Origin of the sequence: Azospirillum halopraeferens DSM 3675, assembly GCF_000429625.1 — a bacterium.
Lineage (GTDB): Bacteria > Pseudomonadota > Alphaproteobacteria > Azospirillales > Azospirillaceae > Azospirillum > Azospirillum halopraeferens.
Map to the genome: position 1 here is coordinate 113725 of NZ_AUCF01000011.1, position 57671 is coordinate 171395.

41 protein-coding genes, 1 tRNA gene and 1 pseudogene are annotated in these 57671 nt (G+C 69.5%); 18 read left to right on the forward strand and 25 right to left on the reverse strand.

Annotated elements, in window-relative coordinates; translation table 11 throughout:
• Window positions 1-815: 815 nt before the first annotated feature.
• Window positions 816-1778 carry a tyrosine-type recombinase/integrase gene (locus tag G472_RS32790; protein ID WP_051340726.1) on the forward strand — a complete coding sequence of 321 codons (963 nt, stop codon included), beginning with the start codon at window positions 816-818 and terminating at the stop codon, window positions 1776-1778.
• Between the two features lie 98 nt (window positions 1779-1876).
• Window positions 1877-2317, forward strand: coding sequence for a hypothetical protein (locus tag G472_RS0112230; protein WP_029008627.1), 441 nt, complete (start codon window positions 1877-1879; stop codon window positions 2315-2317).
• 304 nt (window positions 2318-2621) lie between these two features.
• On the opposite strand, the gene G472_RS32795 is transcribed toward G472_RS0112230, so the two are convergent.
• The 5 genes from G472_RS32795 to G472_RS32800 all read right to left on the reverse strand — a co-directional run bounded on the left by G472_RS32795 (window position 2622) and on the right by G472_RS32800 (window position 10395).
• Complete coding sequence (locus G472_RS32795) at window positions 2622-3434, reverse strand: tellurite resistance TerB family protein (protein ID WP_051340727.1); 813 nt, start codon at window positions 3432-3434, stop codon at window positions 2622-2624.
• Between the two features lie 141 nt (window positions 3435-3575).
• Window positions 3576-6071 (reverse strand): DNA topoisomerase (ATP-hydrolyzing) subunit B, encoded by a 2496-nt coding sequence (gyrB, locus tag G472_RS0112240; RefSeq protein ID WP_029008628.1) that lies wholly within the window; start codon window positions 6069-6071, stop codon window positions 3576-3578.
• A gap of 90 nt (window positions 6072-6161) precedes the next feature.
• Window positions 6162-7349 (reverse strand): DNA replication/repair protein RecF, encoded by a 1188-nt coding sequence (recF, locus tag G472_RS0112245; RefSeq protein WP_051340728.1) that lies wholly within the window; start codon window positions 7347-7349, stop codon window positions 6162-6164.
• Window positions 7350-7429: 80 nt separating this feature from the next.
• Complete coding sequence (gene dnaN / locus G472_RS0112250) at window positions 7430-8560, reverse strand: DNA polymerase III subunit beta (protein WP_029008630.1); 1131 nt, start codon at window positions 8558-8560, stop codon at window positions 7430-7432.
• 200 nt (window positions 8561-8760) lie between these two features.
• On the reverse strand, window positions 8761-10395 hold the full coding sequence (locus G472_RS32800; RefSeq protein ID WP_211100181.1) for a hypothetical protein: 1635 nt from the start codon (window positions 10393-10395) through the stop codon (window positions 8761-8763).
• A gap of 282 nt (window positions 10396-10677) precedes the next feature.
• Between G472_RS32800 and G472_RS0112260 the strand changes: the two genes are divergently transcribed.
• The gene (locus tag G472_RS0112260; protein WP_029008631.1) at window positions 10678-11154 is read left to right on the forward strand and encodes a bacteriohemerythrin; all 477 of its coding nucleotides are present in this window, start codon (window positions 10678-10680) and stop codon (window positions 11152-11154) included.
• 9 nt (window positions 11155-11163) lie between these two features.
• Here G472_RS0112260 and G472_RS32805 read toward each other — a convergent pair whose 3' ends face one another.
• A complete protein-coding gene (locus G472_RS32805) occupies window positions 11164-12822 on the reverse strand; it encodes a sensor histidine kinase (protein ID WP_156927091.1) in 1659 nt (552 codons plus the stop codon).
• A 139-nt stretch (window positions 12823-12961) separates the two neighbouring features.
• Between G472_RS32805 and mtnA the strand changes: the two genes are divergently transcribed.
• The 3 genes from mtnA to G472_RS0112285 all read left to right on the forward strand — a co-directional run bounded on the left by mtnA (window position 12962) and on the right by G472_RS0112285 (window position 16293).
• Window positions 12962-14065: an S-methyl-5-thioribose-1-phosphate isomerase gene (gene mtnA / locus G472_RS0112270; protein WP_029008632.1), complete on the forward strand. Its 1104-nt coding sequence runs from the start codon at window positions 12962-12964 to the stop codon at window positions 14063-14065.
• A gap of 13 nt (window positions 14066-14078) precedes the next feature.
• Complete coding sequence (locus tag G472_RS0112275) at window positions 14079-14846, forward strand: class II glutamine amidotransferase (protein ID WP_029008633.1); 768 nt, start codon at window positions 14079-14081, stop codon at window positions 14844-14846.
• A 376-nt stretch (window positions 14847-15222) separates the two neighbouring features.
• Window positions 15223-16293: a S1C family serine protease gene (locus G472_RS0112285; RefSeq protein ID WP_029008634.1), complete on the forward strand. Its 1071-nt coding sequence runs from the start codon at window positions 15223-15225 to the stop codon at window positions 16291-16293.
• A gap of 32 nt (window positions 16294-16325) precedes the next feature.
• Here G472_RS0112285 and G472_RS32810 read toward each other — a convergent pair whose 3' ends face one another.
• From G472_RS32810 to G472_RS0112320, 7 genes are all read right to left on the reverse strand, one after another.
• Window positions 16326-16715, reverse strand: coding sequence for a hypothetical protein (locus G472_RS32810; RefSeq protein WP_051340730.1), 390 nt, complete (start codon window positions 16713-16715; stop codon window positions 16326-16328).
• A gap of 270 nt (window positions 16716-16985) precedes the next feature.
• The gene (locus G472_RS0112295; RefSeq protein WP_029008635.1) at window positions 16986-17249 is read right to left on the reverse strand and encodes a hypothetical protein; all 264 of its coding nucleotides are present in this window, start codon (window positions 17247-17249) and stop codon (window positions 16986-16988) included.
• A gap of 72 nt (window positions 17250-17321) precedes the next feature.
• Window positions 17322-18536, reverse strand: a complete 1215-nt coding sequence (locus tag G472_RS0112300; protein ID WP_029008636.1) for a winged helix-turn-helix domain-containing protein — start codon at window positions 18534-18536, stop codon at window positions 17322-17324.
• Window positions 18537-18543: 7 nt separating this feature from the next.
• Window positions 18544-19263: a Crp/Fnr family transcriptional regulator gene (locus G472_RS0112305; RefSeq protein ID WP_035692142.1), complete on the reverse strand. Its 720-nt coding sequence runs from the start codon at window positions 19261-19263 to the stop codon at window positions 18544-18546.
• Window positions 19264-19392: 129 nt separating this feature from the next.
• Complete coding sequence (locus tag G472_RS32815) at window positions 19393-19929, reverse strand: YgjV family protein (protein ID WP_051340732.1); 537 nt, start codon at window positions 19927-19929, stop codon at window positions 19393-19395.
• A 78-nt stretch (window positions 19930-20007) separates the two neighbouring features.
• On the reverse strand, window positions 20008-20850 hold the full coding sequence (locus G472_RS0112315; RefSeq protein ID WP_169732808.1) for an alpha/beta fold hydrolase: 843 nt from the start codon (window positions 20848-20850) through the stop codon (window positions 20008-20010).
• A 184-nt stretch (window positions 20851-21034) separates the two neighbouring features.
• Window positions 21035-21460 carry a 4a-hydroxytetrahydrobiopterin dehydratase gene (locus tag G472_RS0112320; RefSeq protein ID WP_029008639.1) on the reverse strand — a complete coding sequence of 142 codons (426 nt, stop codon included), beginning with the start codon at window positions 21458-21460 and terminating at the stop codon, window positions 21035-21037.
• A gap of 213 nt (window positions 21461-21673) precedes the next feature.
• Between G472_RS0112320 and G472_RS0112325 the strand changes: the two genes are divergently transcribed.
• Window positions 21674-22270: a uracil-DNA glycosylase gene (locus G472_RS0112325; protein WP_035692143.1), complete on the forward strand. Its 597-nt coding sequence runs from the start codon at window positions 21674-21676 to the stop codon at window positions 22268-22270.
• 9 nt (window positions 22271-22279) lie between these two features.
• Here the strand turns inward: G472_RS0112325 and G472_RS0112330 are convergent, their stop codons facing one another.
• The 3 genes from G472_RS0112330 to G472_RS32820 form a co-directional block, all read right to left on the reverse strand.
• A complete protein-coding gene (locus tag G472_RS0112330; RefSeq protein WP_029008641.1) occupies window positions 22280-23257 on the reverse strand; it encodes a glucokinase in 978 nt (325 codons plus the stop codon).
• Complete coding sequence (otsA, locus tag G472_RS0112335; protein ID WP_029008642.1) at window positions 23254-24651, reverse strand: alpha,alpha-trehalose-phosphate synthase (UDP-forming); 1398 nt, start codon at window positions 24649-24651, stop codon at window positions 23254-23256. The genes G472_RS0112330 and otsA overlap by 4 nt, the downstream gene beginning before the upstream one ends.
• Before the next feature lie 524 nt (window positions 24652-25175).
• Window positions 25176-26087, reverse strand: coding sequence for an N-formylglutamate amidohydrolase (locus tag G472_RS32820; protein ID WP_035692144.1), 912 nt, complete (start codon window positions 26085-26087; stop codon window positions 25176-25178).
• A gap of 218 nt (window positions 26088-26305) precedes the next feature.
• Between G472_RS32820 and G472_RS0112345 the strand changes: the two genes are divergently transcribed.
• A tRNA-Val gene (locus tag G472_RS0112345) sits at window positions 26306-26380 on the forward strand.
• A 95-nt stretch (window positions 26381-26475) separates the two neighbouring features.
• Here G472_RS0112345 and G472_RS38035 read toward each other — a convergent pair.
• The 5 genes and pseudogenes from G472_RS38035 to G472_RS40800 all read right to left on the reverse strand — a co-directional run bounded on the left by G472_RS38035 (window position 26476) and on the right by G472_RS40800 (window position 32026).
• Complete coding sequence (locus G472_RS38035; RefSeq protein WP_084536600.1) at window positions 26476-27729, reverse strand: tyrosine-type recombinase/integrase; 1254 nt, start codon at window positions 27727-27729, stop codon at window positions 26476-26478.
• Between the two features lie 20 nt (window positions 27730-27749).
• Window positions 27750-27914: pseudogene (locus G472_RS40795) on the reverse strand (helix-turn-helix transcriptional regulator); the annotation flags it as partial.
• Window positions 27915-28003: 89 nt separating this feature from the next.
• Complete coding sequence (locus G472_RS38045; protein WP_084536602.1) at window positions 28004-29488, reverse strand: tyrosine-type recombinase/integrase; 1485 nt, start codon at window positions 29486-29488, stop codon at window positions 28004-28006.
• The gene (locus tag G472_RS38050) at window positions 29488-31644 is read right to left on the reverse strand and encodes a tyrosine-type recombinase/integrase (protein WP_084536603.1); all 2157 of its coding nucleotides are present in this window, start codon (window positions 31642-31644) and stop codon (window positions 29488-29490) included. The genes G472_RS38045 and G472_RS38050 overlap by 1 nt, the downstream gene beginning before the upstream one ends.
• A gap of 184 nt (window positions 31645-31828) precedes the next feature.
• On the reverse strand, window positions 31829-32026 hold the full coding sequence (locus tag G472_RS40800; protein WP_035692145.1) for a helix-turn-helix domain-containing protein: 198 nt from the start codon (window positions 32024-32026) through the stop codon (window positions 31829-31831).
• A 1034-nt stretch (window positions 32027-33060) separates the two neighbouring features.
• On the opposite strand from G472_RS40800, the gene pglW reads away from it, so the two are divergent.
• Genes pglW through G472_RS0112370 form a run of 3 tightly spaced genes read left to right on the forward strand, consistent with a single transcriptional unit; the run spans window position 33061 to window position 38612 of the window.
• Window positions 33061-37233: a BREX system serine/threonine kinase PglW gene (pglW, locus tag G472_RS0112360; protein WP_029008644.1), complete on the forward strand. Its 4173-nt coding sequence runs from the start codon at window positions 33061-33063 to the stop codon at window positions 37231-37233.
• 9 nt (window positions 37234-37242) lie between these two features.
• Window positions 37243-38025, forward strand: coding sequence for a hypothetical protein (locus tag G472_RS0112365; RefSeq protein ID WP_029008645.1), 783 nt, complete (start codon window positions 37243-37245; stop codon window positions 38023-38025).
• 8 nt (window positions 38026-38033) lie between these two features.
• Window positions 38034-38612 (forward strand): hypothetical protein, encoded by a 579-nt coding sequence (locus G472_RS0112370; protein WP_029008646.1) that lies wholly within the window; start codon window positions 38034-38036, stop codon window positions 38610-38612.
• 153 nt (window positions 38613-38765) lie between these two features.
• Here G472_RS0112370 and G472_RS0112375 read toward each other — a convergent pair whose 3' ends face one another.
• The gene (locus G472_RS0112375) at window positions 38766-40349 is read right to left on the reverse strand and encodes a Fic family protein (protein WP_029008647.1); all 1584 of its coding nucleotides are present in this window, start codon (window positions 40347-40349) and stop codon (window positions 38766-38768) included.
• Between the two features lie 222 nt (window positions 40350-40571).
• On the opposite strand from G472_RS0112375, the gene pglX reads away from it, so the two are divergent.
• The 7 genes from pglX to G472_RS0112410 all read left to right on the forward strand — a co-directional run bounded on the left by pglX (window position 40572) and on the right by G472_RS0112410 (window position 55796).
• A complete protein-coding gene (pglX, locus tag G472_RS0112380; protein ID WP_029008648.1) occupies window positions 40572-44213 on the forward strand; it encodes a BREX-2 system adenine-specific DNA-methyltransferase PglX in 3642 nt (1213 codons plus the stop codon).
• Window positions 44214-44231: 18 nt separating this feature from the next.
• Window positions 44232-44909 (forward strand): hypothetical protein, encoded by a 678-nt coding sequence (locus G472_RS0112385; protein WP_156927092.1) that lies wholly within the window; start codon window positions 44232-44234, stop codon window positions 44907-44909.
• A 3-nt stretch (window positions 44910-44912) separates the two neighbouring features.
• Window positions 44913-45860 (forward strand): hypothetical protein, encoded by a 948-nt coding sequence (locus G472_RS0112390; RefSeq protein ID WP_156927093.1) that lies wholly within the window; start codon window positions 44913-44915, stop codon window positions 45858-45860.
• Window positions 45861-45944: 84 nt separating this feature from the next.
• Window positions 45945-49691, forward strand: a complete 3747-nt coding sequence (locus tag G472_RS0112395) for a BREX-2 system ATPase PglY family protein (protein ID WP_029008651.1) — start codon at window positions 45945-45947, stop codon at window positions 49689-49691.
• Complete coding sequence (pglZ, locus tag G472_RS0112400; RefSeq protein WP_051340733.1) at window positions 49688-52351, forward strand: BREX-2 system phosphatase PglZ; 2664 nt, start codon at window positions 49688-49690, stop codon at window positions 52349-52351. The genes G472_RS0112395 and pglZ overlap by 4 nt, the downstream gene beginning before the upstream one ends.
• A 16-nt stretch (window positions 52352-52367) precedes the next feature.
• Window positions 52368-53684, forward strand: coding sequence for a BREX system ATP-binding protein BrxD (brxD, locus tag G472_RS0112405; RefSeq protein ID WP_029008653.1), 1317 nt, complete (start codon window positions 52368-52370; stop codon window positions 53682-53684).
• A 9-nt stretch (window positions 53685-53693) separates the two neighbouring features.
• Complete coding sequence (locus G472_RS0112410; RefSeq protein ID WP_029008654.1) at window positions 53694-55796, forward strand: DEAD/DEAH box helicase; 2103 nt, start codon at window positions 53694-53696, stop codon at window positions 55794-55796.
• 653 nt (window positions 55797-56449) lie between these two features.
• Here G472_RS0112410 and G472_RS38815 read toward each other — a convergent pair.
• From G472_RS38815 to G472_RS0112415, 3 genes are all read right to left on the reverse strand, one after another.
• Complete coding sequence (locus G472_RS38815) at window positions 56450-56701, reverse strand: hypothetical protein (protein WP_156927095.1); 252 nt, start codon at window positions 56699-56701, stop codon at window positions 56450-56452.
• A 411-nt stretch (window positions 56702-57112) separates the two neighbouring features.
• Entirely contained in the window at window positions 57113-57307 is a 195-nt protein-coding gene (locus G472_RS38820) for a hypothetical protein (RefSeq protein WP_156927096.1), read from the reverse strand.
• The gene (locus G472_RS0112415) at window positions 57304-57585 is read right to left on the reverse strand and encodes a plasmid mobilization protein (protein ID WP_029008655.1); all 282 of its coding nucleotides are present in this window, start codon (window positions 57583-57585) and stop codon (window positions 57304-57306) included. Before G472_RS0112415 ends, G472_RS38820 begins: the two co-directional genes overlap by 4 nt.
• Between the last annotated feature and the right edge of the window lie 86 nt (window positions 57586-57671).

The window sequence follows — 57671 nt, forward strand, 5'->3', positions numbered from 1 at the left end:
GCGCCGACAATTTAGTCGAGAGGCGGGCGAGCATTGCACAACTCCGTTCCTGTCGCTGGCGGAGGCGAACAAAAAAACGCATAACAAGCGTAATAAAAAGTACACACCATCCTTGTCGATGGCGATTATTCATAAAAATCCTGGGTTCACAAGTTACTTTTGGGCGAGGACGGGAAGATGGTCGGCAAATATTTGGTCGATGAAGGTTTTGTGAGCGGCAAATGTGACGCCGGCGGCCGGCCGCGGGAGAACCGGGCGGCGAACGCGTCACCGCAAACCCGGTGCGCCCATGCGGACCGGTTGCGTGATGACACGGTGTCGGGGAGCGGATCGGAGGAGGAGATTGGTGTCCGCGGCGGGATTCGAACCCACGGCCCCAGGATTCATACCACTTCGGCTTTCACCGCCGCCCTTGCGGGCGTTCGTGGTCTGGACTGTCCCTTCACCTTAGGCGCTGAAGGCCCTTAGGCGCTGCCCATCCAGTCTCTACACCTTCCCCTTGGCAGGGGCTTGGCTCGGGATTGGCAAGGCGCACGCGCGCCGTAGCGTTCCCCGACTTTGAGCAGATCCGTTGCACCGTTTCCGATTGCAACGCCCAGTTGTTAAACAAGGAATCCTGTGCTCTATCCTGCTGAGCTACGCGGACGACACCTCTCCGGCCCCCTATGTAACCCGGACCCTGAGGGTCTGCAACAGGCTTTCCCGCCGCCCGGCCCTTCATCCGTCGATGTTCTGCTCCGGTGCTCCCTGTTTGCAAGAACGGCGCGAACGGGGTAGCCATACCTGCGTATGCGAACCATCGCGATGACCGTCCCATGAACGTTCAGCAGGCCTGCGCCGATTTCCTGAACCACTGCCGGGTCAAGAACCTGTCGCCGCACAGCCTGCGCGCCTACGCCATCGACCTGCGGGAGTTCACGCGCTTCATCGGGCCGGAGACGGCGGCGGCGGCGGTCGACCGGCCGGCGCTGCGGCGTTACCTCACCCATCTGTTCGAGGCGCGCCGGCTGAAGGAGACCAGCGTCAAGCGGCGCCTTGCCAGCCTCAAGGTGATGTTCCGCTGGCTGGAGCTGGACGAGGTCATCGCCGTCAGTCCCTTTCACCGCCTGGACGCCCGCATCCGTCTGCCGCGCCGCCTGCCGCGCAGCCTGACGGGAGAGGAGATGGCGGCCCTGCTGCGTGCCGCCGCCGCCGGGGCGGGGATCGCCGGGCGGCCGACCGAGGCCAAGGTCCGGAAGGCGGCGGCGCGGGCCGGTGCCGACTCGCTGACCGCCCTGGTGGCGGTGGAGCTGCTGCTGTGCACCGGGCTGCGGGTGGGGGAACTGGCGGCGGTGCGGCTCGGCGACCTGGACCGTGGCGCCGGGGTGCTCACGGTCAACGGCAAGGGCAGCCGGCAGCGCCGTGTCTTCCTGCCGGACCCGGTGACGGTCGCGCTGGTGGAGTCGTACCTGGCGGCGCGGGCGGCGCGGGCACCGGGGCACGACCGGCTGCTGATCACCGCGTCCGGCGGCCCCGCCGACGCCGCCCACATCCGCCTGCTGGTGCGCCGCACCGGCGAGGCCGCGGGGCTGGAGCGGCGCATCACCCCCCACATGCTGCGCCACACCGCGGCGACGCAGCTTCTGGAGAACGGGGTCGACATCCGTTTCGTCCAGCGCCTGCTCGGCCACCAGAGCATCAGCACCACCGAGGGCTACACCACCGTCACCGACAGCAGCCTGCGCACCAGCATCGTCGAGGCGCGGGCCCGCGCGCTGGCGGCGCGCCGCGCCGTCTGACCCGGCCGACGCTCCGGCGGTACCCCGCACGCGGCGGCAACCCGGCGCGGCCTTGGCCGTTGACTCCGGCATCCGTTCCCGCCACCGGAGGACCCGCCATGCGCCGGCGCCGCCCGCCCCCGACCGTTTCCGCCCGTCTCGCGCCGGTGCTGCTGGCCTGCGCCGCGGGGCTCGCCGGCTGTGCCGGCGCCGACCGGCCACCCGCCACGGCCACCGCCGCCCAATATGGCCCGCCGGTGCTGACCAGCATCATGGTCCTGTCGCCCGACGGCCGGCACATCCTGGGCAACATCGGGGAGGTGCGCACCGGACCCGACGGGTTGGCCCGGACCGTGGTGATCGAGGGCGGCGCGCCGCTGTTCCCCACGGGGCGCCGCATGGTGGTGGACGCCGCAGACCTGCAGGTCACGCCGTTCTTTGCGACCAGCCGGCTGACCGGCCAGCCCTGGCGCTCCCTTGCCGGCTTCGATCCGCCGCCGCCCGGCGCACGCCCCGCCGACGCCACCCCGCCCACCGATTGGACGCCGCTGCGCCGGTGACCGGCGCCCCAAAAGAAAAGGGCTCGCCGGAGACCGGCGAGCCCAGTGAGCTAAGAAGCGTCCAACCTGTATTGCAACCCATCGAATGGGCGGACCCTAGCCGCGGCCGCCGCTGCCGACAACATCGGCATAAAAACTTTCCGTTCCTCGGAAAATGCGCAACATCCGACTTTCCGCCTATGAATCCCGGAGGGGATGGCAGCCCGCCCGCGGCACCCCATATGCAAGGTTCAGCACGTACCCAGGGAACTCGCCGGACCGTTTCGGTCCGGCTTTTCTTTGGGCGGGGCGGCGACGCACCGCCTCAGCCCGGTCCTTCGAACGACTGAACCACCGCGTCCAGGTCCCGCCGGCGATCGTCCGGCAGGCGGAGGCGGGAGGCGAGATAGGAGAGATACTGGCGGTCGGTGTCCGTGCCGCCGCGCACCGCCAGCTCCGAGGCCAGATAGACCTGCTCCGCCGTGTCGGGGTCGCCGACCTCGCGGACGATGTCGTCCATGGGGCGGGGTGAGCGCAGTTCCTGTTCGACGATGCGGCGTTCGTCGGGGCCGGCCCCGGCGGCGTCGAGGCTCGCGAGGATGCGCCCCTGTTCATCGGCGGAAATCTCGCCGTCGGCGTTGGCCGCGGTGATCATGGCGCGGATGAGCAACAGGGCCCTGGCGTCGCCCAGGTCGGGCTCCGGCGTGCCGCCGCGCAGGATGCCGGCCAGACGGTCGCCGAGACCGCCGGATGCCCCGCCACCGCCCGATCCACCGCCCGGCCCGCCGCCCGCTCCGCCGAGGATGCCGCCGAGACCGAGGCGATCCAATATGCCCCCCAGCGGATTGCCGGCCCGGTCGCCCGGTTCGGAGGGCGCCGACGTCGGCGCGGTGGTCCGGCTGTCCTGGTAGGCTTTGTAGGCCAGATAGGCCAGGGCGGCGAGGCCGGCCTTCTGCGTCAGCCCCATGCCGGTGCCCGCCGTGTGGGGCGCACCGTACCCGTAGTGCTTCTTTTTGAGCTTCTTGCCCTTCTTGCCGAGCAGCAGCGGCATCGCCGCGGCGAATGCGGGGCCACGGCCGGTGTGGCCGCCCATTCCGTTCGCCAGCATGACGCCGAGGATCTTGCTCAAGCCGCCCATGGGTGCACTCCTTCCCGCCGTGTATCCGGCCCCCTGGCCGGCCGCGTGTCCGTTGGTCTGCCGGTTACGTTTGGTATCGACCGGCAGACTTCAACAGGCGGGCAGCGCTTAAGGTTCGGGCGGGCGGGGCGGGTCCCTCCCTTACACGTCCAGGTTTTCCACCTTCAGGGCGTTTTCCTGGATGAACTCGCGGCGGGGTTCGACGATGTCGCCCATCAGGGTGGAGAACACCTCCTCGGCCTGGTCGGCGTGGTTGATCTTCACCTGAAGCAGCGAGCGCTTGGCCGGGTCCAGCGTCGTCTCCCAGAGCTGGTCGGGGTTCATCTCGCCCAGCCCCTTGTAACGCTGCACCGTCACGCCGCGGCGGCCCAGCTCCATCACCGTGTCGAACAGGACCAGCGGGCCGGTCAGGGGGCGGACCTCCTTCTGCTTTTCGAAGGCGCGGCCGGGCTCGGCGAAGCTGCGCTTCAGGTCGTCGGCCAGGGCGTGCAGGCGGCGGGCCTCGGCGCTCTTCAGCAGGTCGGCGTCCAGGCGGTGGCGGTGGGTGACGCCGCGCCGGGTGCGGATCAGCTCGTAGCCGCCCTCGGCCAGCGCATCGCCGCGCCAGCCGCCGTCCTCGCTCAGGGCGTTGAGGCGCGCCGCAACCGCCGCGGCGACGGCGGCGCGGGCACCGTCCTCGGCGGAGGCCAGGGCGGGGGACAGGCCGCCCAGCACCGCCGCCTGCTCCACCACCATGGTGCTGCCGGCCTTGCGGGCCAGCGTCTCCAGGGCGGGACGGGCGGACCGGGCCTTCTCCACCAGGTCGCGCAGCGCCTCGCCCGCCAGCAGGCCGCCGTCGGGGAGCTGCACCGTCAGGTCACCCAGCGCCGCCTCGATCAGATACTCCTCCAGCGCCCGGTCGTCCTTCAGATAGCGCTCGCGGGCGTTGCCGCGCTTGACGCGGTACAGCGGCGGCTGGGCGATGTAGAGATAGCCGCGGTCGATCAGCTCCGGCATCTGGCGGAAGAAGAAGGTCAGCAGCAGCGTGCGGATGTGGCTGCCGTCCACGTCCGCGTCGGTCATGATGATGATCTTGTGATAGCGCGCCTTGTCGACGTCGAAGCCGTCCTTCTCGTCGCGGCCGATGCCGGTGCCGATGGCGGTGATCAGCGTGCCGATCTCCGCCGAGGACAGCATCTTGTCGGTGCGCGCCCGCTCCACGTTCAGGATCTTGCCGCGCAGCGGCAGGATCGCCTGGAACTGGCGCGAGCGGCCCTGCTTGGCCGAACCGCCGGCGGAATCGCCCTCCACGATGAACAGTTCGGACGCGGCGGGGTCGCGCTCCTGGCAGTCCGCCAGCTTGCCGGGCAGCGAGGCGATGTCCAGCGCCCCCTTGCGCCGCGTCATCTCGCGCGCCTTGCGCGCCGCCTCGCGGGCGGCCGCGGCCTCCACCACCTTCTGCACCACGCGCCGGGCGTCGGCCGGATGCTCCTCGAAATACTGGGCCAGAGACTCGCCGACCACCGATTCCACGATCGGCCGGACCTCCGACGACACCAGCTTGTCCTTGGTCTGGCTGGAGAACTTCGGATCGGGCACCTTCACCGACAGCACGCAGGTCAGCCCCTCGCGCGCATCGTCACCCGACAGCGTCACCTTCTCCTTCTTGGCGATGCCGGATTCGTTGGCGTAGTTGTTCACCGCCCGCGTCAGCGCGGCGCGCAGGCCGGCCAGATGGGTGCCGCCGTCCTTCTGCGGGATGTTGTTGGTGAAGCACAGCGTCGTCTCGTGGTAGCTGTCGTTCCACTGCAACGCGCACTCCACCGCCACGGCGCCGCCGTGCTCGGTCGCCCGCTCCGCCCGCAGGGTGATGGCCGGCTTGTGCAGCGCCACCTTGGAGCGATCGAGCCACTGCACGAACGCCTCCAGTCCGCCCTCGTAGAACAGGTCCACCGCCCGGGGCTCGACGCCGCGGGCGTCGTTCAGCACCAGACGCACGCCGGAATTGAGGAACGCCAGCTCGCGCAGCCGGTGCTCCAGCGTGGCGAAATCGAATTCCGTGTTGGAGAAGGTCTCCTTCGACGGCAGGAACGTCACCTCGGTACCGGTCAGGAGCTGGCCGGCCCGCGACCCCTCCGTCACCGCCGGGGCGGCGCCCACGTCCGCCAGGTCGCCCTCGGGCACGCCGTGGCGGAAGCGCACGAACCACTCCCGCCCGCCGCGCCAGATGCGCAGCTCCAGCGTCTCCGACAGGGCGTTCACCACCGACACGCCGACGCCGTGCAGGCCGCCCGACACCTTGTAGGAGTTCTGGTTGAACTTGCCGCCGGCGTGAAGCTGGGTCATCACCACGATGGCCGCCGACACACCCTCCTCGGGGTGGGTGTCGGTGGGGATGCCGCGGCCGTTGTCGCGCACCGTCACGCCGCCGTCGGCGTTCAGTGTCACCTGCACCGTGTCGCAGAAGCCGGCCAGCGCCTCGTCGATGGCGTTGTCCACGACCTCGTAGACCATGTGGTGCAGGCCGGAGCCGTCATCGGTATCGCCGATGTACATGCCCGGCCGCTTGCGCACCGCGTCCAGTCCGCGCAGGACCGTGATCGAGCCGGCGCCGTATTCGTCCTGCTGCGGGACGGGTTTCATCGCTTCCTGTGCCATGGGTCTAGTCTAACAGAGGTCGGTCCAAATATGGTGTGTTGCGGCGCGCAAAACCGCATTTTTTTGCGTCCTGAGGCGGGCCCGGCCCGATCATTCCGGCATTGCCCGACCCTCCTCGATGCGAAAGCGGCAGGCATCGGCCCCCAGCGGCGCGAACACCGCCGCGTCGGTGCCGGTCATCCACGCCTGGGCGCCCAGCGCCAGGATCTCCCCGAACAGGGCGGCCCGGCGCTCGGCGTCCAGATGGGCCGCCACCTCGTCCAGCAGCAGCAGCGGCGCCGCTCCCCGTTCGGCCGCCAGCAGGCGGGCGTTGGCCAGCACGATGGCGATCAGCAGCGCCTTCTGCTCCCCCGTGGAGCACAGGGCCGCCGGCATGTCCTTGGCCCGGTGGCGCACCACCAGGTCGCTGCGGTGCGGGCCCACCGCGGCACCGCCGGACGCCGCGTCGTCGCGCCGCCGTGCCCGCAGCGCGTCGCGCAGGGTGTCCTCGGCGGCCAGCGCCGGCCCTTCGTCCAGCCAGCCCTCCACCGTTCCCTCCACCGCCAGGACGGCACCGGGGAACGGTCCGACGGCGCGCCCGCAGGCGGCGCGCAGACGGCCCACCACGTCGCGCCGCGCCGCCGCCACCGCCACGCCCGCCGTCGCCATGGCGTCCTCCAGCCCGGACAGCCAGCCGTCGTCGAAGCGGCCGTCGCGCAGCAGCCGGGCGCGCTCGCGCAGCGCGTGCTCGAAGCGGCTGAGGCGGCCGGCGTGGGCGGGGTCGAAGCCGAACACCAGGCGATCGAGGAAGCGGCGCCGGCCGCTCGCCCCCTCCAGGAACAGGCGGTCCATCGGCGGCGTCAGCCACACCACCGCCACATGGTCGGCCAGCACGGTCTGGCCGCGGGCGGGATGGCCGTCGATGCGCACGACGCGCCGGTTGCCGTCGCCCGCCCGCGCGTCGCGGCCGGTGCCGATCTCCACCGGGCCGTTGGGCGTCTCCACCACCGCCGCCACCGCCCAGCCGCCGCCGGGCGACTCATCGGGAGCCTCCGGCACAGGGCCGATGCGCTCCACCTCGGCGATGGTGGCACCGCGCAGGCCGCGGCCGGGCGCCAGGAAGCTGACCGCTTCCAGCAGGTTGGTCTTGCCGGCGCCGTTGGGTCCGGTCAGCACCACCGGGCGACGGTCGGGCTCCAGGCGCGCGTGGGCGTAGCTGCGGAAGCGCGTCAGCGTCAGCCGCGTGACCGCAAGGGCGTCGGGGAACGGGGAGGGGGCGATCTTCCTGGCTTCCAGCACGGGGGGCGTCACCGGTTCGCGGAACGGCCGACGGCCCCGGCCCGGAGGCGGGCGGGGCGGTCGTTGCAATCCTCGGCCCGTCAGACGCGCATCGGCATCAGCACGTACAGGGCGGCGTTGTCGGCGACGTCGCGCACGATGGTGGGCGACGCGGCGTCCGCCATGGTGAAGCGGGCCCCTTCACCTTCGATCTGCTGCGTGATGTCCAGCAGATAGCGGGAGTTGAAGCCGATTTCCAGGGGACCTTCCTGGTAATTGACCTCCAGCTCCTCGGTGGCGCTGCCGGCCTCGGGGCTGGTCGCCGACAGGGTCAGCAGCCCCTTGGCCAGCGACAGCTTCACCGCCCGGCTCTTCTCCGTGGAGATGGTGGCCACACGGTCCACCGCGGCGGCGAACAGCTTGGCGTCGACCTCCATCACCTTGTCGTTGCCGACGGGGATGACCCGCTCGTAGTCGGGGAAGGTCCCGTCGATCAGCTTCGAGGTCATGACGATGGAATCGAAGGCGAAGCGGATCTTGTTCTCCGACAGGGACACCTCGATGCGGTCCGCCGCCTCGTCGATCAGCTTGCGCACCTCGCCCACGGTCTTGCGCGGCACGATGACGCCGGGGATGCCCTCGCCGCCGTCGGGCAGCGGCATCTCCACCCGGGCCAGGCGGTGGCCGTCGGTGGCCACGGCGCGCAGCACCGGCAGCTCCGCCCCGCCGCTGCGTGCGTTGGCGGCGTGCAGATAGATGCCGTTCAGGTAATAGCGCGTCTCCTCGGTGGAGATGGCGAAGCGGGTGCGGTCGATCAGGGCGCGCAGGTCGGCCGCCGCCAGCGTGAAGCGGGTGCGCAGGTCGCCGCCGGACAGCTGCGGGAAATCCTCCACCGGCAGGCAGCCCAGGCGGAACTGCGAACGGCCCGAGCGCAAGGTGAGCTGGGTACCGTCGCCGGCCACGTCCAGCTCCACCTGGCTGCCGTCGGGCAGCTTGCGCACGATGTCGTACAGGGTGTGGGCGGGAGCGGTGGTCCCGCCGGTGCGGCTGACCGTGGCCGGCACCGTCTCCACGATCTCCAGATCCATGTCGGTGGCGGCCAGCGCCAGCTCGCCGTCGCGGGCCGTCAGCAGCACGTTGGACAGGATGGGGATGGTGTTGCGGCGTTCCACCACGCTCTGCACGTGACCGAGGGACCGAAGCAGGGCGGCGCGTTCGATGATGATGTTCATGCGGGTCTTCTGTCTGCGCGAGCTCGTTGGTCCGGAACGGCGCAGCCGCCGTCTTGGGCGATTCGCCGGGATGAGGTCCCGTCCCGGCGGGGGGACCCTGCGCGGAGCGGGGCGGCAGGATAGCACATCCGCCGCAATGCCGAACGTTTTTGATTCGCACCGGGTTGGATTGCGTCCGACCCGTCCCGTCCGCTGCGGTTTTAACCGGTCCGCGCCTCGTACAGGCGCAGCAGCGACACCAGCTCGGCGCTCTGCCAGTTGCGCGAGCGCGCCAGCTCCTGCCCGACGGCGGCGACGATGCGGTCGATGACCGCGCGCGCGTCCGGGTCGATGGGGGCGTCGCTTTCCAGGTGGAAGCGGGCGATTCGCTGCAGGCCCTGGCTCATGGCGCCGATCCACGGGCCGACCCCTTCGCCCACCGCGCCCAGCAGCCGTTCGATGCGCAGGATGTGGGCCATCCGCGCCGACGGGTCGTCCCCGTCCTCCACCTTCGACGCCTGAAGGAAGGCGGCGCCGGCGTCCTGGACCAACCGGTTGCGGAACGCCGTGAGATCGGGCGTGGCGTAGCCCACCGACGCCAGAACGCTGCTCCACGACCGCAGGAAGCCCAGCAGCCACACCACGTCGTCATGGTCGGGGGTGGGGGCGTGGCGGGCCGTGACGGCGGCGCGCACCCGGTCGGCCAGCACCGGCAGGGCGGCGGTCGACAGGGACCGGGCGGCCTCGGCCAGGCGCGGGCGCACCCGCGGGCCGACGAAGCGGCTGGCCAGCAACCCGCCCGCGGACAGGGCGGTCAGCGACCGGTCCAGGCGGGTCAGCGTCTCCGCCAGCAGGTCGCGCACCGGGCGCGGCAGCGACAGCACCGCGCCGGCGGGGCCGTCCACCTCGCCGAACACGGCGTTCACCGTTTCGCCGAGCGTGGCGCAGCAGGCGGCGAAATGGCCGAACAGGGCCTGATGCAGCGGGTGGTTCTCGCTGACCGCCGGGCCGCCGTACTCGCGCACGTAGCGCAGCACCACGTCGTAGCGGCCCTTGACGTTCAGGGCCATCAGCGACGGCAGCCAGACCACCGGGTCCTCGTAGTCGCGGTTGGGGCAGATGCCGCGCAGCTCGCGGATGTAGCCGACCACCAGGGCGGCCTGGCCGTCCACCTCGGCGTGGCGGTGCTCCCCCGTCGCCGGCGTGTCCGACAGGTCCAGGCGCATGCGCTCCAGCGCCGCCAGCAGCGGCTCCCCTTCCTCCAGCACCGCTTGGGCGAAGGCCAGCAGGCGCAGGTCGATGGGCGCCTTGGCGGTCAGGTGCGGCACCCGGCGCCGCGCGTCCTGCAACGCCTCCCGGTTGGCCAGGGTCAGAAACTCCTCCGCCATGCGGCGGTTGGTGGGGACCAGCGCCAGATGCTCCACCGCGGCCAGACGCATGCGCTCGCGCAGGGCCAGCGCCTCCGGTCCGGCCAGCACGCGGTCCAGCAGGGCGTCCTGCGACAGGACGTCCAGGCGGTCCTGCACCTCCATGGCCAGCTTGGGGAAGGCATAGCGGCTCAACGCCTGCCAGATGCCGCCCATGTCGACCCGCTGGATCAGGCCGGGAACCGGGTCGCGGGCACGGTAGAGCACGGGGTCGTCGACCAGCAGGGGTTCGAACAGGCTGGTGAACAGGCGCCGCGCCTTGAAGGGGCGCAGGCGGTTGAACTGTTCCACCAGCGAATCGCGCAGGATGCGGGCGCGGCCGGTGCGCTGCCGGCCGCTGGCGTCGATTTCCTCGATCACCGCGCGGATGGCGTAGCGCGGGATGCGCGCCACCAGTTCCTCGATCCGGCGGCGCAGTTCGGGCGGCACGTCGGAGTCGCCATCCGGGCCGGCATCCGGAGGTTCCGTGGATTGTGTCATCCGTTCCGACCAATCGTCGCGGGGCATCCCGTCACGCGAACTGATATTATCGCCTCCGATCATGCTAGCTCGCACCGGCCGGGTGCGGCAATACGACTCGGTGTCGCAATGATGGCGCATCCTTTGGCATATTGCGGTATGATGATGATGGTCTCTTGAGGAGGTGCAGCCCCCGCGCTACGATTACATACGAACACACGGCCGCGTGCATCGGGAAGGGGGGATTCGGATATGGGCGTCGCCGCAGCCGGGCCGCAGCCGGCCGATCCCTTCGCCACCGGCGATGCCGTGGTGGACGCGGCGCACATGCGTCTGTGCGCGCTCTACGCCGTGGTGCGCGAATCCCTGGAAGCCCCCGCCGCCGACGGGCCGCCGCCGGCCGACCTGCGGACGCTGTGCAGGGAACTCCTCGGCCTTGCCGGCGATCATTTCGCCGCGGAGGAGGCGCTGATGGCCGCCACCGGTTTCCCCGAACGGGATGTGCACCGCCGCCTCCACGCCGCGTTCCTGGAGCGGCTGGAGGGCATCCGCTCTTTCATCCTGGCCGGCGCCGGCGCGGACGAAACCGGCGACTACGTGCGCCGTTACCTGCTGCTCGCCGCCATCGGCCAATGGCTGAAGGTGCACACCGCCATCGCCGACCGCCGGTTCGTCGATTTCCTGGCGGCCACCGGGCAGGGGCCCGCCGCCGCGGATTGCGCGGGCTGACCGCCGGCGTCACGCCGCGGCGGGACGCCGCTGCGTGTTGGGGATCGTCAGGGTGACGGTGGTGCCGGGACCGATGGCGGTGTGCACGGTGGCCCCGGCCTGTCCGGCCAGTGCCTGCAACAGCATCAGGCCGAGGGCGCCGCGCTGCCGGGCGACGCCGGGGGACAGCAGCTCGGCGGGCATGCCGACTCCGTCGTCCGCGACGGCGATGCGCCGGCCGTCGGCGGTCTCGGTCAGGGTCACCGCCACCGTTCCCTCCCGCCCCTCGGGAAAGCCGTGGCGCAGGGCGTTCGACACCAGTTCGCTGACGATCAGGGCCAGCGGCATGGCGCGGTCGACGTCGAGGATCCACGGCTGTGCCGTCACCGTCACCCGCGCCGCCGTCGGCCCGCAGGACCGGGCCAGGCTGTCGCAGAGCTGGCGCAGGCAGTCGGCGAAGTCGATGCGCGCCGGCTCGGCCGAACGGTAGAGCAACTCGTGCACCAGGCTCATGGACTGGATGCGGCGCAGGCTTTCGTTGAAGGCGACGCGCGCCGACTCCTCGACCCGGTTGGATTGCAGGCGCAGCAGGGAGCAGATCACCGTCAGGTTGTTCTTGACCCGATGCTGCACCTCCTTCAGCAGGATCTCCTTGTCGGCCAGGGCATGCTCCAGCCGATGGTTGGCGTCCTCCAGCTCGGCGGTGCGCCGGCTCACCCGCTCCTCCAGCGTGTCGTAGGCGTGCTGCAGCGCCGCCTCGGCCCGGCGCTCGCGGCGGGCGCGCTGGAAGGCCAGCACGCCCAGCCCGCCCACCGCCACCAGGGCGGCGGCCCCGTAGAAGACGTAGAGTTCCACCCGCTCCGCCCACAGGGACGCGATGCCGGCGCGGGGAATGGTGACCTCCGCCACCAGGTCAAAGCCGTCGACGCGCCGCCGCGCCACAAGGGAATCCTCCGGCGCGGCCGCGGGCTCGCCGGGCTCGCGCACCAGCACCGTGCCGTCGGGGCGCAGCAGCGCCACCTCGGTGCCATAACCGATGTCGAAGGCCCGGTAGATGTCGCGCACATAGTGCGGCGACACCGCGACGCTGGCGATCCCGCGCAGCGCGCCGGGGGCGGATTCCAGCGGCCGGCTCAGCACGATCAGCGGCGTCTCGCCGCCGTCGTCGGGGACGGTGTCGATGCGGGTGATGTCCAGCCCGCGGTGGCCGGCGCGCGCGGCGCGCAGGGTTTCGGGGTCGGCGACGGCGACCGGGCCGCCCTCCGGGGAGGCCGGGAAGCGCCGGGTCGACAGCACCACCGTCCCGTCGGCGGCGACGATGCGGATGGCGGCCACATAGGGCATGCCGTCGGCCAGCGTCACCAGCCGGTCCCGCGTCGCGCGGTCATCGGGGATCGCGGCGTCCGGCGGCCCGGCCAGTTCGACCACCCGGCGCAGGATGAGGTCGCTGGTCTCCACCAGCCGGGCGGCGTGCTCGGCCACCAGCAGGCTGACGTTGGCGGCGACGCCGCCGGCGCGGTCGAACGCCGCGTCGCGGTCGCGCCAGGCGAAAGCCGCCAGGGTGCCGACCGTCAGCACGACGGCGACCGCGCAGGCGAGCGCCACCAGGGCCGTTCCCGGCAGGCGGTAGAGCGGGGAACGGGACGAGAGAACGGGCAGGGACATGGATGGCGCAGGGGCGTCGGACATGGAAAAGGGCTCAACCGGTGTCAACGCGCCGCAGCGGTCCCGGTTCCGCGATGCGCCGCCGGACCGTTGCGATGGTTGATCGGCGGGGGGCGGGCCGCCTACTGTCCGGCGGTCGGGGCATGAGAGGGAGACCGGTGCGATGAAGGTGAACGGCGTTGCCTACCGCACGATCTGGCCGGCCGGCGACGGCCGGACCGTGGAGATCATCGACCAGACCAAACTGCCCCACGATTTCGCCGTGGCCCGCCTGACCGGCCTGGAGGAGGCGGCGCACGCCATCCGCGCCATGCTGGTGCGCGGTGCCCCGCTGATCGGGGCCACCGCCGCCTACGGCCTGGCGCTGGCGCTGGCCGAGGATGCCGGCGACGAGCGGCTGGAGCAGGCGTCGGCGGTGCTGCTGGCGACCCGGCCGACCGCGGTCAACCTGCGCTGGGCGCTGGAGCGCATGCGCGCCCGGCTGGCGCCGCTGCCCCCGGCCGAGCGGGCGGCGGCGGCCTACGCCGAAGCCGCCGCCATCTGCGACGAGGACGTGGCCATCAACCGCGCCATCGGCGAACACGGCGCGGCGCTCATCCGGGCCGCCGCGGCGGCCGGGGCGCCGGGCGAACCGGTCAACGTGCTGACCCACTGCAACGCCGGCTGGCTGGCCACCGTCGACTGGGGCACCGCGCTGTCGCCGATCTACGCGGCCTTCGAGGCGGGCATCCCCCTGCACGTCTGGGTCGACGAGACGCGCCCGCGCAACCAGGGCGCCAGCCTGACCGCGTGGGAACTGAACCGCCACGGTGTGCCGCACACGGTGATCGTCGACAACGCCGGCGGCCACCTGATGCAGCACGGCCGGGTCGACCTGTGCATCGTCGGCACCGACCGCACCACCGCCGACGGCGACGTCTGCAACAAGATCGGCACCTATCTGAAGGCTCTGGCGGCCCGCGACAACGGCGTGCCCTTCTATGTGGCGCTGCCGTCGCCCACCATCGACTGGCGGATCGGCGACGGCGTGCGCGAGATCCCCATCGAGGAGCGCGACGGGACCGAGGTGTCGGAGCTGACGGGAATCACCGCCGACGGCCGCATCGAAACCGTGCGCGTCACCCCCGACGGCAGCCCGCTGGCCAACCCCGCCTTCGACGTGACGCCGGCCCGGCTGGTCAGCGGGCTGATCACCGAGCGCGGCGTCTGCGCCGCCTCGCGGGAGGGGCTGCGCGCCCTGTTCCCGGACGCGGGACGGGCGGCCTGACGGGGAGACCGCTATGTGCGAGCTGCTGGGCATGAGCGCCAACGTGCCCACCGACATCTGCTTCAGCTTCGCCGGGCTGATGAACCGCGGCGGCCGCACCGGGCCGCACCGCGACGGCTGGGGCATCGCGTTCTACGAGGGCAAGGGCTGCCGCACCTTCCACGACCCCCATCCGAGCTGCGAGTCGGAGATCGCCCGGCTGGTGCGGGAATACCCGATCAAGTCCTGCGTCGTCGTCTCCCACATCCGCCGCGCCAACCGCGGCCGGGTGATGCTGGAGAACACCCACCCCTTCACGCGCGAGCTGTGGGGGCGGGTGTGGACGTTCGCCCACAACGGCCAGCTCAAGGGCATCAAGCGCCGGCCGACGGGCTTCTACCGCCCGGTGGGCACCACCGACAGCGAGCACGCCTTCTGCTGGCTGCTCGACCGGGTGCGCGCCCGCTGGCCCGAGCCGCCGCGCGGCGACGCGGCCCTGACCGCCTTCGTGGCCGGGCTGGCGGCGGAGCTGAACGGGCTGGGCGTCTTCAACATGCTGCTGACCGACGGCCGCACCCTGTGGTGCCATTGTGCCACCCACCTCGCCTGGCTGACCCGCCGCGCCCCCTTCGGCCCGGCCACCCTGATCGACGAGGACATGACCGTGGATTTCGAGCGGGAGACCACCCCCGGCGACGTGGTCACCGTCGTCGCCACCCGCCCGCTGACCCGCGACGAGCGCTGGACCGTCATGGCGCCGGGCGAGTTCGTCGCCTTCCGCGCCGGCGTGCACACGGCCTGACGCCGTTGCCCGCCGGCCCCGCTGGCCGCCGCCTACACCTTCTCGTCCGGGACGATCGGCCCGGTGGTGCACGACCGCCAGCCGGACGGGACGCTGCGGGGCGTCTGGTCGGTCGCCGACTCCTCCGGCACCGGCACCGAGGTGCTGACCCCCGTGCGGTGAGTGCCGGCGCGGACGGTGACGGTCCGCGTGACCCGGAGCCCCGTTGCCGGTTGTGGGCAATACCGGGTCCGGTACGTCTTGACGTCCGAACCCGGTATCGGCCGCGACGGCGGCCGCGGCCCGATCGGGCCGAAGCCTGCGTGGCGTTTGAACGCAGCGGTCAGGATGGTCCTGACCGCATAAGAAGGACCGGGGTCGGCGGACGGGGGCGCGGATGGGGCGACGCATCGGGGTGCTGCTGCTGATCTGGGCGCTGGCGCTGGCCACCGCCTTCGTCGGCGAACGGCTCTACCGGCTGTACGCGGCGGTGACCCACGAGCCGCGAGTGGTCACCCCGCGCGGCGCCCTGGCCCCGTTCGAGGAGGCGGCCATGGCGGTGTTCGAAACCGCAGCCCCGTCGGTCGTCTACGTCTACGCCCTGCGCGACCCGTCCGGCGATCCGGGGCAGGGAACGGGATCCGGCATCGTCTGGGACGCCGCCGGGCACGTGGTGACCAACCTGCACGTGGTGGAGGGGGCGGATCGGGTGGCGGTGCGCCTGGACAGCGGCCTTGCGGTTCCCGCGGCTGTGGTGGGCACCGCGCCGCAGCTCGACCTTGCCGTGCTGCGCCTGCCCGACGTACCGGCGCCGCTGCGGCCGATCGCCGTCGGCACGTCGGAGGATCTGGCGGTCGGTCAGGCGGTGTTCGCCATCGGCAACCCCTTCGGCCTGGGCCGCAGCATGTCGCGGGGCATCGTCAGTGCCCTGGACCGCACCCTGCCGACGCTGGCCGGGCGGGAGGTGGCCGGCGTCATTCAGACCGACGCGGCGATCAACCCCGGCAACTCCGGCGGGCCGCTGCTCGATTCGGCGGGGCGGCTGGTGGGTGTCAACACCGCCATCCTGTCGGGGACGGGGGCCTTCGCCGGCGTCGGCTTCGCCGTGCCGGTCGATCTGGTCAACCGGGCGGTGCCGGCGTTGATCCGCGACGGCCGTCTGCCGCTGGCCGGGCTGGGCGTGGCGGTGGCGCCGGACGAGGCGACGGCCCGCCGGGGGATCACCGGGGTGATGGTGGCCGCGGTGCCCGACGGCTCCCCCGCGGCGCGGGCCGGCCTGCGCGGCATCGATCCCGCCGGCGACCGGCCGGGGGACGTGGTGACCCACGTGGGCGGACGCCGCGTCGAGACGCTGGCCCAGTTGACCCGGGCGCTGGAGGCGGTGGGCATCGGCAACGAGGCGGAACTGACGGTCCTGCGGGCGGGCGAAACCGTGACCCTGCGGGTGCCCGTGGTGGACATTTCCTGAGCCCGCATCAGTCGATGCACATCCCGAGCGCATCAGTCGATGCACACGCCCGGGCGATTGCCCTCGGCGTCGAGGAAACGCACGCAGCCGAACAGCGGGTAGGTGGTCTGGCAGCGTCCCGGCCCGTCGCCCTGAACCAGGCACAGGCCGCGGCAGTCCGCCGGCCCGGTGCAGGGCGTGCCGCCGTCGGGGTACGCGAGGAAGCACTGGTCCAGTCCCGCCAGACCGCCGCGGCGCCAGTCGCCGCCGGCGGCGGTGCAGGCGGCGGCGTCCTGCGGACGCTCCGGCCCGGCGGCGGCGCTCATCGGGCCGGCCGCAGGGGCAGGGGCGGCGGCGGGTGCCCGGCCGTCACCGGCCGCGTGGCAGGCGGCAAGCAGCAAAAGGGTCAACGCGGTGACGGCGGCGCGGACGGTGCGGAGCATGGGCGATTCTCCGGGACGACAGGACCTCCGTCTATACCGCGGCGACGGTCTGCCGGCCAATCCGGTCCGTTCTTGATCCGCAGGCAAGTCGGACACGGATTGACCGTCCGGTTCCCGGAACCAATATGGCCGGAGAGCGACGAAAGTGATCGCGTTCCGCTCGCAAGGGACAGAAGAAGAGCGTCCGTGCAATCCGCTGAAATCCGCGCAATCCGTGCAGATCTTGTTCCCGCGGGCGGCGATGCCTCCACCCGCGTTCCGCGGACGGCGTCATCCGCCGCAGGAGCAGCCGCAGCTTCGCCCCTGCGGGACGGCGACGCGCACCTCGTTGCGGGCGATGGCCAGCACGGCGTCCAGCGGCAGCCCGATCGCCTCGGCCACCTGGCCCAGGGTCACGGCGTCGGGAATCGTCGAGTTCGCCGCGAAGACGGGATGGAGCCCGGCCAGACGGGCGCGCGCCCCGGGGTCCCGGCGGGTCAGGGCGCCGATGGCGGTCGCGGCGTCGGGCAACGCGGCGTCGGGGGTCGGGATCATCGCCGGAACACTCCGAAAGGGGTAGGGATGGGCCGTTGTCGCGCCGCCGCCCGGGGGCGGCCTTGACGTGCGTCAAGCGATTCGCTCGGCGAGCGCCGCGGCGAGGTCGCCGCGCTCCGCCACCACCGTGCGCTCCAGCCCCAGCCAGCCGGCCAGCGCCGCCAGTTCGCCGGCCAGCGCGCCGGCCACCGCCCCGGCGGGCAGCCCCGGCTCGGTGTGGGCGGCCTGCACAAGCAGGCGGCGGCCGGCTCGGTCCGCCTTGAGGTCGAGACGCGCCGCCAGCCGATCCCCCATCAGGAAGGGCAGCACGTAGTAGCCGTACTCCCGCCGGGCGGCGGGGGTGTAGATCTCGATGCGGTAGCGGAAGCCGAACAGCCGCTCGGTGCGGTCGCGCTCCCACACCAGCGGATCGAAGGGGGAGAGCAGGGCGCATCCGGTGGCGCGGCGGGGAATGCGGGCGTCCGGGTCCAGGTAGGCCGGGCGGTCCCACCCCTCCACCCGCACCGGCACCAGCACCCCTTCCTCCACCAGTTCGGGCAGGCGGGCGCGGACGTCGGCGGTGTCCAGGCGGAAATAGTCGCGCAGATCCGCCTCCGTCGCCACGCCGAGGGCGCGGCCGGCCAGGCGCAGCAGGGCGCGGTGCGCCTCGTCCTCGGTCGGCGTCGGGAGCGCGATCACGGCGGCGGGCAGCACCCGGTCCGGCAGGTCGTAGACGCGCTCGAACCGGCGTCGCGTGGCGGTGGTGACGAGGCCGGCCCAGAACAGCCACTCCAACGCCCGCTTGCCGTCGCTCCACCCCCACCAGGAGCCGGCGCTCCGCCCCGCCTGCGACAGCTCCGACGCGCCCAGCGGGCCGCGGGCCGCCACCTCCGCCAGCACGGCGTCGATGTAGGCGCGCCGCTCCCGCCCGAAGCGGGCGAGCCCGCCGTAGATGCCCGCGCCCCGTTCGGCCCGCGCCATGCGCCAGCGCATCAGCGGGTGCAGGGCCAGGGGCAGCAGCGACGCCTCGTGGCCCCAGTACTCGAACCACGCCCGACGCCGCCCGCCATAGGCCAGCCGCTCGCGGTGGCCGTCGTCGTAGGGGCCGAGGCGGCTGAAGAACGGCATGTGGTGCGCCCGCACCAGCACGTTGACCGAGTCGATCTGAACCACCCCCAGCCGGTCCGCCAGACGCCGGAGGTGGCGCGCCTCGGGCGCCGCACCGGGCCGCGCGCCGGCCAGCCCCTGGGCCGCCAGGGCGATGCGGCGCGCCTCGGCGGCCGACAGGGTGTCAGTTCGGATGGCCACGGCGCGCCTACGCCATTCCCTCGCCATCCTCGTCGGCGTGGCAGAAGCGGCGCAACTCGTCCAGGTCGGCCACCGAAATGGTGCCGCCGTGCGCTTCGACGCCGATGCCGCGCAGTTTGGCCAGGGCGCGCGAGAAGGTCTCCGGCTGCATGCCCAGGCGCCGGGCGATCAGCGCCTTGTCGAAGGGCAGGGCGAACACCGCCGACCCCGACCCCTCGGGGCAGAAGCGCAGCAGGAAGCTGCCCACCCGCTGCGGCGTCGGCTGCACCTGGAGCTGTTCGATCTGCTGCACCAGATGGCGCAGGCGCAGCGACAGCGAGCCCAGCATGGCAAAGGCGATGCGGTCGTCGTCGCGCAGGCAGCGGGCGAAGGCCTCGGCGGTCAGGGTCATGACGCGGCAATCGGCCACCGCTTCGGCGCACACCGGGAACCGGCCGCTGGCGAACATGGCCGCCTCGGCGAAGGTCTCGCCCGCCGCCACCACGTTGACCACCGCTTCCGCCCCGTCACGGGTCAGGCGGTAGAGCTTCACCCAGCCTTCCAGCAGGATGAAGAAGCGGTCGGCCGGCTCGTCCTGCACGAACAGGGTGCTGCCGCGCGGCGCCGGATGCACCCGGGCGCTGCCCACCAGCGCCGACAGCGACCGGTCGGACAGGCCCTGGAACAGCGGGCTGGAACGGATCGTCGCCGCGTCCTGCGGACGCAGCCCCGGCACGTCGGTCTTCATCGCACCCTCTCCCGCCCGGACGCTTGGCGTGGCCCGGTTCATCGGCGATCCAACACCGCGGCGGCCGGCCGGGTCAAGCATCGCCTGCCATGCACCATCCGTGTTGCCGAACGCGATGCCGCCGGCGCCTCAGGCGACGCCGGCGACCGGGCGGCGGGCGCGGGCGAGGCGCAGCATCATCACGGTGTTCAGCGCCATGCCCGCCACGTCCGACATCATGCCCGGCAGGGAGCCGACCAGCAGGTTGTGGGCGAACCAGCAGGGGAAGGCCACCATCATGATCAGCCGCAGCCGCCACACGTCGGTCTGATAGCGGCTGAGCGACACCAGGGCCATGCCCAGCGCCGCGAACAGCGACGGCAGGCCCTGCCACGTCAGGGCCGAGGCGGCGGCGATCACCGGCAGCACGGCCAGATAGACCAGCCGGAAGCCCGGCCGGGTGCCCAGCGGGATGGCGGCGGCCACCTGCACCGCCGACAACCCGTTCATCAGCGCCCCGGTGGCCGCCCCCAGCATCAGCAGATGCACGGTGAAGAACAGGTTGGTGGCGAGCTGCGCCAGCAGGATGCCGGTGCGCGTGCGGAACGCCGGCCACGCCATGCCGCAGGCCGTGCCGAGAAGACCGATGCCCTGAGCGACGGGCGCGGCGAGAAAGGCGTCGATCATGGTGGACCGGGCGGTATGGGAACGGAGCGGCGCACCATCCTACGCCGCCGCGGCCGCGGCAAGAGGCGTTCGCGCGGATCAGGCCGTCGTCACACCCTTCAGCCGGTTCTCCAGCACGCCGATGACCCGGTCGGCCGCCGTCAGGTGCGGCATGTGCCCGACCCCCGGCAGCAGGTCCAGCGCGGCGAAGGGCCAGACCGCGTGCAGGTGGTGGACCGCCGCGGCCGGCACCACCGGGTCGTCGGCCCCGTGGACCAGCACGGACGGCACCGTCAGCCCGTCGACCCAGCCCCGCAGATCCGCCTGGAACAGCGTGGAGGCGTGGGCAAGGGCGATGTCGGGCCGCATGGCCGCCAGCGACCTGGCCACCGCGACGGTGGCCGGCGCGTCCGGCGGTGCGCCCGCCGCCAGGGCGGCGTATTCACGGATCCAGCGGGGGTAGTTCACCGTCATCAGGCCGAGCACGCTGCGCACGGCCAGCGGGTCGAGACCGGCGCGATAGCCCGGCCGCTTCAGCAGGCAGGCGCCCGCCGACAGGAGGATCAGCCGTTCGAAGCGGTCCGGTGCCTTCAACGCCGCGAGCATGCCCGCCATCGCTCCCAGCTCGTGTCCCAGATAGACACAGCGGTCCACCCCGGCGGCGTCCAGCACCGCCAGCAGGTCGTCGGCGAAGCCGTCCGGCGTGGCGTGGCGCAGGTCGTCGTACGCCCCGGCCGCCGCCCCGCACCCGGCCAGGTCGAACGCCACGGTGCGGAACCGCCGGTCGGCCCAGGCGCGCACGGTGCCCCACACCCGCTGGTCCGTGGCGAACCCGTGGCCGAACACCAGCACCGCTCCCCTGCGGCCCGCGACCGTCACGCCATGGCGGCGCAGGACGGCCTCGCTCCATTCCTCCCCCTGTGCACGATCGGCTCGTTGCATGGCCATTGCTCCCCCTCATCGGCTTCTCTGCCTGAAGCCGGCGGAAGAGAGCAACATCACGACCGCGCTGCTGTTCCTTTGTTGCGCAGGATAGGAACTTGGAATTCCGTACAGTCGCTGACCGTACCGTTTTGGTGTCCGGATGCGACCGGGTTAGCGTTGCCGGGCGGCAACGGGCCGGTCCTTATCCGACATCGCGCGCCGTCGGCGACACATCGCCCATGGACGCGGACGCCGGCACGTACGGGGCACCGTGCAGGCCGTCCACCTTGGCCGCCATGATGAAGTCGTTCTCGTGCAGGCCGCCGATCTTGTGGGTCCAGAACTTCACGGTGCAGTAGCCCCAGCCGTGGATGATCTCGGCGTGGTGTCCCTCGTCCTCGCACAGATTGCCGACGCGCACGGCGAAGGCCTGGGCGGCGCGGAAATCGTCGAAGCGGAAGGTCCGCACCAGGTGGTCCGGATCGCCGGCGATCGACCAGCCCGGCACCTGCACCAGGTACGTGTCGGCGGTGGCGCGGTCCATCGGCGGGATGCCGCCGCGGCAGGGCTCGCACTTGCTCTGCGCCAGGTCGCACACGGCTCCGGTCGGGTCCTGCTCTGCGGTCATCGTCCTCTCCCTTTGCGTTCGTTGGCTCAATCGTTGGCTTGACAGAAAGGCTAGGGGGCGAGCGCCGGTCGGCAAGGGCGGCGATCCGGTTGGGTGATGCCGCTGCCCCGGTTGAGCGGCGCCGGCGGCTCCACTATACCGGGCCGCGGGGGAGCCTGCGCGAGCGCGCGCCGTGTTCCGCAGTGCGAACAATTGACGCATCGGATCGAATCCATGAACGACTGGCCCTTCGTCGACTACCAGGAGCCCGCCCGCCCGCCGGCGGGCCCACGCCTTGCCCTGGTCGGCGAGGCGCCGGGGGCGGAGGAGGTGCGCCAGGGCATCCCCTTTGCCGGGCGCAGCGGCAAGCTGCTGAACGAGGCGCTGCACGCCGCGGGTATCGAGCGCGACCGCTGCCTGGTCGCCAACGTCTTCCGCCGCCAGCCGCCTGGCAACAAGGTCGGGCACTTCTTCGCGTCGCGCGCCCGCGCCCGCAAGGAAGGGTTCGCGATCGCCGAGCGGTGGGGGGCGTTCGGCACCTCCGATTGGGTGATCGACGCCTTTGCCTCCGACCTGGACCACCTGGAGCGTACGCTGCGGGCGTACGCTCCGGCTGTGTTGGTGGCGCTGGGGCGCACGCCGCTCTGGGCCCTGACGGGGGAGAACGGCATCACCCGGCTGCGCGGGCAGGTCCTGCCCTGCCGTCTGGTGCCGGGTGCGGTGGTGGTGCCCACCTACCATCCCAGCTTCATCCTGCGCGGTCAGGCCAGGGAGCTGCCGACGATGATCGCCGACCTGAAGATGGCGGCGGCCCGCCTGTCGGCGGGCTGACCGACCGGGTTACGGTTCCGGCTGCCGCTCCAGTGCGGCGGCCAGGCCCAGGAAGGCGGGCAGGGGGTGGGTGACGACGTAGGTCGGTATGGGGGCCAGGAAATCGCGCATGCGGCCCTTCTCGACGAAGCGCTTGCGGAAGCGGGAATGGGCAAAGACGCCCCCCAGCCGCGGCACGATGCCGCCGGCGATGTAGACGCCGCCGCGTGCCCCCAGGGTCAGCGCCAGATTGCCGGCGACGGTGCCAAGCATGGCGCAGAACGTCTCCACCGCCTCCACGCAATGGGCGTCGGAGCCGTCGAGGGCCGCCGCGGTGACCTCCGCCGGGGCCAATGGGCGCGGCTCCCGCCCGTCGAGGATGGTCAGCGCCTCGTAGAGGTTGACGAGGCCCGGGCCGGACAGCACCCGCTCGGCCGAGACGTGGTCGAAGCGCTTGCGGAGCTGGGCCAGCACCGCCCCCTCGCGGTCGCTGACCGGGGCCATGGTGACGTGCCCGCCCTCGCCCGACAGGGCGCTCCAGCCGGCGGCGCCGGGTACGAGCCCCGACACGCCCAGCCCGCTGCCCGGTCCCAGCACGCCGATCACCGCGCCGGCGCGGGGCGTGCCGTCGCCGATCTGCAGGCGGTCGCCGTGGCCCAGCCGCGGCACCGACAGGGCCACGGCGGTGAAGTCGTTGATGATCTCCAGCCGTTCCAGGGCCAGGGCGGCGCGCACCTCGGCCACAGAGAACGACCAGGGCAGGTTGGTCATGGCGATGCGGTCGCCGGTGACCGGTCCGGCGATGCAGAAGGCGGCCCGGCGTGGCCGGGCGTACGCGCCGGCGGATGCCAGGTACGCCTCCGCCGCCTCACGGGGCGAGGGGTAGTCGGCGCAGCGCAGGGTGCGCGAATCGCGCACCGTGTCGCCCTCCATCAGGCCGAAGCGGGCGTTGGTGCCGCCGATGTCGGCGACCAGCACGGGGGCGGTGTCGGGCGGGGTGTCGGTCATGCGTACGGGGCTCGGACCAGGGCGTCGACGTAGGATTCGCGCCAGCGCGTGATGTCGTTGCGGCGCAGCGTCCGCATCATGGCGGTGTGGCGTTCCCGCCGCTCTTCCAGCGACATGGTGAGCGCGCGCTGCAGTTCTTCGGCTACGCCCTCGCTGTCGAACGGGTTCACCAGCAACGCCTCCGTCAGCTCCCGGGCGGCCCCGGCGAATTCCGAGAGCACCAGCACGCCGGGATCTTCGGGATTCTGACAGGCGACATACTCCTTGGCCACCAGATTCATGCCGTCGCGCAGTGGCGTCACCAGGCCGACGTGGGCCTGGCGGTAGAAACCGGACAGGACGCGCGGGCCGAAGCTCTTGTTCAGGTAGCGGATGGGCATCCAGTCGAACTCGGCGTACTGGCCGTTGATGCGCCCGGCCAGTTCCGACAGCTCGCGGCGGATGGCGATGTATTCCGGTACATCCTCGCGGCTGGGCGGGGCGATCTGCAGGAAGGAGACGCGGTTGCGGTGCTCCGGATAGGTTTCCAGAAGCTGCTGGAACGCCTCGAAGCGGTGGGGCAGGCCCTTGGAATAGTCCAGCCGGTCGACGCCGATGATCAGGCGCCGGCCCACCAGGCTTTCGCGCAGCCGCTCGGAATGGCGGGAGCGGGCGTTGGTTTCGGCCAGGCTGACCAGGTGGCCGGTGTCGATGGAGATGGGGAAGGCGCGGGCCAGCAGGGTGCGGCCGAAGGCGCGGATCAGGCAGCCCTCGCCCGGCCCGCGGTCTTCCACCTCGCCCTTCGCCTCGAATCGGATGTAGTTGACGAAGCAGCGCAGGTCGACCTCGGTGTGGAAACCCAGCAGGTCGTAGGCGCACAGCTCGCGCACCAGCTCGCGGTGGTTGGGCAGGACGGTGAACACCTCCGGCGCCGGGAAGGGGGTGTGCAGGAAGAACCCGATGCGCTGGGTCAGGCCCTTGCGGCGCAGGTTTTCGCCGAAGGGGATCAGGTGATAGTCGTGCACCCACACCATGTCGTCCGGCCGCAGCAGCGGCGCCAGTCGGTCGGCGAAGATGCCGTTGACCCGCTGGTAGGCGTCGCGGGTGTTGCGGTTCACCGTGAACAGGCCGATGCGGTAGTGGAACAGCGGCCACAGCGTCTGATTGGCGAACCCGTTGTAGTATTCCTCGAAGTCCTTCCGTCCGAGGTCGACGGTGGCGTAGGTCAGGCGGCCGACGTCGGTGCGGCGCGGCTCGCCCTGCGATTCGCCCTCCACCACGGTTCCGCTCCAGCCGAACCAGATCCCGCCCGTCTTCTTCAGCGCGGCCAGCACGGCGACGGCCAGGCCGCCGGCGGCCTGCTTGCCCTCGTCGATGGGCGCAACCCTATTGGACACGACGACCAGTCTGCTCACAGCGCGGTCTCCCGATTCCGGCAGGCCGCGGGACGACGACCACGACGCGGTCGGCGGCGCGTTGCGGCCGGCACCATGCACAAACGGTAAACTCAAGATGCAGGTTCCCTAACATCCGGATGCCTCGCTGGCAACCCTTGCTGAACCGTTCGGCCGAAAGGCAGCATCCGCAAGACACAGCCGCCGATCCGGCGAATCGACGGACAGTACCGGCGGGAACCGGGGACTCGGTCGATTGTTCTATATCTTCATCGGACGGCGGCGGGCGGGGGTGCGCCGTTCGTTGTGCATTGCAGCACGATCTATGCCGGAACGCTGCATTCCTACCACCGTGGGAGATGGTAACTCTTTGCAATACGGAGGATTTTCATTTTTCGCTTGAACGCGGCGGGGTGCGCGATCATATTGTGCATTGCGGCATCGGTCGTGTCTGCGATGCGGACGATGGCGTAACGCACTTCTTGGGCGTTTCCTCCCTAGACTCGGGCCGCGGACCTCCGCGGCCCCTTTTTTTGTGCGCGCGGTCAGCGCGTCCGCAGGGCGGTGGCGTCGATGGCGCCGAGGGTGCGCAGCAGGTCGGTCATGTGCTGCGTGAGGACGGGCAGAAAGGGCAGCCGGTCCAGGGTGGTCTCGTCCATGTAGAGATCGCGGTTGATTTCGATCTGCAGGGCGTGGACGCCGTTGCGCGGCCGGCCGTAGTGGCGCGTGGTGTAGCCGCCGGCGTAGGGGGCGTTGCGGGTGACGGTGTAGCCCCTGGCGCGCAGGAGCCGTTCGGCGGTGTCGGTGACCGCCGGGGCGCAGGCGCTGCCGAAGCAGTCTCCCAGCACGATGTCGACCCGGCGCGCCTCGCCGCCGCTCCCGCTCCCGGCCGCTCCGCCGCTGCCTCCCGAGCCGGCCGACGGCATGGAGTGGCAATCGAGCAACAGACAGTGTCCGAATCGCCGGGTGGTGGCGTCGACCAGCCCGGCGAGGGCGCCGTGATAGGGGGTGTAGCAGCGGCGCACCCGTTCGGCGGCGTCTGCGAAGCGCAGCTTGCCGCGGTAGATCTCCTCGCCGTTGGCGACGACGCGGGCGATGGTGCCGAGCCCGGCGGCGACCCGGGGGGAGCGGGTGTTGACGTAGCGGGGCAGGGCGTCGGCGAACATCTCGGGGTCCAGCTCGTACGCCTCGCGGTTGGCGTCGAGGAAGGCGCGGGGAAAGCGGGCGCGCAGCAGCGGCGCCCCCAGGTCGGGAGCGGCGGCGAAGATCTCGTCGACGTAGGCGTCTTCGGACTTGCGCAGGGTGCGCCCGTCGAGCCGGGCGGCCGCCAGGAACTCCGGCGGGTAGTCGCGCCCGCTGTGCGGCGAGGCGACGACCATCGGCAGGGCCTGTTCGGCCGGGTGCCGGATGTCGAAGGCCGGGGCCTGACCGGCTGTGGCGTCGAAATGCGCGTCCATGGCCTCAGTGATGTAGTCCACCGCAGCGGTGCTGTCACGCAGCACGGGCCCCCGGCCCGGCTGCCGCAGCCATAACGCCGCGCCCCTGCCGTCGGCCCGTCCCGCCGGCCCCGTAAATTTTCCCGCGGGGTCCGAAACTTCGGGGTTGCACGGGTGTGCCGATGGTGCTAAATCCCACGCCCACGCCGGACGTGGCCGCCACAACGGTCCACTCGGACGGGCGCGTAGCTCAGCGGGAGAGCACTACGTTGACATCGTAGGGGTCACAGGTTCAATCCCTGTCGCGCCCACCATGAAGGCCAGCAAGTTCAAGAACTTGCTGGCCTTCGCCCGTTCTGGGGCGGGCTTTTCGGAGGGTGGATGGGAAATAACTGGGAAATTCTGGAACTCAGCCTTCGCCGACGTGCACTGCCGGCAGTGAGGCTGAGAGGTCTACCAACCGGCGGCATTTCATCAGGCGGTCGACCTCTTGGCAGTATGCGTCGATCGCCCGCTCCGCGTTGATGCAGTAGTCAGGATCATGAGGGCAGTAGATGCCCGTAATGTCGTTTTCTGACACCTGCTTGTGTCCCAGCACCACGCTGATCTCGTCGACTGGAACCCGTCGACGGCGCAACTCACGGCCGAGTGTATGCCGAAAGCTGTAGGGCGTGACCTTCCGCCCCGCAGCCCCGCAGACCATGGCCCGGGCACGTCGGAATGCCCGAGGATTCTTTGCCCGGAGATCCACATGGCCTGCGTCCCACGCCGCCAACTCGGCGACACTGGGCGGCCACACGCGCGCTCGCAGACCACGCCAAGCCGAATCGATCTCGGCGATTGGCCGGCCATGCACGGCGACAAGCGGACCCTCGCCCCATTGTTCGGCGTGCCACCGCAACGTGTCGGTAAGGGGAACAATGGGCCGACGCTTCCGCGTCTGCTTTCGTCCGGGCGGCAACAGGTTTACGTAGTCTTGATAATGATCGATCATCGTCGATGTTAGCTCCAGTGCAGCCTCCGGTCGGCACATGGTGTTGATCATGATGACACAAAAACGCCAAAGATGATCCACTTCCACTGCATCCAGCAGCGCCGCAACTTCTGCCATGAGCAGAGGGCGCCCTTTTGGCTCTTTACTGCGTTTTTCCTCGGCGGTTTCGATGTCTTTGACAAATGGCACTGCCTGAATGCACCCATGCTTCCAGGCAAACTTCAACGCCGCCCTGCCAGTTGAAAGTATACGGCTTATGTATCCGTTAGACTTCCCACCCTCTTGGAGCCACAATATGAACTGTTCTTGCTTCTTAAGCGTGATATCTGACACAGTGGACTGCCCCCACCATTCCGTCCAATAACGCAGCTCAATCCGCGCCTGTTCGGCCGAGCGGATTTTACTGGCATGCTCCTCAAAATAGTGGACGAGAACCCAGGCAAGAGGCACCTGGGCTGGGCTTTCCTGGACGGGACTGTATTGGGCTGCGAGCCATTCTACGAGTTTTTGCTCGGCGTCGCAAAGGTCTGCCGTGCCAAGGCTAAAACGCTGCTCGCGGCCGGTTTCGGGATCGATACGGGCGCGGTAGAAGTTACGGCTGTTCTCCTTGGTGATGATGTACCACTGACCGTGCTGGACAAGCCGTCGTCCGGTCTGCTTGCGCGACATTTCTGAGTTTGCCTTTCGATGTACGAGGTTATGTTGCTCTCGGTATAACGCACGGAACCGCGACCAACACGAATGCACTCGATGCCTCCACCCCTGCGAATGCGAGCCAACGTGTCTGCAGAAACGCCGAGGTATTCTGCAGCTTCTTGTTCTTTCAACAGGCGTGGCAGAGCATTAGGCGCCATTGATCCATTCCGTTATTTGATAAGCATGCTCATGTGGCAGGTCGAATATGCTGCCGCTTGCGGCTCTCAGGGGGCCGAAGGGAACCGGTTCATTTCGAAGGGCGGATCGCACGCGGCTTAAGGATCGCCCCTCGGACGCGCAGGGTCTCCGTAAGCGTCTCCAAGAGGCGGGCCGCGAAGGATGCCTCACCCAATGAGCGGTAGTGAGCGAGTGTTGCTGAGTCGGTGTGACCCAGCATGGTGCTCAGCAAGTGCGCTATATCCACCCCCCAGGAACTGAGTTCGGTAGAGTAGAAGGTTCTGAACAGGTGAGGCGTGATTGCAATGCCGAATTCTTCTTGTGTTCGACGCACCATTATGCCTCTCAGACCTTCTTGTGAAAGAGGCTTGCCCTGCTGTGTGACAAATAATGAATTCGTTTGTGATGCATCTAGCAGCAGGATGGGCCTGTATACTTCGAGATATACCTTCAACGCGGGCTTCAGAGCGTCCGGCACTGGCCCCTCGTCAACCCGCCCATTCTTGGTCCGCGTCAGCCGTATGGATTCGGGCACTCCGGCAGCATCGAGCATTACTCCACTTCCCAGTTCCAGGGCGGCGATACTACCAACGCGCTTAGGGCGCCACGTCAGCAGCGCGATGAACAGTCCGTCCCGGAAGTGAACCGCCGCCCTGACGCTTGCGTGCTGCCGCCGAGCCGCCGCCATGAGACCGATTCCGAGGGCGTGCAGGTCAGACAAGGGAACCCGGCGCGATCGCTTGTTCAGAACCGGCTTCGCCCGCCGAACCAGAAGACCAACCCGTTTCGCCAACCACTCCCAATCCTCATTCGGCGCAAGGATGCACAGCGCCCTGCGGAGATCGGCCGCGTACTTCGCAAGTGTCTTCGGTGCCACACAGCGAGCAGCGAGCGAGTCGAGGAACAAACCAAAGGTGTCCGGCGTCGGCATCCGGCCGACGCCCTGATCCTGTACCCAGCGACACCAGCGTCCCCAACCAAGCTCGGCCCCCATTCGGGTCGACGCCGACCAGCGCCACGGTTGTATCCCTGTTGCCGCTTCAGAGATCTTTCCGTCGAAGGATGGCAGTAGAAAGCGCGCGTATGGGTCTATTGGCTGCGGTTCGAGCCCCGGTTCTGACAGACCCGCATGCCAGCGATCCTGTTCATCAGCCGGCCAATCTTGGAACGCAAGAACACGGAGGCTGGCGGGCTTCGGACGAACGGACCGACCACCACCACGGGTCGACGCCAACGCCACGCGCTTGCGCAACAATACAGCCTTCCATGCCTCGCTGTCGTCCGGACGAAGCTGTTGCAAGGCGGCGACAAGCCCCTTGAGCAGCTCGTGGGCATTGCCTGGCGTAAAGGTGTCCAGAACGGTATCGCTGAAATCCGCCCCGCTGGTCTTGTCAGCCGGTCGCTCTACAGCGGCAGCCCAAGCGAGAAATCGGCCATAAGCTTGGCGGGCGCGCCGTTCCGCGGCGGAAGGCAAGGTTTGCCGCACTGTCATCCACCGCACGCGATCGGCGGGGGGCCACTTGTCGACGGGCAGGCCTCGCATGAGCGTTGCCATCAGTGCATTCCTCCAGACACAGCGCCGTCCTGAAGCGCCTTCTGCAATATTTCGTCGAGTCGGGCCGCTGCAGCGCGGGAGCGCAAGTTGTCTACATAGAATTTCGTCGAAGACGAATTCCGCGCTTGCCCCAGCAACATTTCGACGACGCGATCATCGCTGGTTGCCTCAAATATAAGTCCTCCAAATATCTTCCTCCACAGGTGTGATCTCACTGAAATTCCAATTGCCTCCTCAACGTACCGCTTCAAGTTCAAGGCTATCCGCTGCGATGAGCGAGGTTGTCCCGGCCGGGATCTATGCGCAGCAGGGAAAAGCCAACGGCTATCCGGGTCGGCGGTGCACAGAACGGGGCGGTAATGCTGGACAAAAGTTCGTAGAAACTCGCATTTCCACGGCGCCAGCCCTGCGGCAAGCCCCTTCCCGGTCTTGGTGACCTCGGGCGGCCATTCCACGGAGCCACGACCCTGCGGGATAGTCGGCCAGTTCAGGCAATCCAGCGACGTGTGGGCCAGCGTGCCGCGGCGGACAGGAAGGGTTGACACCAGCAATAGGCAGACGGCCGCCTCCATGCGCCGGGCGTCTCGCTCCCTGATCGGTTGCCCACGTTGGCGGCGCTCCTCGAGTTCACGGAAAGTCTGAGCTGGCAGGCTGAGCAGGCGCACGACGAGTTCTTTGTCATCCAGAACCGGGTTGACGGTCGCCCGGTCCTGCTCCGACAATCCCGGCTTCGGCTTTCCTCGCAAATGCTTGAGGAGCGCGGCAAATCGCTGACGCTCTTCTTCAGAAATGCCGCACCAGACGACAGCCACGCGATAGAGCGCTTGCGCGATATGAGAACGGCTGGTCGTTTCTTTGTCGCTGCCATGGCGACTGTCGTAGTCCCGCAGGCACGCAATGGCCGCCTCAACGGTCGCAACGTCGGCGATCGACCGGATGTCGGCAGGCGCCTTCTGCCCGCTCCGGAGAAGAATGGAGGCAGCAAGTCGCAGTATACTGACGTGGCGCTCCGCGGTTGAGGGGGCAAGCGGTTTGTCGGTCCTGTGAATGTCTCCGATTTCCGCGAGCCGGATGAGTTTTCCGTTGCGTGTCGTAACAAATCGGCTTTCCGAAACGGAGCGTGTGCGCACGGCAGCGAGTTGGGCCTCGAGGGCTGCCTCGTAACCGACCTGCGAAGGATCAAAGCGTTCCTGCGCCGGCAGTCCGCCTGCCTTCCGATAGGCCTTGAGTTCGGCTTCAAATGCGGGGGGCAGTTCACCGGGCGCAAAGCGCAGGAAGCGACGTGCCGGCAAGGCGAGGGCTGCCGGCCACTCGTCCAGGCGCGCAGCCAGGAAGTTCCATGCCGAGAGCACTTGTCGTGCCAGTGAGGAGACTGACCGCCGCGTCAGCGAAATGCGAATTCGGTCCTCGGCATACTGCCAGACGGTTTCGGCAGTGACGTTTTGCGGCATCAACCCCTCCGAGTCGCACCAGCGGATGAAAGGCGACATGCGCTGCAATTGGAGGCTGGCTGAGATGTTGCGCCCCTTCTCGAACCGCTGCGCTGTGTCGTAAAGTGCACGCCATTCTGGTCGCACTTGGCTGATCGGCCGACTGTGTCGATGCACGACACCTGCAATCTGCAGCGAGACATTGATCGAGGATCGGCACTTTTCACGAACTCGCTTCGACGACGAAGCGACGATCTCGGGCCTGTTGACCGCTTCGGCGAGCCAGCGCGGGTCGGCGGGAATGTCAGACGGTTTTCGTTGCAACCATTCAGCGACCCGGTTCAAATCGCGCAGCAGTTCCTTACGGCGCTCGGACGTAAGCGGCTTGCCTTCGCCGGCCTGGGACGCGGCCTCGACCGCTGCGATCACGGCGTCAAGACGAACGCCGAGGCGAAGCCGCTCTCCAGCGGAAAGGCGCTGGTCGGAAGCGAGTTCCTCGAAAAGCAGCCCTGTGACTTCGGCGACGCGCCGAAGTCGTGCGTGATCGAGGATTGTGACGCGCCCGGTCACGACGCTGTTAACCCATCCTTCGGAATATCCCAGGCGGCGACTCAGGGCATTCTGAGACACCGCATTTTCCGCGCACCAAGCGAGAATCAGTTGCGCAGCTTTGGTCGTTTGGCGCGGCCGGGGAGCGGCAGCAAGGCGAGACCTATTTTCGTCCATTGATTGATTCCTGCTGGGAAAGGGCTGTGGCGACCTTTGGCGAGCCGTGGCGTCTCATGGCGCGTTTCGGGCTGAACGGGTCGAGATGACCTCCTCGGGAGCCACGTCGACCCGTTTTTCCCAAAGCCGCTTAAGACGCTGTAAAGGCGTTGTTTTCCGCATAGAACGACGAGAAGGCGGGCGCTTACAGGTCGCCGCGGGTTAGAGCGGCCAGCGCGGCAAGCAAGCTGTCGCGTGGTATGCGGACCCGGCCAGTGCGAGAGCGAACGCAGTGAAGCATTCCAGCGTGGCGCCACCGGTCAAGCGTCCGCATGGATACGCGAAGCAGTGACGCAGCCTCCGATCGAGTGTAGTAAGGTTGCACGATGAGATTCTCTGACATTTCGGCAATCGCCTGCTGATATTAGGACCAATCATCGCATGTCTGTCCCAGTAATCATCTTACCAATACTGTGAGAGACATGGGTTGACATGTAGTTCCCGGGCGCGGGCTGACAACACAAAAATGCGCTACAGCCAAATACTTCTGCTGATCATCTCTCCTCTTTATTCTATAAATATAATCCGGAAATAATCGTGTGCGTCGCGTCGGATGATGAGCGACGCACACTTATATGAATGGAGAGAGTGAAACTACGGCGACAGTCTTGACACCCCTCAACAAAGGAGATCGCCGTGTTTTATGCAGCCCAACCCCACAGTAATTTCTGGAAGAACTGGGATTCGGACGCCTTTGGGAGCGCCGATGCCGCGGAGCGGATCATCGTGCTGCCCGCGACCCTGGCTGCGCAGCAAATGCGAGTGGCTCACGCGTTTACCCGCGAGTTGCTATTCCTTCACAGCCTGCGGAGCTGCTCCCTTCCCGAACAGTCCGGAAGTGCCCTTCGTCGACAGCGACAGCGGATTGAGGTCCTTCGCCAACTCGTTCGGCTGCTGGAACTCGGCGTTCGGCCGCATTGGTGCCTGTTTTCCAACAGCGTACTGGTGTTGAGGCTCACCCTGTATGGCACCGCCCGACCGCCGCTCCCATGAGGGAGCGGCTTTTCAAGGATTCGCTGATTCTTAAGATTCATGCGCCCAATTCTCCTAAATGTATCAGAGGCTTACGTACCCGTCCCCGTCCGCACGACGGAACATCCCGTCCGCGCGACGGGGCATGCTGTCTGCACGACGGGGTGGATGGGCCGTGGCGACGGACTTCCCGTTTTTCGAAACCGCATTCGCCAAGGTTCGCAACGTTTCGAAAGCTGGTGCAGCCGCGGCCCCCTGTCATGCAAGGGCAGCCGTGCTGTTTCGGCCAATGGCAGCCGCACCGCCCCGTCGGGCATGCCTCGCCCTCTCGCGCGAACCTCCTCAGCCTATGGACCTGCGCCCGCACCTGTCGCATCCTGCGCGCACACTCGGTAGAGGTGCCGCATGGCGATGGGTGCGCAGCGCTGGTTGACGATCACGGAGTCCCCGTTCCCCTGGGAGCGTGAGGCCCTGGAGTTCCTGCGCGAGCGGCTGCCGGACCAGGACCCGTGGTACGCCTGGTCGAACGTCGAGTTCATCGACGACGAGGGCAAGGTCAACGAGGTCGACGCGCTGATCCTGTCGCCGCACGGCCTGTTCCTGGTGGAGATCAAGAGCCGCCCCGGCCAGCTCGACGGCGATCCGCACACCTGGACCTGGACCACCGACGGCCGCCGGCGCACCGACGACAACCCACTGATCCTCGCCAACCGCAAGGCCAAGCGCCTCGCCGGTCTGCTGAAGCGGCAGAACGCCGTCACCCGCGCCCGGCTGCGTCTCCCCTACGTGACGGCGGTGCTGTTCCTATCGGCACCCGACCTGGTGTGGCGGGTCGATCCGGCCACCGCCCTTTCGACCTTCGGACGGCGGCAGACCAAGTGGGGCGGGGGCATCATCAACACGCTGACCGCCGGCCCGCCCTCGGCTCCGCCGCGGGCCCCGGTGACCGCCGAGCAGGCACGGATGGTCTGCCGGGCGCTTGCCGAGGCCGGCGTCCGTCCCTCTCTGCGCGAGCGCCGCATCGCCGACTACGAGCTGACGCGCGTGCTTGCCGAAGGCGACGGCTGGCAGGACTGGGAAGGGCGCCATGTGGCGCTGGGCGTGCCGCGGCGCATCCGCGTCTACCCCTACGCCGCGGCCGCCGACGAGGCGGCGCGGCGCGCGCTGGGCCGGCTGGCCGCGCGGGAGTTCCAGGTGCTGGAGGGCATCGACCATCCCGGCGTGCTCCGGGTGCGGGAGTACAAGGACACCGACCGTGGCCCGGCGCTGATCTTCGACCACGACCCCAAGGCGATCCGCCTCGACTTTCTGCTCCGCGAACACCTGGAGCGCATGGGGGTGGACCTCCGCCTTCACATCCTGCGCCAGTTGGCCGAGACGCTGAAGCACGCCCACGGCAAGCGGCTCTACCACCGCGCGCTGGCACCTCAGAGCATCCTCGTGCGCGACGTCGACCAGCCCTTTCCGCGCCTGCAGATCATGAACTGGCAGACGGCGGCGCGCGATGCCTCGACCACGGGCACGGCCCACGTGACCTCCGGCACGGTGCACCTCGACAGCTACGTCGAGGACCCGGCCAAGGTCTACATCGCGCCCGAAGCTCTGAGCGGTGGCCCACAGTCCGGGCCGCACCATGACGTCTTCTCGCTGGCCGCCATCGCCTACCACCTGTTCACCGGGCAGCCGCCCGCCGCCTCGCCGCTCGACCTCGCCGCACGGCTGCGCTCCGGCGGCGGCCTGCGCGTGTCCGACGTCGTGGACGGGGCGATGCAGAGCCTCGTCGACCTCGTCCGCACCGGCACCCACCCCGAGGTGCCGGCCCGCATCGCCTCCATGGACGAGTTCCTCGAACGCCTCGCTGAAGTCGAGCGCGACCTGCAGCGCGGCACTCCGGAAGCCACCGTCGACCCGGCGGTGGCGAAGCCCGGCGACCGCCTGGACGGCGGGTTCACCGTGGTTCGCCGCCTGGGCCGGGGCGCCTCGGCCGACGCGCTGCTGGTGCAGGCGGACGGCGAGGAGGGGGAGGAGCTGGTGCTGAAGGTGGCGCTGGACCCGGCCCACAACGACCGCCTGGAGGCCGAGGCTGCCGCACTCGCCAAGCTGCGCCACACCAACATCGTGTCGGCCCGGCGCACCGTGACGGTCGCCGGGCGCACGGCGATCCTGATGGAAAGCGCCGGCGCCCAGACCCTGGCGCAGAACCTGCGCACGCCCGACGGCCTATCCCTGGACCTCAAGCGGCGCTTCGGCGAGGAGCTGCTGAGCGCCGTCGACCACCTGGAGCAGAAGGGCATCGCCCACCGCGACATCAAGCCCGACAACATCGGCATCACCGAGGGCAAGGAGCGCCGGCGCCTGGTGCTGTTCGACTTTTCCCTGGCCCGCACATCGCCGGACAACATCCAGGCGGGAACCCGCCCCTACCTCGACCCCTTCCTCGCGCTGCGCCGCCCGCCGCGCTGGGATCTCAGCGCCGAGCGTTTCGCCGCCGCGGTGACCCTGCACGAGATGATGACCGGCGTGCTCCCCACCTGGGGCGACGGGCAGAGCGACCCGGCCCTGATCGACGACGAGGCGACCATCGAATCCGGACGCCTCGACCCGCACCTGCGCGAGGGGCTGACCGCCTTCTTCGACCGGGCGCTGCGCCGCGACCCGCGGGAGCGCTTCGACAACGCCGAGGACATGCTGCGGGCCTGGCGCCGCGTGTTCGACGAGGCGGTGACGACCCGGGCCGAGGAGGACGGGTTCGACGCCGTCGCCCGCCGGGTCACCGCGACCACCTCGATCGCCGAGCTGGGCTACGGCGTGGAGGCCCAGGACGTGCTCGACCGCATGGGCGTGCACAGCGTGCGCGACCTGCTGGCGGTTCCCCGCAAGAACATCCGCCTTGCCAGCGGCGTCGGCGACCGCATCCGCAAGGAGATCCGGCTGAAGGCCAAGCGCCTGGCCCAGCTCCGGCCCGAGCTGGTGCCGGGCGCCCCCGCCACCACCGATCCCGGCACCGCCGCGGAGGGCGGCCGTCTCAGCATCGACCGCCTGGCCGAGCTGCTCGTGCCGCGCCGTCCGCTGGGCGAGGACACGGTGGAGGACCGCGCGCTCGTCGTCTTCCTGGGGTTGGAGGACACCGATTCCCCGTCGGCGTGGCCCACCGTCGGCGCGGTCGCCAGCCGCTGCGGCATCGCCCGCACCGCCGTCGCCACGGCGATCGGCAAGGGCCGGGAACGCTGGCACAAGCAACCGGCGCTGACCGTGGTGCGCGACGAGGTGCGCACCCTGCTGCGGGCCAACGGCGGTGTGATGACCGTGGCGGAACTGGTGCCGCAGATCCTGGCCGCACACGGCTCCCTGCTCGATGACGCGGAGCGCCGGCGGTTCGCCGGGGCCGTCCTGCGCGCCGCCGTCGACGCCGAGAGCGCCCTGGCCGAGCCACGCTTCCAGGTGTTCGAGGGCGAGGCGGTTCCGCTGGTGGCGGAATCGGCGGAGTTGGCTCTGCACGCCCGCACCCTCGGCCGCGCCGCCGACGCGCTGGCCGGGCAGGACCCGCTGGCGCCGCCCCAGCGGGTGTACGAGGAGCTGGACGCCCCGGGCTGGCCGGCGCTGGAGGGTGTGGAGGCCGCTCCCCGTCCCGCACCCGTCCGGGTGCGCGCGCTGGCGGTGGCGGCCTCGCGCACCGCCGCCCTGTCGAGCAAGGGCGAGGTCTACCCCCGCGGCATGACGGCCGAACGCACGCTGCGGCTGGCCGCGGGGTCCCTTCTCGGTCCGCGCGTTCTGACCGAGGCGCAGGTGCGCGAGCGCGTCGAGGGGCGCTACGCCGAGGCCGCCCCGCTGCCCACCCGGCCGGCGCTCGACGCGCTGCTGGAGCAGGCCGGGACGGGCCGCGTGTGGCGCGAGGACGGCGAGGACGGGCCCGGCTACTACGCCGGCCGCACCGGCTTCGGCGTCTCGTCGGGACTGAGTTCGCTGCACCGCTCGCTGACCGACGGGCCGCCGGTGGAGCAGACGCCGGAGGTCGACGCCGCCCGGCACCTGGAGGAGAAGTTGGCGTACGCGCTGCGCACCGGCGGCTTCCTGGCGCTGACCGTCGAGCCCCGGCGCTACCTGGACGCCGAACAGGCCCTGCTCGACCGCTTCCCGCTGCGCCGCGTCAGCCTCGACCGCCTGCTGCTCGACGTGCTGCGCCGTGAGGCCGCGGCCCGCAAGGTCGACTGGTCGCTGGTGCTGCGCGCCGACGCCACGGACCGGCAGAGCCGCGACTGGACCAACCTGCGCCGCCTCATCGGCTTCGCCTGGCCGGCCGTCGAACAGGCCCTCGCCACGGCAACCGAGCCGCAGGTGCTGGTGGACTGCGGCCTGTTCGCCCGCTACGAGCTGATGGACCGTCTCCAGGTGCTGCGCGACCGCTCGGGCACGGCGGGCGGTTCGCCCGGCCTGTGGCTGTTGTTGCCCCAACCCGACGCCGGCCTGCCGACCATCGCCGGCAAGGCGGTGCCCGTGATCGGCAGCACCCAGTGGGCGCGCATCCCCTCCGCCTGGATCGCCAACCGGCACCGGGCCGGGACGCGGCCGGCGGCGTGAGGTCACGCCATGCTGTTGGACACGGGGCGCCTCAACGCGGTCGTGGTGGAGGAGTTGCACGCGTTCGAAAGCGACTTCGACATCCAGCCGGTCCCGCGCCATCAGGAGATCCGCGCCGGCACGATCGCCTGGATCGCGCGCTTCATTCCGGAGGCGATCCCCACCGACACCGGCATGGCCATCGCCGCCGCGACCGGGCGTTTCCATCGCCATCCCGAGCACCGCACCTATGGATGGTTCCGCACCCTCTACCTCGATGCCGCGCTGTTCGCCCTCACCGGGGAACAACGCTACCTGACTTACGTCCTGTCCAACATCGACCACGGATCGAGCAGCCTGCGCGAAGCGGTGATCGCTTCCCTGGGGCTGGTGGCCGACCGGCTGAAGGCTGACCATCCCGACCTGAATGGCCGCATCGCGAACAGCCTGGCCCGCGGCACCATGCACAACGGCGCTCTCCTGGCCGTCTTTCTCGCCACCGACGGAACCGCGGGGTTCAAGAGGCGCCAGCTCGACGCGTGGCGCCGTCTGCCCACGCTGGCGCCGCAGGATCGCGAGCGGATCGACCGCCTGCTGGCGGGGCGGTCGTTGCCCCTGAGCCTCTTCTGCGACGAGTACGCCCGGATTCAACGTCACCTGCTGTTCCGGCTGGGGGCGCCCGACCCGGCCCGGCGGAAGGCGTCGCCGTCGTGGCCGGCCACCCCCATTGCCGTGGCGGACATCGAGGATCGCGTGTACCGCCATCCGTTGATGGCGTCGCTGATCTTCCCCCCTTCGACCTCAAGCCGGTAGGCACGTGCATGGCACGCATCGTCGAAGGCGACATGGCGCTGTCCATCCGCTACGCCAGCTACCGCGCCCGGGAGGAATTGATCGGGTACGAGTTGCTGGTGACGATGGACGGCCGCCCGCTCGTCAATCCGGATGTTGTCGTGTGGAAGCCCGACCCGACGAGCGGGCGCGCCTGGAACCAGCTCGCCCGCGGCGCCCTGCTGTGCGAGGGCGATCCGCCCTGCGCCATCCTCTCCCTGCTCGAGCAGGCGGTCGCCACCAACCGGGGACAGTTCCGCTGGTTCTCCGGCGACGACGTGGAGATCGCCCTTTACCCGGACCTCGTGCTCCCCGTGGAGCCGATGGTGGGGATGAGCGACTGGGACGCCATGAAGGCGCGCGAGGAGGCGCGGATTGCCAAGCCCGCCGGTCCCGAAGACGTCTGGGAGCTCCACCTGAACATCGGCTGGCCGCAGTTCCGCAACCGCGAGCCGGGCGGCATGCTGGTGTTCCAGATGCTCGTCCGCCGCCGTGCCGTCGAGGCGTTCGCCGCGGCCCTGCGGGACGAGTACACCATCTTCGCGGCGGCCTTCGACGTTCCGGGGTAGGGCCGGACGTGATGTCGGGAATGGCGCCTTAAGCGCCGGCCGCACGCCCCGGCCTGTCGCAAAATTCAGAACAACGCCTAGAGAGTGTCGTAATTTCAATAACAATCGATTGCGAAGGCACCGGCAACGAACCGCTCGCCGCCTCATCGCAGACTACATCTGAAGCGGCGGCTTGGCGGCGTCCTCCGCCCGCCAGTAGTCCTCCGGCGCAGGGATCTCCTCGCGCCAGACGATGGCACGGGCCGCGTTCGGCATCTCCAGGCGCGCGTTCACGCCGGCCTCGACGAAGGCGTAGGTCGAGGCCCAAAGTGCAATGGCCCGGTCGACCGACGGCGCGGCGCAGGCGGCGGTTACCTTCTGGCAGGCGGCAAGAGCCCGGACCAGGCTGGCGGGGTCGCCGTGCCGGGTGAGCGCACGCAGGCTGCCGAGATAGTCGTCGCGGTAGACGGTGGGAACGACGATGCGGGCGAGGCCCGAACCCACCAGCTCCTTGGTCATCATGATGCGGCTGATGCGGCCGTTGCCGTCGGCAAAGGGGTGGATGTCGGTGAGCATGAAGTGGATGAACGCCGCCCGGGCGAACGGATGGCTCAACCCGCCCAGTATCTCGACGGCGGCGGCCAGGGTGCCGGGCACATAGACCGGCAGCACGAAGGTCGTGTTGCCGGCGATGTTGACGTCGGCCTTCCATTCGCCGGGCGCACATTCCGGGCGGACTGCCATCAGGTCGGCGTGGCGCGCCCTGATCTCGTCCATGAACTCGGCCGCGCGCAGGGACGAGGGCAGGCGGCCACCGAGGTTGACGAGCTGCTGGTAGGTCGCCAGCACATCGTGGCTGTCCTTCGGGCGCTGTGCCGGTCGCTCGCCTTCGAAGACGATGCGGTGGGCCTGGCGCACCGGGAAGCGGGTGCCTTCGATGTAGTTGGAGAAATACGCTTCGATGAAGGCCGCCGCGGTGCGGCTTCCCGGCGCGGTCGCGGTGTCCGGGATGCTGGGCAGCACGGTGTCCTCGAGATGTCGGCGCAAGGTCAGCAGCCGGTTCACGCACGCGCTGTCGTAGGGCTGACCGTCCGCCATCGCCCTGGCGGCGGGGTTGCTGAGCCGGGCCGTCCGCGTGCCCAGGAGCGCGCCGACGATGGCGTCGAGCCGCTCGAATTCGGCGGCGAGGCCCAACGCCGGTGCCAGCGCGCGGGCGGCGTCGCGGATCTGGTTGAGATGCGCCTCTCTCTCCTGGGCGCAGATGCGCTCCAGCTTCTCCTCGACACCGGCCGCCCCGACGGTCCGGCCGGGCCCGCCGTCGCGGGCCCGCGACGGCGCCAGGTTTTCCAGCAGCATGCGGGCGCGCGAGGGCAGCACCAGCCCGAGCAGCGGATGGTCGCCCTCCCGGGCCGGTGGGCCCGGCACGACGCGCAGTTCCAGGCCGGGCAGGCTGAAGGCACGGCGGCGGGTGCCGTGCGGGTCGGTGAGGAACAGGTAGCCGGTGCGCTGCCCCTCTCCCGCGGGCACCACGCTCGGCCGTGCCTCCAGGGCGCTGCGCCCCGACAGGAGGACCGGGCCGCAGAGGTGGGCGGCGATCTGGAAGGCGTTCCGGATCGCGACCTCGCCGGCCGGGTCGGTCAGATTGTCGGTGTAGACGCCGGCATGCAGCTTCCGCAGCTTTCCGGCGCTCGCCTCGCGCTGGATGCGGCGATCCTGTGCCGCGTCTCCCTGGCCGGTGAAGATGATGCGCTCCGCCATGTCGCAAGTCCCGCCCTAGCCGGGCGCCTGCCCGCGCGTTTTGTCGTCGATCCGGAGATAACGTCCGAGCTGCGTCGGAAAATCCGGTATAGCAGGGCGTGCGATACAGGATGTCGAACCGGATATCAAACCTCGGCTGAACCGGCTGCGCATCGGCGGACTCCACGGCGCGGCCCGCGTGTGTTACCCCCTTCGGCCTCGCCCCTCTCGCACCGGGTTCCCATGATCGACGCCGCCACCCTGCTGAGCGACCTGAAGCGCCTGCTGCGCACGCTGGAGACCGACATCCGCGAGCGGGTCGAGGGTTCGCCCCTGGAGGAGGAACTGCGGGCGGAGTGGCAGGCGGCGCGGGACGCCAAGCGGACGGCGCAGGCCTTCACGGCGTGGCTGGACGAGGAGGTGACGCAGGCCGCCGTGCACTGGGTGCTGGGCTGCGTCTTCCTGCGCTTCGTGGAGGACAACCATCTGGTGGACCGGCCCTGGCTGTCGGGGCCCAAGGAGCGGTTGGACCTCGCCCGCGACCGCCACGATTCGTGGATCCGCGCCAACCCGACGGGGGAGGAGCGCGACTTCCTGCTGGAGTGCTTCGCCGAGGCGGCGGCGCTGCCCGGCCTGGGCGCGCTGTTCGACCGCCGCCACAACCCGCTGTGGCGGCTGCCGGTGTCGGGCGACGGGGCAATCGCGCTGCGCGGCTTCTGGCAACGCCGAGACCCGGACAGCGGCGATCTCCTGCACGACTTCACCGACGAGGCGCTGGGCACCCGCTTTCTCGGCGACCTCTACCAGGACCTGTCGGAGGCGGCGCGCAAGCGCTTTGCCCTGCTCCAGACACCGGAGTTCGTGGAGGAGTTCATCCTCGACCGCACGCTGGACCCGGCGATCCGCGAGTTCGGCTTCCGCGCGGTGCGGCTGATCGACCCCACCTGCGGCTCTGGCCACTTCCTGCTCGGCGCCTTCCGCCGCCTGTTCGCCCTGTGGAGCCGCCACGAGCCGGGCCGCAATCCGCGCGACAGCGCGCAGAAGGCGCTGGACGCGGTGTGCGGCGTCGACGTCAACCCCTTCGCCGCCGCCATCGCCCGCTTCCGCCTACTGGTGGCGGCGCTCGCAGCCTGCGGCATCACCGGCCTGGGCGGCGCGCCGGACTTCAAGATCTCCGTGGCGGTGGGCGACAGCCTGCTGCACGGCAAGCGGTTCATGGACGTGCGCGGCTGGCAGATGTCCTTCGAGCCGCAGGGCGGGCTGGCCCATGTGTCCTTCGAGGAGGACCGGGAGGAACTGGACCGTATCCTCGGGCGGCAGTACCACGCAGTGGTGGGGAACCCGCCGTACATCACGGTGAAAGACAAGGCGGTTAGCCAAGCCATTCGCGAAAGATATTTCACCTGCCATCGCGCCTACTCCCTCGGTGTGCCGTTCACGGAGCGTTTTTTTGACCTAACCAAGGGGACTGATGACAACGGTGCGCCCGGATTTACTGGGATGATCACCGCAAATTCGTTTATGAAGCGCGAGTTCGGTAAAAAACTGATCGAGGCTTTTTTCCCTCGGGTGGATTTGACCCATATCTTGAACACGGACGGCGCCTATATTCCCGGCCACGGAACCCCGACCGTCATATTGTTGGGTCGCAACCGCGCGCCGGTGGAAAGCTCGGTGCGCGCCGCGCTGGGCATCAAGGGAGAACCGGGCACGCCCGAAGACGCGAGCCGCGGCCAAGTGTGGATGTCCATCGTCAACCAGATCGATTCACCGGGCAGCCAGAACTCCTATATTGGCATTGTCGACTTGCCCCGTAGCAGCCTCGTCCAACACCCCTGGAGTATGGGCGGTGGCGGTGCAACGGATTTGAAGGAGTTGATTGAACGAGCCGCCAAACAGCGATTGGAAGACAGAGTCCAGGAGATTGGATTCGGTGCTGTAACCCGCGAGGACGACGCGTATCTGGTTCCCGGCGGCGTGGCTAAACGGCTTGGGATTGATTCACGCCATATCAAACCGTTGGTTCAGGGGGAACACGTCCGCGACCATGTAATTTCTTCAGATATGGAAGCAATCTGGCCCTACGAGCCAGTCAGCCTAAAGCCCGAGATGACCGATGGCTCGCTTCGCCATTTCTGGAAGTTCAAGACATTGTTAGAACGACGAGTGGCTTACGGCAAAAGTCAAATTGATAGAGGATTGGAATGGCATGAATATTCAATGTTCTTCGATGGGAGATACAAAAACAGAAATACAATAGCATTTTCATTTGTGGCTACCCACAATCATTTCGTTAGCACAAACGAGCAATTGATATTCATCAGAACGGCTCCAGTCATAAAGCTAAATCCGGGGAGCGGCTTGGTTGACGAGCTATCTCTTTCTGGGTTGCTGAGTTGTTCGTCCGGTTGTTTTTGGATGAAGCAGATATTCCATAATAAGGGTAGTACAGTTGATCAAAAAGGCGCAAGGCAACGCACAGATCCTTTCGAAGATTTCTATGAGTTCACTGGAACGGGCCTACAGTCCTTTCCCCTAACCACCCCCTATCCCACCGACCTCGCTACCACGCTCGACACCCTCGCCCGCGACCTCACCGACACGCTACCCAAGGCCGTTCTCTCCCGCAGCGTGCCCACCCGCGCCGACCTCGACGCGGCGAAAGCGCGCGCGCTATCGATCCGTCGCCGCATGATCGCCATGCAGGAGGAATTGGACTGGCGTTGCTACCGGCTCTACGGCCTGCTGGAGGAGGAGGCCGAGCACCCGGAGCCCCCGGAGGTGGACCTGGGCGAGCGGGCATTCGAGATCGTCATGGCCCGCAAGATGGCCGAAGGCGAGCTTGAGACGACATGGTTCGCCCGCCACGGCTCGACGCCCATCACCGAGATCCCGGCGCACTGGCCGGCGGACTACCGCGCGCTGGTGGAGCGGCGCATCGCGCTGATCGCGGAGAACCGCTGGATCGACCTCGTCGAGCGGCCGGAGTACAAGCGGCGCTGGCAGTGGGACGACCAGGGCTTCGACGCCGGCTGGCACGAGCGGGAGCAGGCGGCGCTGAAGGACTGGCTGCTCGACCGGCTGGAGGATAGGCGCTACTGGTCCGGCGATCCGGCCCTGACCTCGGTCGCCCGCCTCGCCGACCGGGCGCGCGGCGACGCCGACTTCATGGCGGTGGCGGAGCTCTACACCGGCCGGCCCGACTTCGACGCGGCGGCGCTGGTGGCCGAACTGGTGGCGGCGGAGTCCGTCCCCTTCCTGCCGGTGCTGCGCTACACCGAGGACGGAATGCGCAAGCGCCGGGAATGGGAGGCGACCTGGGACCTCCAGCGCCGCGAGGACGCCATCGACGCCCGCACCGAATTGCCCGACGGCGACCCGGACCGCCTGACGGCCGAGAGGGCCAAGGAGTTGAAGGCCCGCGAGGTCGGCGACATCCCGGTGCCGCCGAAATACAAGAAGCCCGACTTCCGCAGCGGCGAGTTCTGGCGCCTGCGCGGCGGGCTCGACGTACCGAAGGAGCGCTTCGTCAGCTACCCTTTCGCCGAGCGCGACTCCGACGGCAGCCTCGTCGTCGCCTGGGCCGGCTACGACCACCTGCAACAGGCCACGGCACTCGCCTCCCACTTCTACGCCATGAAGGAGAACGAGGGCTGGGTGACGGAGCGTCTGGTGCCGCTGCTCGCCGGTGTGCAGGAGCTTGTGCCGTGGCTCGTGCAATGGCACAACGATTACAACCCTGACTTCGGCGTCGGGCTGGGAGACTACTATCGCGGTTTTGTGGAGGACGAGGCCCGTGCGCTGGGTCTTACCCCGGCGGACCTGCGGTCCTGGACTCCTCCCGCCAAGCCCGGCGTCCGCCGGAGCCGAAGAAGGGCATCATGACGGCCCTGGAGCAGCGCCATGCCGAACCTTCAGATATTAGCCCCCTTGTCAGGACGGACGAACACCCCGGGAGGAACTGCCCCACGGCCCTCGCTCACTCGCCTGGAGCGTCTGGAGTCTGACGATCTTCTCGTTGTGCTCGGCGCTTTCCGAATCGAGGATCTCGACCCGATCGTCAGGCTTCTGACGGAGAAGGAGTTCATTACCCGCGAGAAGCCGCTGAAGGACCAGGACGTCTTCAAACGGCATGCGCCGAACCACTACCACTACTTGGCCGAGATCAACGAAGAGATCCGATGGTACGGAAGTCACGACATCAAGGACGCAAAGGAGCCCAAGGCCTACCGAGAGATCGTCGCGGACCTCTGCCGACGGGCCAAGATCGAGGTCGGCGAGGGTACGACGGTGTTCGACATGGAGCGACTCCTGCTGCGCAACCGTCTCCAGGCGGAGAAGGCGGGTGGCGCCTCGACGGGCGAGATGGTCAAAGGCGTGGCGAAGGCTGCCGCCGGATTCGGCGCCTTGCGCATGCTGGGGGCCGCCGCCGGCCCGGTTGGGCTCGGCCTCACCGCCGCCTGGACCGTGTGGGACCTGTTCGGCCCCAACTACAAGATGACCGCACGATGCGTCGTGACCATTGCGGAGGCACGCCTGCGTCTGTGGTGTGCCGCCGTGGCCGATAAGGCGGAGGGCTGAAGAATGCTGATTTTCCGGGTTGAGGTTATGATACCTCCAAAAATTGCGGCAAAAATTGCGTCAGGAGAATATGAATTGGTCGGAACAGTTGTCCGAGAAAAGGCAACCGGCAGAGTAATAATGTGGTTAAAAGAAAAAACTTCGGAGACAACAGTTCAGCAATGCGCCACGCAGAAGTTTTTTGATTTCGATAAGAGCTTGCCAGGGGCCAGCCCCCTGGCAGTCCTCCAGATTTTTGACACCGCCATTACGTTGGCAGGCTTCGCGATGCTCTCCATGAAGATGGACGCCCTGTCGCGGCAGTGCGACGCCATCCTCGACCGCATCGGAACCATCGACCACCATTTGCAATGGCTTCGGGATGCCGGCGTGGCGACGATCCAGGCGAAGATGCATGCGGCCCTGGAGGGAGCTCACACCGCCCACCGCCTCGGCCAGTCGGTCTTGCCGTACGACACGGCGATCAACGAGGCAGCATTGTTCTTTCGCCGTATGCTCGGCACCATGATGGGCCGCGGCGACCCCGCACGCGATGCCGAGATGTTTGACGTGCTGCTGACCCAACATGCCCTCGCCGTCCTTGCGCGGGCGCGCAGCCACTGGTTGTTGCTGGGGCCGGCCGCAGGTCTTGAGGCGCTGGATCAAGGTCGGCAGGCACACGTCGATCTTGCCGCCACCTTCCAACAGACGCTGCGCGATACGGAACGCGGGATCGCGCTGGTGCTGGAGCTGACGACCGATCGGCGCGAGCGGTTGAAGACCACGGCCACGCTCTTCGGGTACATCACGCACCGGCTGACGGAACGGCGTGAGGAATTGGCGGGATGCGTGGCGGCCGGCCTGACCGCTCCAGCCGACCCGGAAACGCTGCGCCAACTGGAGGCTCTCGAAACCGCCTGCCTGGTCATCACTCCGGACACGCAAACCGACGCAGTTCCGGCGCTAACCTGACCGGCTCCGCGCGCCTCAAGCGTGACATCGACGGGGCAACCCTCTTATGGTTGTTTCCCACCGCCGGACCAGAGCAGACCGCGCATGATGACGCAGACTCGGACCCTGATCAAGGACCTGATCCACATCCCGGAGCGGGTGCACCAGGGCGACTTCGTGCTGAAGCTGGCCGACGGGCTGGAGCACGCCAAGGCGACGGTGCGCGATTACGTCGTCACGCCGCAGCTCAAGGCCTGCTTCGACGACGCACTGGGCTTCATCGAGGGGGCGGTCACCGGGCACACCAGCAAGGCCGCCTACCTCCACGGCTCCTTCGGGTCGGGCAAGAGCCACTTCATGGCCGTGCTCAACCTGCTGCTGGCCGGCAACCTGGAGGCCCGCTCGATCCCGGAGCTGGCCGACGTGGTGGTGCGCCACGACGCGTGGATCCTGGGCCGGCGCTTCCTGATGGTGCCCTACCACATGATCGGGGCGCACGACCTGGAGTCGGCGGTGCTGGGCCAGTACGCCGACCATGTCCGGCGCCTGCACCCCGAGGCGCCGCTGCCCGGCTTCTACCTCTCGGAGTCGCTGTTCGAGGACGCCCAGCGCCTGCGCACCAACATGGGCGACGCCGCCTTCTTCGCCCGCCTGAACGAGGGCAAGGCGGAGGACGGCAATGGTGACGCCGGCGGCGACGGCTGGGGCACGCTCGATTCCGGCCTGTGGGACGCCGCCGCCTTCGACGCGGCGACGCTGGAGCCGGCCACGGGCGAGGACCGGCAGCGGCTGATCGGCGACCTCGTGCGGGTCTACTTCGCCTCCTACGCCCACGTCGCCGCCAACCGCGGCCAGGCCTTCGTCGCCCTGGACGAGGGGCTGGCGATCATGAGCCGGCACGCCAGGGCGCTGGGCTACGACGCGGTCATCCTGTTCCTCGACGAGTTGATCCTGTGGCTGGCCACCCAGGCCGCCAACGTCGACTTCGTGTCCCGCGAGGGCTCCAAGCTGTCCAAGCTGGTGGAGGCGCTGCACGCCCGCCCCATCCCGCTGGTCAGCTTCATCGCCCGCCAGCGCGACCTGCGGGAGCTGGTCGGCCAGAACCTCGCCGGTGCCCTGCAACTCCAGTTCGCCGACGTGCTGAAGCACTGGGAGGCGCGCTTCCACCGCATCACGCTGGAGGACCGCAACCTCCCGGTCATCGCACAGAGGCGCGTGCTGCGCCCGGTGTCGCCCTCGGCCGAGGTGACCCTGGGGGCCGCCTTCGAGGAGTTCCTGAAGGTCCGGCGCGAGGTGCTGGACACGCTGCTGGGCTCCACCGGCGAGCAGGCGATGTTCCGGCAGGTCTATCCCTTCAGCCCCGCCCTGGTGCAGACGCTGATCGCCGTGTCGTCGGTGCTGCAGCGCGAGCGCACGGCGCTGAAGCTGATGCTCCAGCTCCTGGTCGACCGGCGCGAGGAACTGGCGCTGGGCCAGATCATCCCGGTCGGCGACCTCTACGACGTCATCGCCGAGGGCGACGAGCCGTTCTCGGACGCCATGAAGATCCATTTCGAGAACGCCAAGAAGCTCTACCGCACCAAGCTGCTGCCCCTGCTGGAGCGCCAGCACGGGGTGGCGTGGCCGATGGTGGCGGACGGCACGGCCGAGCAGGCCAAGGCGCTGGCCCTGCGCAACGACACCCGCCTGCTGAAGACGCTGCTGCTGGCCGCACTGGTGCCGGAGGTGGAGGCGCTGAAGGGGCTGACCGCACCGCGGCTGACGGCGCTGAATCACGGCAGCGTGCGGGCACCCATCCCCGGCCGCGAATCCTCCATCGTCCTGACCAAGCTGCGGACCTGGGCGGCCGAGGTCGGCGAGATCAAGATCACCGAGGACACCAATCCGGTCGTCTCGATCCAGATCACCGGCGTCGACACCGACCCCATCCTCGCCAACGTCGCCGGCGAGGACAATCCCGGCAACCGGCGCCGGCTGGTCCGCGCCATGCTGTTCGAGATGCTGGGATTGCCGCCGGATGCCGACGGGCTGTTCCTGGAGTACGCGCTGCCCTGGCGCGGCACCCGCCGCCAGGTCTCCATCGTGTACGACAACGTGCGCGAGATGACGGATGCGAAGCTGCGCAACCAGGACGGCGCGTGGTCGGTCATCTTCGACTTCCCCTTCGATGACCCGAACCAGTGGCCGTCCAACGACATCGCCCGCTTGCAGGAGTTCAAGGCGACCACCGACGGCCGCTCCGACACCCTGGTCTGGCTGCCTTCGTTCCTCAGCGAGAAGGCGAAGCGCGACCTCGGCACCTTGGTCAAGCTGAACTACCTGCTGACCGGGGAGCGGTTCGCCGACCACGCCCGCCATCTCTCGGCGGTGGACCGCGACCAGGCCCGCGCCCTGCTCGCCAACCAGCGCAGCGTGCTCCAGCAGCGCCTGCGCTCCTGCCTGGAGGTGGCCTACGGCATCGCCTCGGAGCCGGCCGACGCCGTGGACTCGCCCCTGCCGCCCGGCGATCACCTGCACTCGCTGAACGGCTTCCGCCCGGCCCTGCCGGTGGCGGCCACCATGAAGGGCGCCCTGGACAAGTTGCTCGACCAGCTCTTCGCCTATCTCCACCCCGCGCATCCCGCCTTCGACACCGAGATCCGGTCCCGCGCGCTGCGCACCGTGCAGGAACAGGTCGACCGGGCGCTGGCCGAACCAGACGGGCGTGTCTACATCGCCGAGAAGCCGGTGCGCGAGCTGGTGCGGTCCATCGCCAACCCGCTGAAGCTGGGCGAGATGGGGGAAACCCACTTCGTGCTGGCCCACCACTGGCGCACCCACTTCACCCAGCGCCACGCCCAGCACGGCGGGACCATGACGGTGAGGGCGCTGCGCGGCTGGATCGACGAGCCCCAATCCATGGGCCTGCCCAAGGAGGTGGAGAACCTCGTCATCCTCACCTACGCCGGGCAGACCAACCGCAGTTTCTTCAAGGGCAGCGCCCCGCTGCGCCCGACCCTCGACAGCCTCGACGACGATCTGGAGCTGCGCGAACAGTCGCTGCCGCCCGAGGAGGAGTGGCGGGAGGCGGTGCGCCGCGCCGGCCTGTTGTTCGGGCTGACGCCCGCGGAGGTGCGCAACGCCGGCAACGCCGCCCGGCTGGCCGCCCAGGTGGCGGACAAGGCGGCGGCGCTGCGCCCGACCGTCGACACGCTGGCCGCCGACCTGGAGCGCCGGCTGACCGCGTTCGGTGGCGACGCGGACGCCGCCGACCGGTTGACCACCGCAAAATCGGCGCGCGCCCTGCTGGCCGCCGTCGTGGGTACGACCGCGGAGCGGGTGATCCCGGCCTTCGCCGGGGCCGCCCTGCGGACCTCCGACACCGCGGTGGGCCGGGCCATGGCGACGGCAGCGGACACCGGCGGCGCCCTGCGGGACTCCTCCTGGGTGGTGTTCGAGACGCTGCGCAGCCTGACGGACCACCGCGCCACCGCGGCGCGGGCCCTTCTCGACCGGGTCGCCGCGGCCCTCGCCGCCGACGAGCACGTGCTGGCGCTGAAGCCGGCGCTGGCCGAGCTGCACCGCACCGCGTTGAAGCTGCTGACCGACGTGGCCCCGCCGCCGCCGCCCGGCGCGCCGCCGCGTCCCCCGGCCGAACCGCCCCCCGCGGGGCCTACGCCCGAGGAGCCGCCTGCCGTCGAACCGCCGCCCCTTGAGCCCGACGACGTGGTGATCACGGTGGAGGACCGGCGCAACCTGTCGGCGGACGAGGCCGCCGCCGTGCTCGACGGGCTCAAGCGGGCGGTCGCCGACCATCCCGATTACACCATCAGCCTGTCGTGGAAGATCGTGCGGAAGGGCAAGCGGGCGTGACGGTCCTGGCACCGACGACGGCGCAAATCCGCGCCCAGGTGGAGGCCATCGTGCGCCACGATCCGCAGGTGCGCGCACTCGGCATCCGCTCGCCCACCCGCCAGCCCTGGCCGGACCGGCTGGATTGCGCCGGCCGCGCCTTCGACGTGGTGTGGTGCGAGTCCCCGCTGGCGGCGCGGCAGGCGCTGTGCGAGCGGGATGACGGGACCGGGCTGGTGCTGCTGACCGGCCTGGGCCCCGACGCGCTGGGCGACGACGTGGTGGCCCGGCTCGCCAAGGCGCGGTTGCTGACGGTGGAGGCCTGGGAGATGGTGCGCGAGGCCTTCCAGGCCCGCAACATCGACCCCCGCATCGCCGGCAAGCCATGGCTGGCAGAACTGCTGCTGGAACACGCGCACCGCGGCCCCTATCCGCCGGTTCCCGGCGGCCTGCTCGACGCCGACACCGCATGGGCCAACCTGCTGGACCGGGCGCTCGGCCTGCCCGTCGCCCGGCCGGACGCCGAGGCGCTGCTGCGCTGGTGCATCGGCGACGGCGCGCTCGCCCGCTTCGCCGCCTTGGCCCCGGTGGCGCGCGGCGGCATCGCCGCCTGGTTGTCGGAGGCCGCCGGTCCGGCTGGCGGCTTGGTCACGGCCTGCGTCGAGAACGGCTTCGGGGCCGACGCCCTGCCGCTGGGGCTGGTCGCCGGCGTCGTCTTCGGCACGGGTTGGCTCGCCAGCGAACTGACGGCGGCCTCGGTCCGGCTGGAACCCTTCGTCGGCGGGCGGCGCATCCCCGCCGAGCATGGCCGCGCCTGGGCCGCCGCCGCCGCCCGCGCACTGCGTCCGCTCGACGGGCCGGTGCAGCGCCGGCTGCTGGAACGGGCTGATGCCCTGCTGGTGCAGATCCACGCGGACGCCTTCGCCGCGTCGAGCACGGTGCTGCTGGCCGGCTTCGAGGCCCGCCTCGCCGGCTTCGCCGAGGCGTTGGCGGCGGCGCTGGAGGCGAAGGCGCCGGCCGACCTGCGCGCGCTGGAGGCCGCGGCCGGGCGGGTCGCCGGCCACGACCAGGCGGCGGTGCAGAAGGGACGGGCCGAACGGGTGGCCATGGCGCTGCGCCTCGTGCGCTGGCTCTCGCTGGCGCCGGCGGAGCCCGCGTCCTTCGCCGATGCCGTGGCCGCCTACACCCGCGACGGCGCCTTCGTCGACCGCGCCCGCCTGACGCTCGCCGGTGGCGACGAGCTGGCCGCCCTGTCGTCCGCCTACGCCGCCCTGGCCGCCGCTTTGCGGACACGCCGGGAGGCGTGGAACGAACGCTTCGCCGGGATGCTGCGCGCCTGGAACGCCGCCCCGGCCGCCGCTTGGCCGCTGGTGCCGGTGGAGCGGGTGCTGGAGGAGGTGGTGGCGCCGCTCGCCGCCGCGGCACCCGTGCTCCTGCTGGTGATGGACGGGATGAGCCACGCCGTCTTCCGTGAGCTGTGGACCGATCTCGACGCGGCGGGTTGGCGGGAGCTGTGGCCCTCGGTCGACGACGGACCGGCTTCGGCCGTCGCCATGCTGCCCACCGTGACGGTGGTGTCGCGCGCCAGCCTGCTGTGCGGGCGCCCGCAGCGGGGCGGCCAGTCGGTGGAGAAGGCGGGCCTTGCCGAGCACCCGGCGTTGCGGGCGGTGAGCAAGGCCGGGCACCCGCCGGTGCTCTATCACAAGGGCGAGCTCAGCGAGGGCGGCGCTCTGGCCCCGGCCGTCCGCGAGGCGGTGGGGACGTCGGCGCGACGCGTCGTCGCCATCGTCCACAACGCCATCGACGATCATCTCGATGGCCCCGAGCAGGTGCGCCAGCGCTGGAGCCTGGACGATCTCCACCTCCTGCGCCCGATCCTGCACGAGGCGCGCAACGCCGGACGGGTGGTGGTGCTGACGGCCGACCACGGCCACCTGATCGAGGCCGGCACGCACCAGGTCGGCGAGGGCGAGGGCGACCGCTGGCGGCGCGCCGACGGGAGTGCGGGCTCCGGCGAACTGTCCTTCGCCAAGGGACGGGTGCTGACTCCCGATGGCGACGCCATCGCCGTGCTGCCGTGGAGCGAATGCGTCCGCTACGCGGGCCGCAAGAACGGCTATCACGGCGGCGCCACGCCCCAGGAGGTGTTGGCGCCGTTGGCCGTCCTCTGGTCCTCCGGCGATAAGCCCCCGGTGTGGACGCTGGCGCCGCCGGTCCAACCGGAATGGTGGGAGGCGCTTGCGACCCCTGCGTCGGTTGCCGCTTCCCCGCCGCGGCCGGCCCCGGCGACGCCGCCGTCGCGCAAGCGGGCGACCGCCCAGCCCACGTTGTTCGACGGGCCGGCGCAGAGCCCGCGCGCCGCGGTGGCCCCCGACTGGATCGGGTGGCTGCTGGCGTCGCCGGTCTACGCCGCGCAGAAGCAGCTTGCCGGGCGCGGGGCCGCCAAGGACGAGGACGTCCGTGCGATCCTGGAAGCTCTGGCCCAGCGCGGCGGCAAGCTGAGCCGCACGGCGCTGGCGCAGCGGCTGGGCGTCGCGCAGGTCCGCGTGGGGTCGGTGATCATGGCGGCGCGCCGCGTGCTCAACGTCGACCAGGTCCAAGTTCTGGAGGTCGAGGAGGCGTCGGGCACCGTGGTCCTGAACCGCGCCCTGCTCGATACCCAGTTCGAGCTGAAGGGGTGAAGGGGGGAGGAACGCGATGCTGAGCCCGCACCGGCGATCGGCGATCATCGACGCGCTGCGGCGGGGCACCGTGCCCCGCTCCGGCCTCGACGTTCTGGCGGTCGGCATCGAGCGCTTCGCCCCGGCACTCGACGAGGAGCTGGACGGGGTGGCCGCCGGTCGCGGCGGCTTCAAGGCGGTGCGCGGCGAGTACGGCAGCGGCAAGACCTTCTTCGGGCGCTGGCTCCAGGAGCGGGCGCGCAGCCGCGGCTTCGCCACCAGCGAGGTGCAGATCTCCGAGACCGAAACCCCGCTGCACCGGATGGAGACGGTCTACCGCCGCCTGACCGAGCGCCTGGCGACCCAGGACGCCAGCGAGGGTGCGTTGCGCAACGTCGTTGACGGCTGGTTCTACACCCTGGAGGAGGACGTGCTGGCCGAGGGCGGCATCGACCCGGCCGACGCCGGGGCCCTGGTGGCGCGCACCGACGCGCTGATGGAACAGCGGCTGGCGGCGGTGACCCGGCAGGCCCCGGCCTTCTCGGCGGTGCTGCGCGCCTACCGCCGCGCCCTGGTGCAGGAGGACCAGGGGTTGGCCGACGGGCTGCTCGGCTGGCTCGGCGGGCAGCCCAACATCGCCGCGTCGGTGAAGCGGGCGGCCGGCATCAAGGGGGAGATCGACCATTTCGGCGCCACCAACTTCCTCGCCGGGCTGCTGACCATCCTGCGCGATTCCGGCTACGCCGGCCTCCTCCTGGTGCTCGACGAGGTCGAGACGCTGCAGCGCATGCGCGCCGACACCCGCGAGAAGGGCCTGAACGCGCTGCGCCAGCTGGTCGACGAGATCGACGCCGGCCGCTTCCCCGGCTTGTTCGTGGTGACCACCGGCACGCCCGCCTTCTTCGACGGGCCGCAGGGGGTGCAGCGGCTGCCGCCGCTGTCCCAGCGCCTCCACGTCGACTTCGCCACCGAAGCGCGCTTCGACAACCCGCGGGCGGTGCAGGTCCGCCTGCCCGGTTTCGACCTCGACCTGCTGGGCCGTCTCGGCGCCAAGGTGCGCGACATCTACGCCGAGGGCGCGGGCAACGGGGAGCGGCTGCGCCGCCTCGCCGACGACGCTTACGTCGCCGATCTGGCGAAGGCGGTGACCGGACAGCTCGGCGGGAAGGTCGGCATCGCGCCGCGCCTGTTCCTGAAGAAACTGGTCGGCGACGTGCTGGACCGCATCGACCAGTTCGCCGATTTCGACCCGCGCCGGCACTATGCGCTGACGGTGGCGCCCGCGGAGATGACCGTGGCCGAACGCGCCGGTGCCGCCGCCGCCTCGGTCGACGACGTCGAGCTGGACCTGTGAGCCGGACCGGTGAGCCCGTTCGACCGCCTGCACCCGGCCCTTCAGCACCACATCGTCAACTCGCTCGGCTGGGCGACCCTGCGGCCGACCCAGCTTAACGCAATCGACCCGATCCTGGACGGCCGCCACGCCCTGCTGCTCGCCCCCACGGCCGGCGGAAAGACGGAGGCCGCGGCGTTTCCGGTGCTGTCGCGCATGCTGAGCGGGCGGTGGGACGGGCTGTCGGTGCTCTACGTCTGTCCGCTGCGCGCGCTGCTCAACAACCTGGAACCGCGCCTGCGTCACTACGCCGGGCTGGTGGGGCGGACGGTCGGGCTGTGGCACGGCGACGTCGCGGCCGGGGAGCGACGGCGCATGCTGCGCCAGCCGCCCGACCTCTTGCTCACCACCCCGGAGTCCCTGGAAGCGATCCTGATCTCGCGGCGGGTGGACCATCGCGTGCTGTTCGCCGGATTGCGGGCGCTGGTGGTGGACGAACTGCACGCCTTTGCCGGCGACGACCGCGGCTGGCACCTGCTGGCCGTGGCCGAACGGCTCGCCCGCGTGGCCGGGCGCCCGGTCCAGCGGATCGGCCTCTCGGCCACCGTGGGCAACCCGGACGCGCTGCTGGGCTGGCTGAGCCGTGGCGAGGGGGGAGCGGTGGTCGGCCAGCCGGCGCCGCCGGCCGGTGGCGACGTGATGCTCGACCATGTCGGGTCGCTGGAGAACGCGGCGACGGTGCTGTCGCGGGTCCACCGCGGGGAGAAGCGCCTCGTCTTCTGCGACAGCCGCAGCAAGGTCGAGGGTCTCGGGGCATTGCTGCGGACCGCGGGCGTGCGCACCTTCGTCTCCCACAGCTCGCTCGGCATCGACGAGCGCCGCCGCTCGGAGGAGGCGTTCGCCACCGGTGAGGACTGCGTCATCGTCGCGACCAGCACGCTGGAGCTGGGGATCGACGTCGGCGACCTCGACCGCGTCATCCAGATCGACGCGCCGTCGAGTGTGTCGTCGTTCCTCCAGCGCATGGGGCGCACGGGGCGCCGCGCGGGCTCCACGCGCAACTGCCTGTTCCTGGCCACGTCGGAAAGCGCCTTCCTCCAGGCCGCCGGCATCGTCCGCCTGTGGGGCGACGGCTGGGTCGAGCCGGTGGAGCCGCCGCCCGACCCGCTGCATCTCTTCGCCCAGCAGGTGATGGCCCTGATCCTCCAGGAACGGGGGTTGGAGAGGGGAGGCTGGCGGGACTGGCTCGGGCGGGTGTTCGACGGTGTCGACGCCCGGCGCGCCGACGCCGTCCTTGCCTACATGCTGGACACCGGCATCCTCGCCGACGACGGCGGCATCCTCGGCATGGGTCCGAAGGGCGAACGGGAGATCGGCCGCCGGAACTTCATGGACCTGATGGCCGCCTTCACCACGCCGCTGCTGCTGTCGGTTCGCTTCGGTGTCGCGGAGATCGGGCAGGTCGACCCCACCAGCCTGCAGCGGGGTGAAGGCGAGGCGGCGACGCTGCTGCTGGCCGGCCGAAGCTGGAGGGTCGTCGCCGTGGACTGGGCCCGCCGCCTGGTGACGGTCGAGCCGTCGGGCGAGGCGGGGCGGTCGCGCTGGATGGGCGGTGCGCGCAGCCTGGACGTCGCGCTCTGCCGGGCCATGGAGCGGGTGGCGGTGGGCGACGTCATTCCGGCCCGGCTGTCCAAGCGGGGAGAGGCCTGCCTGGCCTCGCTGCGCGAGGGCTATGCGTTCTGCGACGGGACGTCCCTGCCGCTGGTGAGCGGCGGCAACGGGCGGACGCGGTGGTGGACCTTTGCCGGAGGCCGCGCCAACGCCATGCTGGCACAGGCGCTCGCCGCGGCGGGACTGACCACACGCGGCCACGATGACCTCTCCATCCAGACCGACACCGCCGATGCACCGGCTGTCCGCGACGCGCTGGCCACTATTGATCCAGCGCGTCTGGAGGCCGCGGCCGATGCCGACCTGCTGGGTGAACTGAAGTTCGCGCAGTGCTTGCCCGACGACATGGCCCTTGCCGTGCTGTCGCAACGCCTGTCCGACCGAGCCGGCATTGCGGATACGCTGAAGCGGCCGTTGCGTTTCGTGACCAACGCGACGGAGGAGGGAACCGACAGGCATTGAGTCGCCGCTCCGGAACGAGACACAATCTTGTGGCAGGGGCCCCCGCCGACTGACGATTCGCGATAAGGTGATTCGACCGGATCTCAGGCATACGCGTATACGGCTGTGTGATCGGTTAACCGCGGGCTAAGCCGGAAGGGGTTCATCAACGGTACCGATGAACGCGCCCCACTTGACGGGGAACGGAGTTCAGGTATTGATCAGTCCGTAGACGTGCTTGGAAGCTTCGGACGGCGCACGAGTTTTGATTGGCGAAACATTCCGAACCCACCATTACGATGCTGCAGTTCTTCGCGCGAGACTCGGCCCTCATTCAAGGCCTCTTCATCAAGGCACCGGGATATGGCCTTCTCGAGGGCGCGCTGATCGGGATCATACAAGATTACTCCGGCAATCCTTCGCATTTCGCGCTTCTCCGTTGCGGGAGGGTTATGGCTATAGGTTGAGCGTGGCCGACAGCGCTTCAATGTCGACGCTAGACAATTCGTCTGAGCCGGCTATCCAAATGTTGATGCACTGCACATAAGCGGCCACCATCATCGTCCATCAAGGTCTACCCGTAGGCAAGGCGGTTCACATCCAAAAGCGTGACCTGTCGCAACGGGATCCAGTCGTTGCCGATGCAGCCTCGCGGGACGGAAATCTCCTCGAACTCAGTCGCGGTTTTCTATCTCGGCCGCCACCCGCCGTTCCGTAAGGAACTCGTCCACCACGGCCGTCGTTCCATGGCCTAGCCGTGCGCAAACGATCCGCCGCATCCGGGCGACCGCCACTTCGAAGGCTTCGGCCTTGCTACCGTTGTGCTTTTCCATGCAGTCCTCACCTGCGACCTCTCGCGTGTCTTTTCTGCCCTTTTCCGCGTTGCGGGTCTTCGGTCGCTGCACCAGTTTCGAGTTACGGAACATACCGTACTACTACCCCCGGTTGATAAGCTGCGTCTCCTCCGCCGAGAATCGGTCAGATTCCAAGCACTTACTCGCCGCGCCACCGCGATTCAGCTGTAAGTGTTGTGGCTCGGCTACGGCCGAACTTCTGGGCCAACTGCCGCACTGTTTCATGGTTCACGACGTTGCCAGGGGCGGCCAGCATATCCTCGACCATCCGCAAGCTCAGCTATAGGCGGCCCTCGAACGGGCTCATGCCGCCGCATACCATCCCGCCACCCCACTTGCCAAAACGACCACGAGCCTACCCGATCCCGGATATGACTCCAAACTTGCGACGTATCCCGATGCCCATCCGTGGCCGAATAAAGCCGTCGGGAAGAGTGTCGATTCAGAACTCTGGAAGCTCTGCCACGGACACTTCCTTTGATTTCAAATATTACCTGTCTGAATGATGCGGAGCATTGTGCCGTCCGAGTGATGAGCAGACATCAGCGTCTCGATGCGGGTAATTCGTTCGTTATGATTTTCGACACGCACCGACAGCGTCTTTACGCTTTCGGAAAGGGAATTTACCCGTTCGCCAAGGGCGGCAAGGCGCGCGATCCGTTCGAACCAGTCGCTCATCGCATTGCCTCCATACGACGGTTGGCCTCATCGACGGCGAGGACCGCCGCGTTCACCGACCGCTCCATTTTGGCGATGATCTCGTCGAACTGGCGCAGTGCCTCGGCTTGGGCCGCATCTCCGACCTCACCCAATGCAGCCGCGCGCACGAAGGCACTTATCGACATTCTGGCGGCGTTGGCGCGAGCCTCGATCTCTGCACTCTCCGTCCCATTGACAAGGGCTTTCAGACGCTTGTTCCTGACCTCGGCCTGGAACCGACGTCCTGGCGAAACCATGAAAACTCTCCATTATGAACGCGGCATTTATTATACTCATACGCATTAGTATGTGCAAATCAGAATCGTGCGCAACCCGGCGTAAT

What these genes read in the sequence shown, in the direction of transcription:
- G472_RS38045 (WP_084536602.1), bottom strand. Translation starts at nt 29,488, where the DNA reads ATGGCAACGCTCATGCGAGGCCTGCCCGTCGACAAGTGGCCCCCCGCC.
- G472_RS40800 (WP_035692145.1), bottom strand. Translation starts at nt 32,026, where the DNA reads ATGTCAGAGAATCTCATCGTGCAACCTTACTACACTCGATCGGAGGCT.
- G472_RS38815 (WP_156927095.1), bottom strand. Translation starts at nt 56,701, where the DNA reads ATGTTCCGTAACTCGAAACTGGTGCAGCGACCGAAGACCCGCAACGCG.
- G472_RS0112315 (WP_169732808.1), bottom strand. Translation starts at nt 20,850, where the DNA reads ATGCAACGAGCCGATCGTGCACAGGGGGAGGAATGGAGCGAGGCCGTC.
- pglX (WP_029008648.1), top strand. Translation starts at nt 40,572, where the DNA reads ATGATCGACGCCGCCACCCTGCTGAGCGACCTGAAGCGCCTGCTGCGC.
- G472_RS0112295 (WP_029008635.1), bottom strand. Translation starts at nt 17,249, where the DNA reads ATGATCCCGACCCCCGACGCCGCGTTGCCCGACGCCGCGACCGCCATC.
- G472_RS32795 (WP_051340727.1), bottom strand. Translation starts at nt 3,434, where the DNA reads ATGGGCGGCTTGAGCAAGATCCTCGGCGTCATGCTGGCGAACGGAATG.
- G472_RS0112390 (WP_156927093.1), top strand. Translation starts at nt 44,913, where the DNA reads ATGCTGATTTTCCGGGTTGAGGTTATGATACCTCCAAAAATTGCGGCA.
- G472_RS0112415 (WP_029008655.1), bottom strand. Translation starts at nt 57,585, where the DNA reads ATGGTTTCGCCAGGACGTCGGTTCCAGGCCGAGGTCAGGAACAAGCGT.
- G472_RS0112385 (WP_156927092.1), top strand. Translation starts at nt 44,232, where the DNA reads ATGCCGAACCTTCAGATATTAGCCCCCTTGTCAGGACGGACGAACACC.
- G472_RS0112230 (WP_029008627.1), top strand. Translation starts at nt 1,877, where the DNA reads ATGCGCCGGCGCCGCCCGCCCCCGACCGTTTCCGCCCGTCTCGCGCCG.
- G472_RS32815 (WP_051340732.1), bottom strand. Translation starts at nt 19,929, where the DNA reads ATGATCGACGCCTTTCTCGCCGCGCCCGTCGCTCAGGGCATCGGTCTT.
- dnaN (WP_029008630.1), bottom strand. Translation starts at nt 8,560, where the DNA reads ATGAACATCATCATCGAACGCGCCGCCCTGCTTCGGTCCCTCGGTCAC.
- G472_RS38035 (WP_084536600.1), bottom strand. Translation starts at nt 27,729, where the DNA reads ATGTCGCGCAAGCAGACCGGACGACGGCTTGTCCAGCACGGTCAGTGG.
- G472_RS32790 (WP_051340726.1), top strand. Translation starts at nt 816, where the DNA reads ATGAACGTTCAGCAGGCCTGCGCCGATTTCCTGAACCACTGCCGGGTC.
- G472_RS0112395 (WP_029008651.1), top strand. Translation starts at nt 45,945, where the DNA reads ATGATGACGCAGACTCGGACCCTGATCAAGGACCTGATCCACATCCCG.
- mtnA (WP_029008632.1), top strand. Translation starts at nt 12,962, where the DNA reads ATGAAGGTGAACGGCGTTGCCTACCGCACGATCTGGCCGGCCGGCGAC.
- G472_RS32820 (WP_035692144.1), bottom strand. Translation starts at nt 26,087, where the DNA reads ATGGACGCGCATTTCGACGCCACAGCCGGTCAGGCCCCGGCCTTCGAC.
- G472_RS0112275 (WP_029008633.1), top strand. Translation starts at nt 14,079, where the DNA reads ATGTGCGAGCTGCTGGGCATGAGCGCCAACGTGCCCACCGACATCTGC.
- G472_RS0112325 (WP_035692143.1), top strand. Translation starts at nt 21,674, where the DNA reads ATGAACGACTGGCCCTTCGTCGACTACCAGGAGCCCGCCCGCCCGCCG.
- G472_RS0112260 (WP_029008631.1), top strand. Translation starts at nt 10,678, where the DNA reads ATGGGCGTCGCCGCAGCCGGGCCGCAGCCGGCCGATCCCTTCGCCACC.
- pglW (WP_029008644.1), top strand. Translation starts at nt 33,061, where the DNA reads ATGGCGATGGGTGCGCAGCGCTGGTTGACGATCACGGAGTCCCCGTTC.
- G472_RS0112320 (WP_029008639.1), bottom strand. Translation starts at nt 21,460, where the DNA reads ATGACCGCAGAGCAGGACCCGACCGGAGCCGTGTGCGACCTGGCGCAG.
- gyrB (WP_029008628.1), bottom strand. Translation starts at nt 6,071, where the DNA reads ATGGCACAGGAAGCGATGAAACCCGTCCCGCAGCAGGACGAATACGGC.
- brxD (WP_029008653.1), top strand. Translation starts at nt 52,368, where the DNA reads ATGCTGAGCCCGCACCGGCGATCGGCGATCATCGACGCGCTGCGGCGG.
- G472_RS38820 (WP_156927096.1), bottom strand. Translation starts at nt 57,307, where the DNA reads ATGAGCGACTGGTTCGAACGGATCGCGCGCCTTGCCGCCCTTGGCGAA.
- G472_RS0112365 (WP_029008645.1), top strand. Translation starts at nt 37,243, where the DNA reads ATGCTGTTGGACACGGGGCGCCTCAACGCGGTCGTGGTGGAGGAGTTG.
- G472_RS0112375 (WP_029008647.1), bottom strand. Translation starts at nt 40,349, where the DNA reads ATGGCGGAGCGCATCATCTTCACCGGCCAGGGAGACGCGGCACAGGAT.
- G472_RS38050 (WP_084536603.1), bottom strand. Translation starts at nt 31,644, where the DNA reads ATGGACGAAAATAGGTCTCGCCTTGCTGCCGCTCCCCGGCCGCGCCAA.
- G472_RS32810 (WP_051340730.1), bottom strand. Translation starts at nt 16,715, where the DNA reads ATGCTCCGCACCGTCCGCGCCGCCGTCACCGCGTTGACCCTTTTGCTG.
- G472_RS32805 (WP_156927091.1), bottom strand. Translation starts at nt 12,822, where the DNA reads ATGTCCGACGCCCCTGCGCCATCCATGTCCCTGCCCGTTCTCTCGTCC.
- G472_RS0112370 (WP_029008646.1), top strand. Translation starts at nt 38,034, where the DNA reads ATGGCACGCATCGTCGAAGGCGACATGGCGCTGTCCATCCGCTACGCC.
- G472_RS0112305 (WP_035692142.1), bottom strand. Translation starts at nt 19,263, where the DNA reads ATGAAGACCGACGTGCCGGGGCTGCGTCCGCAGGACGCGGCGACGATC.
- G472_RS0112285 (WP_029008634.1), top strand. Translation starts at nt 15,223, where the DNA reads ATGGGGCGACGCATCGGGGTGCTGCTGCTGATCTGGGCGCTGGCGCTG.
- G472_RS0112330 (WP_029008641.1), bottom strand. Translation starts at nt 23,257, where the DNA reads ATGACCGACACCCCGCCCGACACCGCCCCCGTGCTGGTCGCCGACATC.